56 protein-coding genes and 1 tRNA gene (2 of these 57 running past the window's edge) are annotated in these 56,754 nt (G+C 68.7%); 23 read left to right on the top strand and 34 right to left on the bottom strand.

The features are described 5' to 3' along the window. Window positions 1-191, bottom strand: partial view of a 2'-5' RNA ligase family protein gene (locus tag J0P97_RS10075; protein WP_215487651.1) — the 5' portion only. 454 nt of this gene lie to the left of the window's left edge; only the first 191 of its 645 coding nucleotides appear in the window; it begins with the start codon at window positions 189-191; its stop codon lies off the left edge, out of view. A gap of 210 nt (window positions 192-401) precedes the next feature. Between J0P97_RS10075 and J0P97_RS10070 the strand changes: the two genes are divergently transcribed. After that, window positions 402-875 carry a hypothetical protein gene (locus J0P97_RS10070; protein ID WP_215487650.1) on the top strand — a complete coding sequence of 158 codons (474 nt, stop codon included), beginning with the start codon at window positions 402-404 and terminating at the stop codon, window positions 873-875. 72 nt (window positions 876-947) lie between these two features. Then, the gene (locus J0P97_RS10065; RefSeq protein ID WP_215487649.1) at window positions 948-3,719 is read left to right on the top strand and encodes a type ISP restriction/modification enzyme; all 2,772 of its coding nucleotides are present in this window, start codon (window positions 948-950) and stop codon (window positions 3,717-3,719) included. 502 nt (window positions 3,720-4,221) lie between these two features. Here the strand turns inward: J0P97_RS10065 and J0P97_RS10060 are convergent. The 4 genes from J0P97_RS10060 to J0P97_RS10045 all read right to left on the bottom strand — a co-directional run bounded on the left by J0P97_RS10060 (window position 4,222) and on the right by J0P97_RS10045 (window position 6,495). Beyond that, window positions 4,222-4,551: a hypothetical protein gene (locus tag J0P97_RS10060; RefSeq protein WP_215487648.1), complete on the bottom strand. Its 330-nt coding sequence runs from the start codon at window positions 4,549-4,551 to the stop codon at window positions 4,222-4,224. Continuing rightward, window positions 4,548-5,228: a DUF6349 family protein gene (locus tag J0P97_RS10055; RefSeq protein ID WP_215487647.1), complete on the bottom strand. Its 681-nt coding sequence runs from the start codon at window positions 5,226-5,228 to the stop codon at window positions 4,548-4,550. The genes J0P97_RS10060 and J0P97_RS10055 overlap by 4 nt, the downstream gene beginning before the upstream one ends. A 2-nt stretch (window positions 5,229-5,230) precedes the next feature. Further along, window positions 5,231-5,542: a hypothetical protein gene (locus J0P97_RS10050; RefSeq protein ID WP_215487646.1), complete on the bottom strand. Its 312-nt coding sequence runs from the start codon at window positions 5,540-5,542 to the stop codon at window positions 5,231-5,233. 599 nt (window positions 5,543-6,141) lie between these two features. Then, complete coding sequence (locus J0P97_RS10045) at window positions 6,142-6,495, bottom strand: hypothetical protein (protein ID WP_215487645.1); 354 nt, start codon at window positions 6,493-6,495, stop codon at window positions 6,142-6,144. On the opposite strand from J0P97_RS10045, the gene J0P97_RS10040 reads away from it, so the two are divergent. Next, complete coding sequence (locus J0P97_RS10040; protein ID WP_215487644.1) at window positions 6,481-6,684, top strand: hypothetical protein; 204 nt, start codon at window positions 6,481-6,483, stop codon at window positions 6,682-6,684. The genes J0P97_RS10045 and J0P97_RS10040 overlap by 15 nt on opposite strands. A gap of 131 nt (window positions 6,685-6,815) precedes the next feature. On the opposite strand, the gene J0P97_RS10035 is transcribed toward J0P97_RS10040, so the two are convergent. Genes J0P97_RS10035 through J0P97_RS10025 form a run of 3 tightly spaced genes read right to left on the bottom strand, consistent with a single transcriptional unit; the run spans window position 6,816 to window position 8,354 of the window. Beyond that, on the bottom strand, window positions 6,816-7,343 hold the full coding sequence (locus J0P97_RS10035; protein ID WP_215487643.1) for a hypothetical protein: 528 nt from the start codon (window positions 7,341-7,343) through the stop codon (window positions 6,816-6,818). Between the two features lie 3 nt (window positions 7,344-7,346). Continuing rightward, entirely contained in the window at window positions 7,347-7,616 is a 270-nt protein-coding gene (locus tag J0P97_RS10030) for a hypothetical protein (protein ID WP_215487642.1), read from the bottom strand. 18 nt (window positions 7,617-7,634) lie between these two features. Further along, a complete protein-coding gene (locus tag J0P97_RS10025; RefSeq protein ID WP_215487641.1) occupies window positions 7,635-8,354 on the bottom strand; it encodes a hypothetical protein in 720 nt (239 codons plus the stop codon). Window positions 8,355-8,431: 77 nt separating this feature from the next. Between J0P97_RS10025 and J0P97_RS10020 the strand changes: the two genes are divergently transcribed. Then, the gene (locus tag J0P97_RS10020) at window positions 8,432-9,415 is read left to right on the top strand and encodes a zeta toxin family protein (RefSeq protein WP_215487640.1); all 984 of its coding nucleotides are present in this window, start codon (window positions 8,432-8,434) and stop codon (window positions 9,413-9,415) included. A 177-nt stretch (window positions 9,416-9,592) separates the two neighbouring features. Here the strand turns inward: J0P97_RS10020 and J0P97_RS10015 are convergent, their stop codons facing one another. From J0P97_RS10015 to J0P97_RS09995, 5 genes are read right to left on the bottom strand one after another with little or no spacing between them, the layout of a single operon-like run. Further along, window positions 9,593-9,835 (bottom strand): hypothetical protein, encoded by a 243-nt coding sequence (locus J0P97_RS10015; RefSeq protein WP_215487639.1) that lies wholly within the window; start codon window positions 9,833-9,835, stop codon window positions 9,593-9,595. Window positions 9,836-9,861: 26 nt separating this feature from the next. Continuing rightward, window positions 9,862-10,914, bottom strand: a complete 1,053-nt coding sequence (locus J0P97_RS10010) for a hypothetical protein (RefSeq protein ID WP_215487638.1) — start codon at window positions 10,912-10,914, stop codon at window positions 9,862-9,864. 6 nt (window positions 10,915-10,920) lie between these two features. After that, a complete protein-coding gene (locus tag J0P97_RS10005; RefSeq protein ID WP_215487637.1) occupies window positions 10,921-11,370 on the bottom strand; it encodes a hypothetical protein in 450 nt (149 codons plus the stop codon). Continuing rightward, window positions 11,367-11,633, bottom strand: coding sequence for a glutaredoxin family protein (locus J0P97_RS10000; RefSeq protein WP_215487636.1), 267 nt, complete (start codon window positions 11,631-11,633; stop codon window positions 11,367-11,369). The genes J0P97_RS10005 and J0P97_RS10000 overlap by 4 nt, the downstream gene beginning before the upstream one ends. Further along, window positions 11,630-11,878 carry a helix-turn-helix domain-containing protein gene (locus J0P97_RS09995; protein ID WP_215487635.1) on the bottom strand — a complete coding sequence of 83 codons (249 nt, stop codon included), beginning with the start codon at window positions 11,876-11,878 and terminating at the stop codon, window positions 11,630-11,632. The genes J0P97_RS10000 and J0P97_RS09995 overlap by 4 nt, the downstream gene beginning before the upstream one ends. A gap of 113 nt (window positions 11,879-11,991) precedes the next feature. On the opposite strand from J0P97_RS09995, the gene J0P97_RS09990 reads away from it, so the two are divergent. Both J0P97_RS09990 and J0P97_RS09985 read left to right on the top strand, forming a co-directional pair. Continuing rightward, a complete protein-coding gene (locus J0P97_RS09990) occupies window positions 11,992-12,576 on the top strand; it encodes a hypothetical protein (RefSeq protein WP_215487634.1) in 585 nt (194 codons plus the stop codon). Continuing rightward, window positions 12,569-13,672 (top strand): site-specific integrase, encoded by a 1,104-nt coding sequence (locus J0P97_RS09985; RefSeq protein ID WP_215487633.1) that lies wholly within the window; start codon window positions 12,569-12,571, stop codon window positions 13,670-13,672. The genes J0P97_RS09990 and J0P97_RS09985 overlap by 8 nt, the downstream gene beginning before the upstream one ends. 150 nt (window positions 13,673-13,822) lie before the next feature. Here the strand turns inward: J0P97_RS09985 and J0P97_RS09980 are convergent. Further along, window positions 13,823-13,913 (bottom strand) — tRNA-Ser (locus tag J0P97_RS09980). Window positions 13,914-13,969: 56 nt separating this feature from the next. On the opposite strand from J0P97_RS09980, the gene J0P97_RS09975 reads away from it, so the two are divergent. From J0P97_RS09975 to radA, 3 genes are all read left to right on the top strand, one after another. Then, complete coding sequence (locus J0P97_RS09975; RefSeq protein ID WP_215487632.1) at window positions 13,970-15,373, top strand: MFS transporter; 1,404 nt, start codon at window positions 13,970-13,972, stop codon at window positions 15,371-15,373. A 4-nt stretch (window positions 15,374-15,377) separates the two neighbouring features. Next, entirely contained in the window at window positions 15,378-16,331 is a 954-nt protein-coding gene (locus J0P97_RS09970) for an L-lactate dehydrogenase (RefSeq protein WP_215487631.1), read from the top strand. 110 nt (window positions 16,332-16,441) lie between these two features. After that, window positions 16,442-17,803 (top strand): DNA repair protein RadA, encoded by a 1,362-nt coding sequence (radA, locus tag J0P97_RS09965; protein ID WP_215487630.1) that lies wholly within the window; start codon window positions 16,442-16,444, stop codon window positions 17,801-17,803. Window positions 17,804-17,824: 21 nt separating this feature from the next. Here radA and J0P97_RS09960 read toward each other — a convergent pair whose 3' ends face one another. The 3 genes from J0P97_RS09960 to J0P97_RS09950 form a co-directional block, all read right to left on the bottom strand. Continuing rightward, window positions 17,825-18,226: a dehydrogenase gene (locus J0P97_RS09960; protein WP_215487629.1), complete on the bottom strand. Its 402-nt coding sequence runs from the start codon at window positions 18,224-18,226 to the stop codon at window positions 17,825-17,827. A 293-nt stretch (window positions 18,227-18,519) separates the two neighbouring features. Then, entirely contained in the window at window positions 18,520-19,215 is a 696-nt protein-coding gene (locus tag J0P97_RS09955) for a hypothetical protein (protein ID WP_215487628.1), read from the bottom strand. A gap of 26 nt (window positions 19,216-19,241) precedes the next feature. Further along, a complete protein-coding gene (locus J0P97_RS09950) occupies window positions 19,242-19,760 on the bottom strand; it encodes an amino-acid N-acetyltransferase (protein ID WP_215487627.1) in 519 nt (172 codons plus the stop codon). Between the two features lie 54 nt (window positions 19,761-19,814). Here J0P97_RS09950 and J0P97_RS09945 point away from each other — a divergent pair, with 54 nt between their 5' ends. The 4 genes from J0P97_RS09945 to J0P97_RS09930 are packed head-to-tail and all read left to right on the top strand — an operon-like array spanning window position 19,815 to window position 27,535. Further along, window positions 19,815-23,090 (top strand): transglutaminase family protein, encoded by a 3,276-nt coding sequence (locus tag J0P97_RS09945; protein ID WP_215487626.1) that lies wholly within the window; start codon window positions 19,815-19,817, stop codon window positions 23,088-23,090. Beyond that, window positions 23,087-25,600 carry a circularly permuted type 2 ATP-grasp protein gene (locus tag J0P97_RS09940; RefSeq protein WP_215487625.1) on the top strand — a complete coding sequence of 838 codons (2,514 nt, stop codon included), beginning with the start codon at window positions 23,087-23,089 and terminating at the stop codon, window positions 25,598-25,600. Before J0P97_RS09945 ends, J0P97_RS09940 begins: the two co-directional genes overlap by 4 nt. Next, complete coding sequence (locus J0P97_RS09935) at window positions 25,597-26,481, top strand: transglutaminase family protein (RefSeq protein WP_215487624.1); 885 nt, start codon at window positions 25,597-25,599, stop codon at window positions 26,479-26,481. The genes J0P97_RS09940 and J0P97_RS09935 overlap by 4 nt, the downstream gene beginning before the upstream one ends. A gap of 58 nt (window positions 26,482-26,539) precedes the next feature. Beyond that, the gene (locus J0P97_RS09930) at window positions 26,540-27,535 is read left to right on the top strand and encodes a zinc-binding metallopeptidase family protein (protein WP_215487623.1); all 996 of its coding nucleotides are present in this window, start codon (window positions 26,540-26,542) and stop codon (window positions 27,533-27,535) included. A gap of 344 nt (window positions 27,536-27,879) precedes the next feature. Here the strand turns inward: J0P97_RS09930 and J0P97_RS09925 are convergent, their stop codons facing one another. Then, window positions 27,880-30,405 carry an ATP-dependent Clp protease ATP-binding subunit gene (locus J0P97_RS09925; protein WP_215487622.1) on the bottom strand — a complete coding sequence of 842 codons (2,526 nt, stop codon included), beginning with the start codon at window positions 30,403-30,405 and terminating at the stop codon, window positions 27,880-27,882. A 182-nt stretch (window positions 30,406-30,587) separates the two neighbouring features. On the opposite strand from J0P97_RS09925, the gene J0P97_RS09920 reads away from it, so the two are divergent. From J0P97_RS09920 to J0P97_RS09910, 3 genes are read left to right on the top strand one after another with little or no spacing between them, the layout of a single operon-like run. Continuing rightward, window positions 30,588-31,187, top strand: coding sequence for a hypothetical protein (locus tag J0P97_RS09920; protein WP_215487621.1), 600 nt, complete (start codon window positions 30,588-30,590; stop codon window positions 31,185-31,187). Further along, complete coding sequence (locus tag J0P97_RS09915) at window positions 31,187-31,945, top strand: hypothetical protein (protein WP_215487620.1); 759 nt, start codon at window positions 31,187-31,189, stop codon at window positions 31,943-31,945. Before J0P97_RS09920 ends, J0P97_RS09915 begins: the two co-directional genes overlap by 1 nt. Beyond that, the gene (locus tag J0P97_RS09910) at window positions 31,942-32,220 is read left to right on the top strand and encodes a helix-turn-helix domain-containing protein (protein ID WP_215487619.1); all 279 of its coding nucleotides are present in this window, start codon (window positions 31,942-31,944) and stop codon (window positions 32,218-32,220) included. Before J0P97_RS09915 ends, J0P97_RS09910 begins: the two co-directional genes overlap by 4 nt. 80 nt (window positions 32,221-32,300) lie before the next feature. Here the strand turns inward: J0P97_RS09910 and J0P97_RS09905 are convergent, their stop codons facing one another. The 3 genes from J0P97_RS09905 to J0P97_RS09895 form a co-directional block, all read right to left on the bottom strand. Further along, on the bottom strand, window positions 32,301-33,044 hold the full coding sequence (locus J0P97_RS09905) for a hypothetical protein (protein WP_246540199.1): 744 nt from the start codon (window positions 33,042-33,044) through the stop codon (window positions 32,301-32,303). Window positions 33,045-33,119: 75 nt separating this feature from the next. Then, window positions 33,120-34,580: a cardiolipin synthase gene (gene cls, locus J0P97_RS09900; protein ID WP_215487618.1), complete on the bottom strand. Its 1,461-nt coding sequence runs from the start codon at window positions 34,578-34,580 to the stop codon at window positions 33,120-33,122. Window positions 34,581-34,630: 50 nt separating this feature from the next. Then, entirely contained in the window at window positions 34,631-34,822 is a 192-nt protein-coding gene (locus tag J0P97_RS09895) for a hypothetical protein (RefSeq protein ID WP_215487617.1), read from the bottom strand. 106 nt (window positions 34,823-34,928) lie between these two features. Between J0P97_RS09895 and J0P97_RS09890 the strand changes: the two genes are divergently transcribed. Further along, window positions 34,929-36,164, top strand: a complete 1,236-nt coding sequence (locus J0P97_RS09890) for a DUF4192 family protein (RefSeq protein ID WP_215487616.1) — start codon at window positions 34,929-34,931, stop codon at window positions 36,162-36,164. 38 nt (window positions 36,165-36,202) lie between these two features. Here the strand turns inward: J0P97_RS09890 and J0P97_RS09885 are convergent, their stop codons facing one another. From J0P97_RS09885 to J0P97_RS09835, 11 genes are all read right to left on the bottom strand, one after another. Next, window positions 36,203-36,898: a LysE family translocator gene (locus J0P97_RS09885; RefSeq protein ID WP_215487615.1), complete on the bottom strand. Its 696-nt coding sequence runs from the start codon at window positions 36,896-36,898 to the stop codon at window positions 36,203-36,205. Between the two features lie 17 nt (window positions 36,899-36,915). Next, on the bottom strand, window positions 36,916-38,442 hold the full coding sequence (gene lysS, locus J0P97_RS09880; protein ID WP_215487614.1) for a lysine--tRNA ligase: 1,527 nt from the start codon (window positions 38,440-38,442) through the stop codon (window positions 36,916-36,918). A gap of 32 nt (window positions 38,443-38,474) precedes the next feature. After that, window positions 38,475-39,305, bottom strand: coding sequence for a serine hydrolase (locus tag J0P97_RS09875; protein ID WP_282836948.1), 831 nt, complete (start codon window positions 39,303-39,305; stop codon window positions 38,475-38,477). Continuing rightward, entirely contained in the window at window positions 39,302-40,372 is a 1,071-nt protein-coding gene (locus J0P97_RS09870; RefSeq protein WP_308163538.1) for a C45 family autoproteolytic acyltransferase/hydrolase, read from the bottom strand. Before J0P97_RS09870 ends, J0P97_RS09875 begins: the two co-directional genes overlap by 4 nt. Beyond that, window positions 40,369-41,211: a serine hydrolase gene (locus J0P97_RS09865; protein ID WP_215487612.1), complete on the bottom strand. Its 843-nt coding sequence runs from the start codon at window positions 41,209-41,211 to the stop codon at window positions 40,369-40,371. The genes J0P97_RS09870 and J0P97_RS09865 overlap by 4 nt, the downstream gene beginning before the upstream one ends. After that, complete coding sequence (locus J0P97_RS09860) at window positions 41,208-42,104, bottom strand: S66 peptidase family protein (RefSeq protein ID WP_215487712.1); 897 nt, start codon at window positions 42,102-42,104, stop codon at window positions 41,208-41,210. Before J0P97_RS09860 ends, J0P97_RS09865 begins: the two co-directional genes overlap by 4 nt. A 77-nt stretch (window positions 42,105-42,181) precedes the next feature. After that, window positions 42,182-43,843, bottom strand: coding sequence for a nickel ABC transporter ATP-binding protein NikE (gene nikE, locus J0P97_RS09855; RefSeq protein WP_215487611.1), 1,662 nt, complete (start codon window positions 43,841-43,843; stop codon window positions 42,182-42,184). 2 nt (window positions 43,844-43,845) lie between these two features. Continuing rightward, window positions 43,846-44,763, bottom strand: a complete 918-nt coding sequence (locus J0P97_RS09850; RefSeq protein WP_215487610.1) for an ABC transporter permease — start codon at window positions 44,761-44,763, stop codon at window positions 43,846-43,848. Next, window positions 44,760-45,794 (bottom strand): ABC transporter permease, encoded by a 1,035-nt coding sequence (locus J0P97_RS09845; RefSeq protein WP_282836945.1) that lies wholly within the window; start codon window positions 45,792-45,794, stop codon window positions 44,760-44,762. Before J0P97_RS09845 ends, J0P97_RS09850 begins: the two co-directional genes overlap by 4 nt. Before the next feature lie 77 nt (window positions 45,795-45,871). Then, on the bottom strand, window positions 45,872-47,728 hold the full coding sequence (locus J0P97_RS09840; protein ID WP_215487609.1) for an ABC transporter substrate-binding protein: 1,857 nt from the start codon (window positions 47,726-47,728) through the stop codon (window positions 45,872-45,874). Between the two features lie 171 nt (window positions 47,729-47,899). Further along, window positions 47,900-49,054, bottom strand: a complete 1,155-nt coding sequence (locus J0P97_RS09835; protein ID WP_215487608.1) for a M20/M25/M40 family metallo-hydrolase — start codon at window positions 49,052-49,054, stop codon at window positions 47,900-47,902. 137 nt (window positions 49,055-49,191) lie between these two features. Here J0P97_RS09835 and J0P97_RS09830 point away from each other — a divergent pair, with 137 nt between their 5' ends. From J0P97_RS09830 to J0P97_RS09800, 6 genes are read left to right on the top strand one after another with little or no spacing between them, the layout of a single operon-like run. After that, entirely contained in the window at window positions 49,192-49,956 is a 765-nt protein-coding gene (locus J0P97_RS09830; RefSeq protein ID WP_215487607.1) for a GNAT family N-acetyltransferase, read from the top strand. Further along, entirely contained in the window at window positions 49,956-50,648 is a 693-nt protein-coding gene (locus J0P97_RS09825) for a MurR/RpiR family transcriptional regulator (RefSeq protein ID WP_215487606.1), read from the top strand. The genes J0P97_RS09830 and J0P97_RS09825 overlap by 1 nt, the downstream gene beginning before the upstream one ends. Beyond that, entirely contained in the window at window positions 50,645-51,769 is a 1,125-nt protein-coding gene (gene menC / locus J0P97_RS09820; protein ID WP_246540198.1) for an o-succinylbenzoate synthase, read from the top strand. Before J0P97_RS09825 ends, menC begins: the two co-directional genes overlap by 4 nt. A 43-nt stretch (window positions 51,770-51,812) precedes the next feature. Further along, window positions 51,813-52,685, top strand: coding sequence for an aminodeoxychorismate lyase (locus J0P97_RS09815; protein ID WP_215487605.1), 873 nt, complete (start codon window positions 51,813-51,815; stop codon window positions 52,683-52,685). 9 nt (window positions 52,686-52,694) lie between these two features. Continuing rightward, window positions 52,695-54,512 carry a membrane dipeptidase gene (locus tag J0P97_RS15940; RefSeq protein WP_308163537.1) on the top strand — a complete coding sequence of 606 codons (1,818 nt, stop codon included), beginning with the start codon at window positions 52,695-52,697 and terminating at the stop codon, window positions 54,510-54,512. Next, window positions 54,512-55,984 (top strand): serine hydrolase domain-containing protein, encoded by a 1,473-nt coding sequence (locus J0P97_RS09800; RefSeq protein ID WP_215487604.1) that lies wholly within the window; start codon window positions 54,512-54,514, stop codon window positions 55,982-55,984. The genes J0P97_RS15940 and J0P97_RS09800 overlap by 1 nt, the downstream gene beginning before the upstream one ends. Here the strand turns inward: J0P97_RS09800 and J0P97_RS09795 are convergent. After that, window positions 55,969-56,652, bottom strand: coding sequence for a DUF2520 domain-containing protein (locus tag J0P97_RS09795; RefSeq protein ID WP_215487603.1), 684 nt, complete (start codon window positions 56,650-56,652; stop codon window positions 55,969-55,971). The genes J0P97_RS09800 and J0P97_RS09795 overlap by 16 nt on opposite strands. Continuing rightward, window positions 56,649-56,754, bottom strand: the end of a protein-coding gene (locus J0P97_RS09790; RefSeq protein ID WP_308163536.1) for a PH domain-containing protein. It continues 1,553 nt past the right edge of the window; the window shows 106 of its 1,659 coding nt (coding positions 1,554-1,659); its start codon lies off the right edge, out of view; it ends in the stop codon at window positions 56,649-56,651. Before J0P97_RS09790 ends, J0P97_RS09795 begins: the two co-directional genes overlap by 4 nt.

The following is a 56,754-nucleotide window of genomic DNA, read 5'->3' as shown; positions in this document are numbered from 1 at the left end:
ACATCGACGCCCGCTACCGTTCTGAGGGCCTCGCCGGCACGCTGCGCCGCCTCGTGGAGAGCGGTCGCGACCTCGAACGTGAGATGCCAGGTCAGGTAGCGGGTCCCCGGACCCCATCCCTCCCGCCACCACCAATGGTCCCGGGTGCGCTCGAAGCTGCCTCGCTGCCGGGGTACTGGATGAGATGGCATCGTCCCATTGTCTGCGGGTGTGCGTCAGATCGCGAGCAATGTGCTTGCCTTCTTTCGGGTGATCCCATCACGCCCCGTCGGCAGTACCTCACGTGCAGTGCACAAGGCGATCCTCATACGGTCACCATGCCGAACTATGTTCTGCCGGCGCAGGCGGCTCACCCCCACTGAGAGCCAGGCGGTCGCTCCTCCTCCCGATAGCGTGAGGACATGACCATGCTGTCCGACGCCGTCCGTACTCTTGGCATTGATCTGAAGAAGAAGCTGAATCAGCCCGTCATCTCGGGCGATCCCGAGGATCAGCTCCGTACCCCTCTCGACGCGTTTCTCCGGGCCCTGGCCAAGGCACTTGGTTTATCTGATGTGAACGTCATCGGTGAGGTGCAGATGGCCGATATCAACTCCCGTCCCGACTTTGCCGTCACTGTCGGCGGCGCGCTCACCGGGTTCGTCGAGGTCAAGGCTCTTGGGAAGGGGGCCGATCCGCGCAGCTACCGCGGCCATGACAAGGATCAGTTCGCGCGACTTTCCCTCCTTCCGAATGTCCTTTACACGGACGGCCAGTCGTGGTCGCTCTGGCAGAACGGCGAGCTCGTCCATCACGTCGGCCGTCTTGACGGTGACATCGCCGTCGCAGGCGCGGAATTGGTCGCGGGTGAGTGGCTCGAAGCAATGATGAGGTAATTCTTCAGCTGGTCTCCGATTGCGCCCGGCAACGCCGGTGAGCTCGCGCGCGTATCCGCTCGGTTGTGTCGGTTGCTGCGCTCAGAGGTTGAGTATGAGCTGACGCAGGGCGCGAAGACTCTCCGGGCGACGGCGAAGGATTGGCGCAATCTGCTGTTCCCCACCGCGGATGACAAACAGTTCGCGGACGGCTACGCGCAAGCGGTTACGTTCGGTCTACTGATCGCCCGAGCCAAGGGTATTTCGATCGAGCAAGACACAGACCACATCGGCAAGGAGCTCGGTTCGACCAACTCCCTGATTGGCCGCGCGTTGCAAGTGCTCGGTTCGGTCGCGGAGAGCGAGTCAGGCCTCAAAGGTGTCGTCGACACCTCCAAGCGGGTGCTCTCGGCAGTCGACTGGCAGAAGATCGAGAAGGGCAGCCGTCGCGATGCGTGGCTGTTCTTCTACGAGGACTTCCTCGCCACCTACGACAACACCCTGCGTCGCAAGACCGGCAGTTACTACACGCCGATCCCTGTCGTTCGGTCCATGACGCGACTCACCGACGACGCCGTCCAGTCACTTCTAGGGCTCCCCGCTGGCCTGGCTGACGACAGCGTGACACTGATCGACCCTGCCATGGGCACCGGCGCGTTCCTGCTCGAGACGCTACGGCTGGTCGCCGCTCGCAGCGCCGCGGATTACGGGCTGGCTGCTCAAGGGGCGGCACTGACCGCGCACTTGTCAAAGGTCATCGGCTTCGAGATCCAGCTCGGCCCCTACGCCGTCTCGCAGCTGCGCCTACTCGCGGAGCTCGCAGCGCTCGGGTCGGACGCGTCGGTCGACAAGCTACGCACTTACGTTGCGGACACCCTCAGCGATCCGCACGCGGAGTTCGACGCCATGGGCCAGTTCTATCAACCGATCGCTGAGTCGCGCCGCCAAGCCGACAGGATCAAGCGGGAGGAGCAGATCCTCGTGGTGCTCGGCAACCCGCCATACAAGGACAAGGCTAAGGGCAGGGGTGGATGGATCGAAGACGGCGCTCATGGTTTCGTCCCGCTCGACGATTACACCCCCCCGAAAGAATGGAAGTTGGGCCCGCACGTCAAACAGTTGCGGAATCTCTACGTTTTCTTCTGGCGCTGGGCGACGTGGAAGGTCTTCGACTCTGCGCCGCCAGGGTCACCGGGTGTGGTGACGTTCATCACCGCGGCCGGATTTCTCGACGGCGATGGATTCCAAAAGATGCGCGCGAAGATGCGCGAGCAGGCCACCGACCTCTTCGTGATCGACTGCTCACCAGAAGGGCTCCAGCCAGCCGTCAACACGCGCATCTTTGAGGGTGTTCAGCAGCCGGTCTGCATCGTCATCGCCGTGCGACGGCCGGGGGGGACTGACGCTCCCGCAACCGTGAAGACCAGGAGTCTCAGTCCTGGTGACCGCAGTAACAAGTTCAGCGAGCTGGAGTCAATCACTCTTGATGACGACGGCTGGACACTCGCGTCGGACAACCCGCGGGCACCGTTCACCGCCGTAGGCGACGACTCCTGGACGCGGCACCCGCTGCTGGAGGATTTGTTCGTCTACGACGGCTCCGGCGTGATGCCCGGGCGTACATGGGTAATCGCACCCGATGTCACGTCCCTGACTAAGCGAGTTACAGCGCTACAGGGTGAGAAAGATGTGGTGCGACAACGCGAGCTATTCTCCGAGGGCGCCGGCCTGAAGGTCGACAAGGCGCTGAAAGAGGCGCTACCCGGCTTCGCTTTGAGGGGTAAGTCGATCGGAGCTGACGACTCGGCCGAAGCACCGGTGCGTTATGCCGTGCGTTCGCTCGATCGAGAATGGATCATTCCGGACAAGCGCGTGCTGAACCGGCCGAACCCGACCCTGTGGGCCTCGGCATCGGATGCACAAGTCTTTATCACCGCCCCGAACGTGGACCCACCTCGCGAGGGCCCTGCGCTCACGGTAAGTGCCACTCCCCCCGACATGCATCACTACTCAGGCCGCGGCGGGCGCGTGTATCCGATGTGGGCTGACGCCGCCGCCACACAAACGAATCTCCGCGCTGAAGTGATTACGACCCTGGAGTCGATCTACGGTCGTCCAGTCGGAACAGAGGAGATCGTCGCCTATATCGTCGGCGTGGCTTCGCATGCCGGCTATGTTGAGGCATTCGCTCACAGCCTGACGACGCCGGGGGTGCGTGTGCCTTTCACGACGGACGTTGCACTCTTCGAGCGAGCCGTCACGCTGGGTCGCAAGTCGGTTTGGTACCAGACATATGGCCTCCGGATGCAGCAGTTTGACCACTCGACATCGACCTCCGGCGTGCCTCGGCTCTCTAACGATCGCGCGCCGCAGAACATCGTGGCGATTCCGTCTACTGAAGCAGGCTTCCCGAACACTCTCGATTACGACGCGGAGACTGAGCGCCTTTCGGTCGGCGAAGGTGTCATCGCGCGCGTAACTCCCGCGATGCGCAGCTATTCCGTCGACCGGATGCCGGTGCTCGACAGATGGTTCTCCTCTCGTCGCGCCGATCGATCGCGCCCGGTGATCGGGGACCGACGTGTCTCGGATCTAATGAACGTTCAGTCCGACCATTGGTTGTCGGACTACACCGCGGACCTCATCGACTTGCTGAACGTCATCGGCTTGCTGGTAAACCTCAAGGAAGACCAGGCGAGCCTGTTGACGGAGATTCTCGCCGGAGATTGCGTCGACGGGCTCGCGGGGCTCGGTGAGAACGCGAGCACCGCAACGCCGGCTGCGAAGATCTCGGCCAAGCGGCTACGCGCTGAGCAGGCTGGCCAGATGGGGTTTGAATTCAACGAACTCGATTCTTCAGATTAGGCGGCGCGGCACCGTCAATGAACGCAAGTTTCCTTGGCGAACGGTCACCGATGTTCCGGATTCGAAAGACGGCAACCCACTCGCAATAGTCGTGGTCGCGGTACGTTGCGCCGACCACGCCGCACTCAGTCGGCGATCTCTCCCTCGCGGCGGAGATCGTAGGACGTCGGGGGGAGCGCCTCGTTCAGCACGTGACCGATCCGGTTGCGTTCAGCCGCGTCGACGTCGGCGCGGCCTGCAGAGCAGGACGGACGGCGGCAACGAGGTCTTCAAGCTGCTGGGGCTGACTCATGTCTGCATTAGTAGCACGGCGGCCTTTTAGTCTCGTGGCGTGCGGACCCCGAGCGCGTCGACGCGCTGTGCGCTCTCGTCGGCGTAGCTGTGCTGTCGAGCGCAGTCGTGCGTCTCGGTAGCGCGGCTGCAGAGCGTTCCGTCGCTGTGGCGTGCGGTGAGGTGAGTCATGATCGTTGTCTCCGTCGTTCTAGTGTGCTGCGTTGGTTGTTCAGAAGAGTGCGTTGGGGTCGATGCGGCCGGTGACGCCCATGGGCGTTCCGGGCTTGTCGCGGTGGAACCACACGCGGCTTGCCGTTCCCTCGTCGGTGAGGCATTCGGCGTAGGGGAGGTCGCGGCCGTGCCAGTCTTCGATCCAGAGTTCGACGATGACCGCCTCTTGGCGCTCGTCGTGGGTGCGGTCTTTCTTGTAGTCGTAGACGCGGACGTCGTAGGCGATGCGCTGTCCGACTGCGAACGGATGCCCGTCGTGCTCGAGCTGCGCGACCTCGCGCGCGAGGTCCATGGGGCGGGGGAGGCGCGGGTCGCGCGTGGTGTTCACGCGCGACCCTGCTCGTCGACGGCGAGGTCGAATCCGCCGTAGGGGCTGTAGCTGGGTACGTGGCGGGTGCCGCTCCCGCCCCGGTCGGTGAGGATGGGTGCCCCGACGGCTCGGAGCGCGGGCGGGTAGTTCGCTTCGAGCCATTCCTTGAGCTTCGGTGTCATTTTGCTGGTGCCCATCTGCCCGCGGAGCTTGGCCGGGAGGATGGGAAGCTGACGCCAGCCGGGGAATGCGTGGTCGTGCCACGCTTCGACGACGGTGTTCCAGTCGCTGTCGATCCAGTGGAGCTCGCACGTGTCGCAGACGATGAGGTGCAGGTAGTCGCCGATGCACTCGCAGGGGAAGCGTTCGGAGAGGAGCCGGGGCCGTTGGCCGGGCTCGATCTGGTGGTAGTCCCAGAGGCACCGGAGATCGGCGGTGTAGCTCGTGATCGTGTGTGCTCCGACGACCGCCCGCGCCCCGCAGTAGTCGGCGGTCCAGCCGTGGCGGATGCGCTCGGTCCACGGCTTCGTCGCGTTGATCTTGTTCCGGCGTTCGGCCGCCGCGTCGAGGTCGGTGGACGAGTAGTAGCGGCTGGTGAAGTCGAGCGGCGCCCCGGTCCAGGCGGGCAGGGCCGCGATCGCTTCTTCCGCGATGAGCTGGTCGATGGCGTCGCTGAGGCTGAGCGTCATGCTCATGGTCAGTTCTCCGTCCGGATGTTCTCGGCCTTGAGGTCGTCGTAGGTCGTCTCGGTGGTGATGACGATCGCGGGGCGTCCTGCGGCGCGGGCGAGGTAGTGGCAGAGCAGTTCTGCGGCGAGGCCTCGCCGCAGGTCGGCAAGCGAGGATGCGCCGATGAACTCGGCGGTGTTCTCGGCGGCTTGCCAAGCCCACAGCACCTGGTAGTTGGTCAGACCCCCCTCGGGCGCGTCGAGGCCGTAGGCACCCTCGATCAAGCTCTGTGCGATGTTCGCGTACTCGAGCGGGGTGGGGGTCAGGTCGATCGTTTCCATGCTCTTGTCCTCCTCGTTGTTTCCCGGTGGGTGCCGGGGGCACGGAGTGGCCGGTACCGGCGGCGGAGCGCAGTGCCCGGAGGGGGCGGTACCGGACTGAGCGCAGCGAGGGAGGATAAGGAGCCCCCGCAGGGAACGGAGCGACAGAGCCGGTTTAGGCTCGGAGGTCCCCGACACCCATAGGGATAAAGATCCGGGCCGCGCAGCGGCTCCCCCGCCGCCAGGGGCGGCGCCCGCCGCAGCGTCGGCGCGGGGTCGTAGTCTTTGAGAGGCCGGAGAGAGGGGTGTCCGGTCAGTGACGCAGAACCGGCGGTACCAGGAGCATTACGCGCAGATGCGCGAACGAGTCTTCAGCGAGATGCCGGCGGCGCCGTGCACGTTGCCGCAGCAGGCGTTTGGCCCGGATCCGGTGAGGTGGACGCGGGAGCAACCGCCGGTGTGGGCGTGGGTGAGCTGGCCGGATCGGCCGGCGGAGCGCATCGCGGCTCACGCGACGGGGTGGAATGACCGGGTCGTGTGCGTGGAGTGGATCGGTGACCGGGGCACGGTGAACACCATGGTGTGGCGCAGCGCGGTGACCAGACGGTCGACGCCTGGCGCTACCGGGTGAGGGTGGGGCCGTCGAGCTCGGGGCCGACGCGTGTGGGGCCGGTGTCTTCGACGAACAGGCTGAGGTTCTGTTCGCGCACGTGCGCGATGACGCGGGCCGCGTCCTTCTGGGTGAGCAGGTCGGTGGGGATCCGGTCTTTCAGCTGGTGAACCGCGATGATGTGGGCGGCGAGGTCCAGGGGCAGCTTCGCCTTGCCGACCTGGGCGCGGGCGGTGTTCTCGATCTCGGCTTCCCGGATCAGTGCGGCGGTGCTGCGTCGCACACGCAGCCGCAACGCGGCGCGGAGCGACTGCTCTTGGTGCTGCTTCTGTTCTCGAAGCATCTGTGCGTGGACGGACTGCACCGCACGCGCGATATCGGCGGATGTGAGGGCGGTGGCCGGCGCGCCGTCGTCGAGGACGCGCTCAACGGCGCGTGCGCTGATGGCGGTGGCGACGTCGGCGGCCGGGAGGCCGGCTCGTTGGCGGGCGGCGTTGGTGCGTGCGGCGGCCTCACGCAGCGCGTGGTGTTCGGTGGTCAGGATGCGGTGTAGCTCCTGGTGGAGGATCGCGTACTGGTGGTGCCAGGTGCGCGCTTGCGCGGAGGTGAAGAAGACGTTCGCGTTGCGTTCGTTGGTCCGCTTCTCGGCTGCGCTGGCTCGGTGCTTGATCGGGGCGGGCAGGTTCAGCGCGGCGAGGCGGCGTTGGAGGCGCTTCGCCTCCCTGTTGGCCCGGAGTTGTTGAGCGTACTTCTCGGGGTCTTTGCGGCGCTCGCGCGCAACTCGGCGACCTTCTCCGGGTTGTTCTTGCGCCAGAGTTTGGCTCGCTCGAGGTTTGCGGCGTACTTGTCGGGGTGGCGGTCACGATCCTCTCTGGCCCGCTGCGCGATGGCGTCCTTGCGGCGGGCGTAGGAGGCTCGTTGCTGGGCTCTGACTTTGTCGAGGTTCGCGGCGCGCCATTGGGCACGGTACTCGCGAACGTGGTCGCGGTTTGCTGCTTCCCACTTCTGTTGGGATGCGCGCCGACTCGATGCGCGGGCGGCGAGCTCCTTCTTCCGCTGTGCACTGCGGCGGACGTGTTCTCTGTGCTTCTCGGGGTTCGCCGCGCGCCACTGAGCCTTGTACGCCTTCAGCCGCTCCTTGTTCCGCTCACGGTAGGCCCGCGCACGTTGCCGAGCACGCGCGGCCGCGTCCTCGGGTTCGTGGTCGCTCACGGGCTACGGGGCGTCGGGGGTGGCGGCGAGGACGGTGTCCAGAAAGGTGAGCCGCCACGCTGTGGGGACGGCGATCGCCCGTGCGCACAGCACGCGCAGCGACTCCCGTTCGTCGGCGGTGATCTCCACGTCGACGAGGGGCTCCAGCGCGGCGGTGACGGCCGCGTGGAGGCCGGCGGACTCCTCGAGCGCCGCGTAGTCGTCGTTGTGGTACATCGCGGCGAGGGCGGTGTTGACGATCAGCTCGTCGGCCTGGTCAGTGGTCAGTTCCATAGGTTCTCCTCCGTACGGTCATCGGTTCCGGCTTGGGCCAGTGTCGCCCGGTCCGGGCGAGTGAGGGCCGGTCTCTGGATAGGCGGTGTGTTCGGGTCTGTGAGGGGCGGGGGCGGGTTCGGGAAGTGCCGCGGGGATGGCGAGCTGCGCGTCGACGGCGGCGAGGGCTCCCCGTGCCGCGCCGAGCTGCTCGGTGTGCCTGAACGGGGTGGTGAGGGAGCGCTGGGCTTCCTCCAGGCTGCGCTGATGCTCCTGGAGCTCGAGCTGCGCTTTGCTAATCCGATCCGGGATTGAGCTGAGGCGGTTCTCGATCTGGCGGATGACGCCGACCCCGTCCCCGTCGAGCACGTGCTCGATCGGAACTCGGACTTCCGTCTCGGGGATGCCCTCGAACTGAAACACGACGACAGGGTTTCCCAGGACGGATCGGGTGCGGGCGGTCACCGTGAACCCGGAGATCTCGCCGACCTGCCCACGCGCACGTTCCTCGTGCGGCCGGGCGTACTGGATCCCGGTGTTGCGCGCCCATTGAGCCAGCGACGCGGCGGCCGCGGTGCGGGTCGTGCACGCGCGTTGGGTGATCCCTTCCGAACGCGAGCGAGGGTCGCGCCCTAGGATCGATGGCAGGAGGCGACCGATATGGATCCGGTCAGGACTGGATGGCGAATCAGCGACCTCGTTGCGTATGACACCGCCGTCGCGGATTCGGTCGCAAGGATCGCGGGTCTTACAGCGCACGCCGAGCCCGCCCCAACTGGCGATACCGTCGACGCCGTCCGCGCAGAGCTCCGCGCGTTTGCCGACGGAGCGACGCCGTGACCTTCGACGCCGACCGCACGTTCGAGTCGCTCATCCGACCCGCGCTCTTCGCTGACAGCGCAGACGCACAGCCGAGCCTGACCCTCTTGGTCGGTGAACCCGGTGCGGGTCGCACTCGCGCCGTCTACCGCAACTATCCAGAAGCGAGCGGACGAGCCGTCGTCAGCGCAGCCGTGCTTCGCGCGTTCCACCCGGATTATCTCGAGCTTGCGAGCCGTCGGCCGTTCGAACTCGACAACGCGCTGCGGCCCGCCGTGGAACGGTGGATCGCGCAGTCGGTTGGGACGGCGCTCAACGAGCGCCGATCGGTCGTCCTCGAGAGCGAGGCGCTCACCGCGGAAGCTGCACGGGCCGCCTCAGCAGCCTTCACCGAGGCTGGGTTCACGACCGAAGCCGTCGTGATGGCGTCTCGCACTCCCGATAGCTTGCTGACCGCGGCATCCGCGTACCTCAACCAGCGACGCGAGCGAATCCCCACTCAGCCGACGACTGTCGATGCCCATCGCGCGGCTGCGGTGGCGGCGCGAGACCTGACGATCGCCCTCGAGCTAGAAGGGCCCTTCGATCGCGTCCGAGTACTCAATCCCGGTGGTGTCGCGCTGCACGAGGCTGAGCCGCGTCGGCATCCGGAGTCGCTTCAAGGGCTGGCCGCTGCGTTGGATGCCGAGCGGCAACGCCACTACTCGTCGATCGAGGGCGTGCAGTGGCTGAGCGAGTTGCGCCGCATCACCGAGTACGCCCGCCAATCTCGAGAAGACGTCGGGCCGGTCGTCGAGACGCTCGGCGAGTTGCACCGGCTCGCCCTGACCACTGTGCTGCCGCGCATGCCGTTGCGGCCGGAATCGGAAGCCGCGATGCGTCAGCGTGCTCAGCTCGAGCAGGAGCTGAGCCGCCTTGAAGAGCAACTGGCGGCGACGCGCAACATCCCGGCGCCCCTCGACTTCCCCACTCCGGCTCCGTCGCGCGGGCTCGATCGCTGACCAGTCCCCGGCATCCTTCGGACATTCAGCGATCTCAGCGGTGGGCGCGGCGCGCAGTGCCGGGTCGTGGAATAGCGGAGGGCCGGAGCGCAGCGGAGGACCGAGCATATGCCGCGAAAGCCCGGAACGGAGCGTCGCGCCCACCGCTACGATCTCGCGTCCGAAGGAAGCTGCGAGCTATTCGTCGATCATCTCCATGAGCGTCGCGATGAACGGGTCACGGTTGCTCGTCGGGTCTGCGGCGAGGTCGCGTACGAGCGCGCCGAGAACTGCGCGCTCAGTCCTGCCCAGCATCGTGAGCGGTTCGAGACACCATGCGACGTCCTGTTCGGCCTGAGCCGTGGATGCTGGGGCGCCGAAGCGCACGGCGACGAACGCCGCGCGGTAGATGACCGCTTCGATGTCTGCACGATCGACCATGTTCTGTTCCTTGCTCTTCTGAGGGTTCATCGCGACAGTCCGGGTCGTGGCGACGGCATCGGTGGTGCCGGCGCGGTCACGGGCGTCTGCCGGGGGGCGACCTTCGGCTGGGTCCGCAGCCTGTCGTTGATCGCGGCCGCCACGGCATCCATTCGTGCTTCGTCATCTGCTCGCGCCATGGCGTTGCGCTCTGCCCGTGTCGGACGGACCTGCTGGTCGAGGCGCCCGCCGACGCGGGTCAACGACTCCGCATAGTGTGCGGCGGCGCGGTCTCGCGCGTTCGCGCGCTCGAACTGCTCGATGAGATACCGGGGCGTGCCAAGTTCGCCCCGCAGACGCGTGATCTCATCGCCGGTGCGCGCGCGGGTGAAGAACGCGTCGGCCGCGGCCAGGTTCGTCTTGCGCTCTGTGCCCGTAACGCGGTGCAAGCGCTGCGGCGGTAGCCCGTTCGCACGCCGCCACTTCTCTCGCGCGCGGTACTGGCGCTGATCCTCCAATGACTTCTCGTGGTCGGCCCAGTACTTCTCGCGCTTGCGCTGCTTGACCTCGTCGGCGTGAGCGGCGTAGTAGCGGGCGGCGTTCTCGCGCTTCACCGCAGGCGCGTCACGGTCCTCGTCACGCTGGTGCTGGCGGATCTGTTCACGGTGCGAGTCCCGCCAGCGCTGGTTGGCAGCCCGCAGTCGGGCGCGGAACTCCTCTGGGTTCTCGGCGCGCTGACGCTCGCGGTAGCGCCGCTGGATCTCTTGGTGCAGCGGCTTGTTGGCGGCGTACCACGCCCGCGCGTACTGACGCTTGGCCTCTTTGCGTTCCTCGCGGAGCTGCTCGGCGCGACGGTCGCCCAAGACGGCATCGCGCTTGCGCAGTTCGCGTTCTCGTTGCGCGGTATTGATCTCTTCACGATGCGTCTCGACCCAACGCTGCCGGATCTCCCGGACCTTCTCAGGGTTCGCCGCGTTCCAACGCAGCCGAGCGGCCCGGACTTTCTCTGGGTTCGCGTCCCGCCAGCGCTTTCTGTCAGCCCGCAGCGACTCGCGCCCCGCGCCGTCGCCCTGCTTTCCCCGACTCTGCGGCTCGTCCACCGTTGATCACCTGCCGAGGCCCGAGGTCGGGGCAGGAGTCGGCGTGGGCAACCCGTGCACCGGTGCTGTGAACTCACCGCGCGGTCGCCGCGGCGGCGCCAGAAGGAACACGCGGTCGACGTCCTCGGGGTGGCGGTGCCCCTCAGGAAAGTACTCGAAGAACGTGGCGTGCTCGGGGTCGCGAACGACCCACTGGCATCCCACGCCGTGGAGCACGGCGAGGTTGAGTTCTGCCTCTTCGGTGGATGCGCCGAGCGAGAGAATGACGCGATCGTCGTCGAGTTGCGCGGTGAGCCAGTTGTACTCGCGTCGCCACACACGCCGCTCGTCGAGGACCTCGTCAATCAAGGCCTGACGCGCGCGGCGGTCTTCGCCAATGCCGCCGGGGACGGTCGCACTGATCCACGAGGCGATGTCGAGAAAGGATGCCTCAAGGCCGGGGCGCTCAGTGTTCATGAGCTCGCCTCGATTCGGGTCGACAGTTGCTGAATCAGGTCGGGCCTGAACCCTGACCAATGGTGCCGCTGGTCTTGATCGACGACCACGACCGGCGCGGCGCTGTAGCCCAGGTCGTCCGTTACGAACTCGCGGGCCGGCGCATTCACCGAGACGCTCAGATCAATGATCGTGAACGGGATGCCTGCCTGCCGAAGGCACGCGCAGGTGCGGACACACCATCGGCATCCATCGCCCGTCGAGTACACGGTCACGGAGATCATCGTGATCGCCTCGCTCGCGACCACGCCTCAGACGTCGACCGACATGCCGTCTGTCCGATGTAATCGATGACCTCGCTGCGAAGGTAGGCGACCGTCTTGCCGAACTTGTGGAAGATCGGGCCGCCGCCGAGCCGGCGCCAGCGCTCGAGCTTTCCGACCGTCACGCCGCCGGGCAGCATGTCCGCGACCTGCTGGGGGGAGAGCCATTCGATCTCTTCCCGGGTTTCGACTTCTGTGGCCATCATCAACCCCCGTTCGCGTATACACGACCACGTTTGACATGAGTAGATCAGTTAGCTATACACTTGTCAAGAGGTTAAATGTGCGAATCTGCAGCACGGTAAGACACACTGAGGAGGTGAAGGTCGACGTGTACACACTGAACGGCGAGAAGATGACGTGGCGAGCCGCCACCCAGCCGGTCGGTACAGCGCTGCGGATCGCTCCCGGCTTCACCGCGCGAGCATTCGACGTCGCTCCGGGACTCGACGCGCAGCTCGAGGCGAACTACAGCGCAGATGAGGGTCGGTACCTGATCACGAAGTTCGAACTCGTGGCGGACGGGGGCGAGATCACCCACCGCGCGCTTCGACTCGTCTCGATCGAATCGATCATGCGTGCGGCGGCGCCGCACTGCATCGCCCTCAGCCTCGACGATGGACCGCCGAACATGAGCGCACACGAACTGACGACGACAGAGGGTCGTATCCTGCCGACATGGCTCGCCGCGCAGGTCGTGGCGCGCGGCAACCGCGACGAACGGATGGAAGCGATCGAGCTGCTATACGGCATCGCAGCACTCAGCGGGAACCCGCCCGTTCAGGCGATCAAGCAGGAACTCGGCATCCCCCACCGGACGGCGTCGGACTGGACCAAGAAGGCACGCGCAGAGGGGCGCCTGGCAGGCATGAGCTATATCGTCGGCCGCCAGGCGGATGGCTAGCATCCAGACCTACAAGACCACGCAAGGAAAGCGTTACCTCGTCCGATACAAGAAGCCGGACGGGAGCCACGGCAACAAGCGCGGCTTTCGCACCAAGCGCGACGCAGAAGAGTTCATCGCGTCTGTATCCGTAGCGATCACCGCGAATCAATACATAGACCCGCGTGATGCGAAGGTGCAGGTCGCGGAACTCGGACGAGTGTGGCTCGAGGACCAGGCGGCTGTCCTCAAACCCTCTTCCCTTCGCCCGCTCGAGTCGGCGTGGAGAGTACACGTGTCTCCGCGTTGGTCTCGCATCGCCGTGGGCGACATACGCTACAGCGACGTTCGGGCCTGGGTCACAGAGCTGTCGGCAACCAAGGGCGCGTCAACGGTCATTCGGTCCTACGGAATTCTCGCTGCCATCCTCGACATAGCCGTTCGCGACCGACGTATCCAGGAAAACCCTGTGCGCGGGATACGTCTTCCGAAGAAGACCCCGAAGCGCCGCGTGTATCTGTCCCACCGCCAGGTGGACCTCCTCGCCAAAGAGTCGCGCTTCCCGGACTTGGTGTATTTCCTCGCCTACACAGGCATGCGCTGGGGAGAAGTCACTGGACTTCGCGTGCGCGACGTTGACCTGATTCGGCGACGCGTCTTCGTTCAGGAGAACGCGGTCCTGGTCGGGAGTGTCATACACGTCGGCACGCCGAAGACCCACGCTGCGAGGTCCGTCCCCTTTCCGGACTTTCTCGTTGCCCAGATCGATCTCGCTATGGCGGGAAAACGCCAGGAATCGCTGCTCTTCGGCGACGGTAGCGGGCACTTGATTCGCCCGAATTCCCAGGACGGCTGGTTCGCGGCGGCTGTGCGACGCGCGATGGCGAAGGACCCTACCTTCGGACGAGTGACTCCCCATGACCTACGCCACACTGCGGCGAGCCTTGCAATCAGCGCGGGGGCGAATGTGAAAGCAGTGCAGCGCATGCTCGGGCATGCCTCGGCGGCGATGACCCTCGATACCTATGCCGACCTCTTCGATGACGATCTGGATTCGGTCGCGGCGGCGCTGAGTCGCGCGCGCATTGCGGACCTGCCGCCCCGGAACCTCAGCTGACCCGTCGGGGGCATGGCGCGCCCCTTCATAGGACTCGCCATGGCGCCGCCGGGCGAAGCGATTTACCCGTTCTTTACCCACTTTGACGACTGTGGAAAGGAAGAAACCCCGCGATCCCAATGTTTGCAAGGGATCGCGGGGCTTCGACGCTGGCGGTGACGGTGGGATTTGAACCCACGGTAGGGGGTTACCCTACACAACTTTTCGAGAGTTGCACCTTCGGCCGCTCGGACACGTCACCGTCGTCCATTCTACGACACGGGCGCGGATGCCGCGAACCGGGCATAGCGTGAGGGCATGACCGAACGGATGACCCCGCAGCAGCGCCTCGTCGTCGCGATCGCCGTCCTGGGGTCCTTCGTCGCGTTCCTCGACGGCACCGTGGTGACCGTGGCCCTCCCGGCGATCGCGCGCGAGCTCGGCGGCGGCCTGTCCACGCAGCAGTGGACCGTCGACGCGTACCTCGTGACCCTGGGCGCCCTCATCCTCGTCGCCGGTGCGGCGAGCGACGCCTACGGGCGCCTGCTCGTGCTGCGGATCGGCCTCATCGGGTTCGGCATCGCCTCGCTCGCCGTCGCCGCCGCCCCCTCGATCGAGCTCCTCATCGCGGCGCGCGCCCTGCAGGGCGTCGCCGGGGCCTTCCTCGTGCCCAGTTCGCTCGCACTCATCACCTCGACGATGAACGACCCCGTCCGCTCGCGCGCGATCGGACTGTGGACGGCGATGACCACCGGCGCGATGATCGTGGGCCCCCTGCTGGGCGGCGTGATCGTCGACAACCTCTCCTGGCGCTGGGTGTTCCTCATCAACGTGGTGCCGATCGGCGTCGCGCTCCTCCTGCTGACCCGCCTCGACGTCCGCGATCAGCGGCGCGAGGGCGCCCGGATCGACTGGTGGGGTGCGGTCATGTGCACGGCAGGGCTCGGACTCGCCGTCCTCGCTCTCATCGAGCTGCCGGCCGCGGCGGCGGGGAGTCCCGCGATCCCGTGGCTCTGGGCGGCGCTCGCCCTCGGCATCCTGCTCTTCGCCGGATTCGTCCTGCACCAGCGCCATGCGGCGCAGCCGCTGCTCCCCCTCGACCTCTTCCGCAGCCGGACGTTCTCGGCGGGCAATCTCGCGACCCTGTTCATCTACGCCGCGCTGTCGCTGAACGGCTTCGTCGTCTCGGTGTACCTGCAGCAGGGAGCCGGGCTCTCCGCGACGCTCGCCGGACTGGCGAGCCTGCCGACGACCGTCCTCGTCATCGCCCTCAGCTCGCGCATCGGCATCCTGTCCGGCCGCCTCGGACCGCGCCTGTTCATGACCGTCGGACCCCTCGTCATGGCGGCGGGATCCCTCCTTCTGCTCCTCGTCGGGACCGACTTCGACTACTGGTGGCAGGTGCTCCCGGGGATGATCGTGCTGGGACTCGGTCTCGCCATCACCGTCTCGCCCCTGACGGCGGCGATCCTCGGCTCCGCCGACCCGGCGCGATCGGGCATCGCCTCGGCGGTGAACAACGCCGTCGCGCGCGTCGCCGGCCTCCTCTCGATCGCCTCCCTCTCGGCGATCCTCGGGGGCGCTCTCGACCTCGACGGGTTCCACCGCGCCGCGCTCGTCACGGCGGCGCTGCTGATCGCCGGGTCCGTCGTCTCGGCGATCGGCGTGCGTAATAACCCGGCCGCCCCCGCTGGCACGAGCACGAGCGCACTGCCAGACTGAAAGCATGAGCGCGATCGAGAACTCCAAACTGACCGTCGTCGGAGCGGGAGCGGTGGGCTCGTCCGTCGCGTACGCCTCCCTCATCCGCAAGTCCGCGCGCCACGTCGCGCTCTACGACATCGCCGCCGCGCGCGTCGAGGCCGAGGTGCTCGACCTCGCGCACGGCTCGCAGTTCACCGGCTCGAGCGACATCATCGGCGGCGACGACCTCGATGTCACCGCCGGCTCGCACGTCATCGTCATCACCGCCGGCGCCGCGCAGAAGCCCGGGCAGACGCGCACCGACCTCGCGGGCGTGAACGCGAACATCCTCCGCTCCCTCGTCCCGAACCTGCTCGAGCGCTCCCCCGACGCCGTCTTCGTCGTCGTCACCAACCCCGCCGACGTCATGGCGGTCGTCGCCCAGGAGGTGAGCGGCCTGCCGCGCGAGCGCGTCTTCAGCTCCGGCACGGTGCTGGACACGTCGCGGCTGCGCTGGAAGATCGCCCAGCGGGCGGGCGTCTCGATCTCGAGCGTGCACGCGTACATCGTCGGCGAGCACGGTGACACCGAGTTCCCGCTGTGGTCGCACGCCACGATCGGCACCGTCCCCATCCTCGAGTGGGTTCCGCAGGACGGTCAGCCCAAGTTCACCGTCGACGAGCTCGACCAGATCGCCGTCGACGTGCGGGATGCCGCCTACAAGGTCATCCAGGGCAAGGGGGCGACCAACTACGCGATCGGGCTCTCCGGCGCGCGGATCGTCGAGGCGATCCTGCAGGACGAGCACACCGTCATGCCGGTCTCGACGGTGCTCGAGGACTTCCACGGCGTCAGCGGCGTCGCCCTGTCGGTGCCGGCCGTCGTGTCGGCGGCGGGGGCGCAGCCCATCCGCGAGACGACGTTCTCGGCATCCGAGCTCGCGCTCTTCCGCCGGTCGGCCGACGCGCTGCGCGAGGTGGCCGCCGGCCTGAGCTGAGACGGGCGACGCACCGGCGGCGCGAGCGACGCGCCCATGGTGCGCTCGCATGGCGGGCGCTGGCGCGCGGCGCGGGCGCCGGTGTCGGATGCCGCCGCTAGCGTGGTGACATGGCATCCAAGCGCGTCGCGACGACCTCGGCGTACCGCTGCACCGAATGCGGGTGGACGAGCGCGAAATGGGTCGGCCGCTGCGGCGAGTGCCAGCAGTGGGGCACCGTCGTCGAGGCGGCCACCGTCACCGGGATCGCCGCCCCCTCGGTCACGGCACTCGCCCCGTCGCGCGCGGCGCGCCCGATCACCGAGATCGACACGCGGGAGACCCCCCGCCGGACGACCGGCGTCGGAGAGTTCGACCGGGTGCTCGGCGGGGGTCTCGTGCCCGGCGCCGCCATCCTGCTCTCCGGCGAACCCGGCGTCGGCAAGTCGACGCTCCTGCTCGACGTGGCCGCCCGGACGGCCGCCGCGGGCCGGCGTGTCCTCTACGTGAGCGCGGAGGAGTCCCTCGGCCAGGTGCGCCTGCGCGCCGAGCGGACCGGGGCGCTGCACGACGACCTGTACCTCGCGAGCGAGACCGACCTCGCGACGGTCCTGGGTCACGTCGATCAGACCCGGCCGGACCTCCTCGTGGTGGACTCGGTGCAGACGGTCTCCTCGGGGCTGGTCGACGGCGCCGCCGGGCACCCCAGCCAGGTCCGTGAAGTGGCGTCCACCCTGATCCGTATCGCGAAGGAGCGGGATCTGCCGCTCATCCTCGTCGGACACGTGACGAAGGACGGCCAGGTCGCCGGACCCCGCATCCTGGAGCACCTCGTGGACGTCGTCTGCCACTTCGAAGGCGATCGGCAGACGTCGCTGCGGTTCGTCCGCGCGCTGAAGAACCGATTCGGCGCGACGGACGAGGTCGGGTGCTTCCAGCAGACGCAGCACGGCATCGCGGAGGTCCCCGATCCGAGCGCCCTGTTCCTCGGACACGGTTCGCGCGAGCCCGGCACGTGCGTGACGGTCGCGCTCGAAGGCCGCCGCGCGCTGCCGGTGGAGGTGCAGGCGCTCACCCTGCCCGGCTCGGGCCCGAACCCGCGCCGTGTCGTCAGCGGCGTCGACGGCGCCCGCGTCGCGATGATCCTCGCCGTGCTGGAGAAGCGCGCCGGCATCCGCGTCTCGGACCAGGACGTGTACGTCTCGACCGTCGGCGGTGTGCGCCTGGTCGAACCCGCGGCCGACCTCGCGATCGCCCTCGCGGTCGCGAGCGCCGTCACCGGGCGCCCGAACCCGGCGCAGACCGTCGCGATCGGAGAGCTCAGCCTCGCGGGCGAGGTCCGCGCGGTCACGCAGCACGAGCAGCGGCGGGGCGAGGCCGCCCGTCTCGGCTACCGATCGATCGTCGACACCGGCTCCACCGACCTGCGCGGGGCGCTCCGCGATCTGGCGCGCCTGCATCCCGTCGAACGGGGTGACGAGCCGACGTTCTGACCGCCGCCGATGCCGCCCGCCTCAGGCGTCGAGGGCGGCGATGAGGTCCGCGGGCGTCGCCTGCATCGGATGCGGCCCCGCGATGTCGAAGAACACGGTGGTGATCTCGCCCTCGTGCGCGCCGAGGAAGGTGCGCAGCCACTCCGGCGACTGGAGCGCGACGGCGGGCGGCAGAGACGCGGGCTTGTGCGCGGCGTCGCTGAAGAGGAGGAGGGCGATGTCGCCGGTGTTCGGATCGCGGTACGTCCACACCTCGCCGGCATCCCGCGGGTCGTCGCGCTGCCCGGGGCGCAGGAGCGGCACGACCGTCGGCCCGTGACGGAGGGCGAACGCGAGAGCGGCCATATCCTGCGTCTGCAGCGCATCGGCGAGGGGGGTGTTGCGGAACTCCAGCGGAACCTTCGCGCGCTTCTTACCGGCCATGCCTCCAGCCTAGAAGGGTGCGCGCGGAGCGCGTTCCCTCCGCGGGAGGAAGAGAAGGGCCCTCTCGATCCCCACATTGGGGACTGGGAGGATCGAGAGGGCCTGACTCACTCGGCGGATAATTCTGGGATCGAGCCGTATGGGGAGCGGCTCCGGTGCCGCTGCTGGGGACAGCGGGGTTCCGCCGAGGAGCTTCTTTCAGGGTACCCACCCGCGTGCGCGGTGTCTCGTTTCGGGGGCAGGAGCGCGATGAGAATGCTCTCAGAGTCTCCGGTGCGCCCGGGGGCTCGGCCTCACTGCAGCTCGAACATCCTGGTGTCGGCGCCCTCGATCCCGCCGATCGACACCTGCAGGTGGTAGAAGCCGGGGGACGCCGCGGGACGGGTCGTCGACCCGCAGGAGTCGGCCGACGAGCGCGTCCGGTCCCAGACGAGGGGCGTCACACTCGTCACCGTCTGACCGGCCGCCAGCTGCACGACCTGGTCGGTGGGTTCGCTCTGACAGTCGGTCGAGCGCCACCAGGTGTCGCTCCCGCTCGTGATGACGAACGCCTGCTTGGCGGTGCCGACGTTGATCAGGCAGGGGCTCGAGGACGTGTTGGAGAGCGAGATCGACAGCTGCGGCTGCTCGCCCGCCGCGTAGGAGTCCTTGTCCGTGATCGCGAGCACCGAGATGTCGCCCGTCGTGCAGGCCGCGATCGCGTCTCCGCTCGGCGACGGCGCCGCCTCGGGCGGAGCGGCGTCGGCGGCATCCGTCACCGTCGGCGTCTCGGTCGCGGGCGCGCTGCTCGTCGCAGCGGGACTCGTCGGGGTCGCCGAAGGCGTGACCGCCGAAGGGACGGGTGCGGACGACCCGCGCCAGGGCTGCCAGATCGCTAGCACGGCAGCCGCGACGATCACGAGGAGGACGAGCACGGCGACGAGGCGCCGACGCCGGTAGACGGCACGAGAGGTCCGGCGTCGCGACGGGGCGGAGGGACGGGTGCTCACTCCCCCAGGCTAAGCGGGCAGGTGCCTCACAGCTGCTTGAGCATGCGGGTGTTGCCCAGAGTGTTCGGCTTCACGTGCGCGAGATCGAGGAACTCGGCGACACCCTCATCGGGGCTCCGCAGCAGCTGGGAGTACACGTCGGGCGCGACGACCTGCTCGCCGATCGGGGCGAACCCTCGGCGCGAGAAGAAGTCGACCTCGAAGGTGAGGCAGAACAGCCGTGACAGCCCGAGCGTGCGGGCGTTGGCCTCGAGCTGCGCGACGACCGCGCCTCCGACGCCGTGGTGGAGCCAGTCCTCCGCCACGATCAGCGTGCGGATCTCACCCAGGTCCTCCCACATGACGTGGAGCGCTCCGCACCCGACGAGCTCGCCGCCCGACTCGGCGACGACGAACTCCTGCACGGATTCGTAGACGGTCACGACATCCTTGCCGAGCAGGATCCGCCGCTGCACCCACGGATCGAGCAGCGCCAGGATGCCGCGGACGTCGGACGTGCGTGCGGAACGGACGACGTAGTCGGGGCGGAGGGCGGAGTCGGGCACCGCACAACTGTAATCCGTAACCCAATGGCAACAGGACTGGACGATGCTGTACTCATGTCGATCAAGGTCGCGCTCGAGCACTACACCGGTTACACGTTCGCCGAACCGGTGCGCGTCGCGCCACACACCATCCGCCTCCGCCCTGCTCCGCACGCCCGGACGCCCATCGAGGCGTACTCGCTGGACATCCAGCCGAAGAACCACTTCCTCAACTGGCAGCAGGACCCCTTCGGCAACTGGCTCGCACGCGTCGTCTTCCCGGAGAAGGTGTCGAAGCTCGAGATCACGGTCGGCGTCGTCGCGGACATGATGGTGATCAACCCGCTCGACTTCTTCATCGAGGACTACGCCGAGCGGTTCCCCTTCGCCTACGCTCCCGAGCTCGCCGCCGACCTCGCCCCGTATCTGCGCCCCGTCGCTGACAGCGGACAGGCGTCGCAGTGGCGGGAACGCCTGCCCACCCTGCCCGCCGACGGCGTCCCGACGGTCACCTTCCTCGCGCAGCTGAACCGCGCGGTGCAGGGCGCCGTCGGCTACTCCGTGCGCATGGAGCCCGGTGTCCAGACGCCCGATCACACGCTCCGCTCCGGCATCGGATCGTGCCGCGACAGCGCGTGGCTGCTCGTGAGCCTCCTCCGCCAGTACGGGCTCGCCGCACGCTTCGTGTCGGGGTATCTCGTCCAGTTGACCTCGGATCAGAAGTCGCTCGACGGTCCCAGCGGGCCGGAGGCGGACTTCACCGACCTGCACGCCTGGGCCGAGGTGTTCATCCCCGGCGCGGGATGGATCGGGCTCGACGCCACGAGCGCGCTCTTCGCCGGGGAGGGGCACATCCCCCTGTCGGCGACGCCGGACCCGTCGGCCGCCGCGCCGATCAGCGGAGCCACGGAGCCCGTCGGGGTGACCTTCTCCTTCCGCAACGAGGTCCACCGCATCCACGAGGATCCGCGGACGACGAAGCCCTATACCGACGCGCAGTGGTCACGCATCGACGCGGTCGGCGAGCTCGTCGACGAGCGCCTGCACTCCGCCGACGTCCGCCTCACGATCGGTGGCGAGCCCACGTTCGTCGCCCTCGACGACGCGACTGCCGACGAATGGAACACGGCCGCGGACGGCCCGCACAAGCGAGAGCTCGCGAACCTCCTCGCCGACCGCCTGCGTCGGACATATGCCCTCGGCGGCATCGTCCATCGCGGCCAGGGGAAGTGGTATCCCGGGGAGGACCTGCCCCGCTGGAACATCGCGCTGCAGTGGCGGACCGACGGCGAGCGCCTCTGGGATCACGACGAGCTCTTCGGGGACCCCTGGGCGCCCGCCGGCGCCGACGACGTCCGGACCGGACCGGAGCGCGCGCGGCGACTCGCCGAACGGGTGACGGAGCTGCTCGGCCTCCCTGCGGGCCAGCTTCTCGCCGCCTTCGAGGATCCGCTGGCGACGCTCACGGCCGAGCTGCGGATGCCGCAGGGACCGCGCCCCGGGACGGGCAGCGCGGACGGTGAGCTCGATGCGGCCGCGGAGGCCGACGAGGGCGCCGGGGCGCCGACCGGGTACCTCCTGCCCCTCGTGACCGGGGAGGAATGGACGAGCCCCGCCTGGAGCTTCCGTCGCGGACGACTGGTGCTCGTGCCCGGCACGAGCCCGCTGGGGCTCCGGCTGCCGCTCGCCTCGATCGCATGGACCGATCCGGAGTGGGCGGGCGAGCCCTCCTACCTCGATGCGGGCGAGCCGCTGCCGCCGGGCGTCGCCGGCATCCCGAGCCTTCAGATCGTCGACCCCGAGGGCGCGCAGACGACCGCGATCGCGGTCGAGGCGCGGGAGGGCCACGTCTTCGTCTTCCTCCCGCCGACGACCCGGCTCGAGGACTACGCCGCGCTGCTGCGGGTGATCGAGCGTGCCGCACTCGAGGTCGGGACGGAACTCGTGATCGAGGGGTACGGCCCGCCGCCGGACGCACGCCTCACGCAGCTGATCGTGACCCCCGACCCGGGGGTGATCGAGGTCAACGTCCAGCCGACCTCGTCGTGGGCCGATCAGCGCGCCCTCACCTTCGATCTCTACGAGACGGCGCGGCGTGCGCGCCTGTCCACCGAGAAGTTCGACGTGGACGGGACGCACACCGGCACGGGCGGCGGCAACCACATCACGCTCGGCGGGAAGCAGCCCATCGACTCACCCCTCCTGCGCCGTCCCGACCTCCTCGCGTCGCTCGTGACGTACTGGCAGCGGCATCCGTCGCTCTCCTACCTCTTCTCCGGCCGCTTCATCGGCCCGACGAGCCAGGCGCCGCGCTTCGACGAGGGTCGCCCCGAGGCGGTCTACGAGATGGAGATCGCGCTCCAGGAGGTGCGCCGCCTCGCCGCCGAGACCGATGAGCCGCGGCCGTGGCTCATCGACCGCGCGCTGCGGCACCTGCTGACCGACCTCACCGGCAACACGCACCGCGCGGAGTTCTGCATCGACAAGCTCTACAGTCCCGACTCGTCGCGTGGGCGCCTGGGGCTGCTGGAACTGCGCGGCTTCGAGATGCCGCCGCATCCGCAGCTGGCGCTCGTGCAGGCCCTCCTCGTCCGAGGTCTCGTGTCGATGTTCTGGGAGAAGCCGTTCATCGCCCCGCTCGTGCGCTGGGGCACCGCCCTGCACGAGGACTTCCTCCTCGCCGAGGGCGCGCGCCGCGACATCGGCGAGGTCGTCGCGGACCTCCGCGCCCACGGCATCCCGTTCGAGGAGAGCTGGCTGGAGTCGTTCATCGAGTTCCGCTTCCCGCGGGTCGGCGTCGCCCGGATCGACCCCGGCATCACGCTCGAACTCCGACAGGCGATCGAGCCGTGGCACGTGCTCGGCGAGGAGGCGACCGAGGGCGGCACCGCACGATACGTCGACTCGTCGCTCGAGCGCATGCAGGTGAAGCTCACCGGCATCGACCCCGCGCGCCACCTCGTCGTCGCGGGGGGCGCGGCGCTCCCGCTGACACCCACCGGGGTGCACGGCGAGTACTACGCCGGGGTGCGCTATCGGGCCTGGCAGCCGTGGTCGGCCCTGCACCCCTCGATCCCCATCCACGCGCCGCTCACCGTCGAGGTCGTCGACACGGATGCCGCTGTGTCCCTCGGCGGAGCGACCTACCACGTCGTCCATCCGGGCGGCCGCGCCTACGAGCACCCTCCGGTCAACGCGAACGAGGCCGAGGCCCGGCGATCGGGCCGATTCGAGCCGCGGGGCCACACACCCGGTAGGTTCGATGTGGCGGCAGCGCGAGAGGCGGGGGCGCGGGCCGCATCACCCGACTATCCCCGCACCCTGGACCTGCGGAGGGTTCCTCCCGAGTGAGCATCCTGCGGGATTACGCCGCGGACGTGTCGCAGCCGACACTGCCGCTGAGCGGAGTACCCGAATCGTCGCGCTACGACGAGGTCGTCAGCGGGGACGGATCGCTGCGCGCACCGTGGCAGGCCCTTGCCGACCTCGCCCTCGCCCTCACCCGTGAGGAGCTCAGCCGGGTCTCGGGAGAGATCTCCCGCTTCCTCGCCGACGACGGCGTCTCCTATGTGCGGCCCGGCTCGGGAGCCGAGCCCTGGCAGCTCGACCCGATCCCGCTCGTCATCGATGCGCCCGCCTGGGCGCGTCTCGACCTCGGGCTGGCCCAGCGCACCGAGCTGCTCAATGCGATCGCCGTGGATCTGTACGGCGAGCAGAGTCTTCTCCGCGAAGGGATCATCCCCTCGGCGATCGTTCTCGGACACAGCGGCTTCGTGCGGGCGATCGCGGGATCGCGCACCCGGGACCGGCATCCCCTCCTCCTGGCGGGCGCTGACCTCGGGCGCGACGCCGCCGGCGAATGGCACGTGCTCGCCGACCGTGTGCAGGCCCCCTCCGGCCTCGGGTTCGCGGCCGAGAACCGTCGCGTCATCTCGCAGGTGCTTCCGGATCTCTTCCAGGAGAGCAGCCTGCACCGCATCGACCCGTTCCTCTCCGCGCTGCGCTCCGCGCTGCTCTCCTCCGCTCCCGAGGGCGTAGAGGACCCCCGCGTCGTGATCCTCTCCCCCGGCACGCACAGCGAGACCTCGTTCGACCAGGCCTTCCTCGCCACCGCGCTCGGCTTCCCGCTCGTACAGGGCAGCGACCTCGTCGGGCATGAGGGCGGCGTCTGGATGAAGCCGGCGCGCTGGCCGGGGCGCCGGCCGACCGACCGGGTCGATGTCATCGTGCGCCGCGTGGATGCCGAGTGGTGCGACCCGCTCGAGATGCGCGGAGACTCCCGGCTCGGCGTCGCGGGGCTGTCGGAGGCGGTCCGACGCGGGCGGGTGCGGCTGGTGAACGGCCTCGGCACGGGCGTGCTCGAGAACCCGGGCCTCGTCCCCTTCCTCGCGGACGCCTGCGAGCATCTCCTCGGCGAGCACCTGCGCCTGCCGTCGGTTCCCACCGTGTGGTGCGGCGATCCGGACGGTCTGCGCGACGTGCGCGCGCGCCTGATCGCGGGCGACCCGAACCTCCTCCTGCGGACGATCGACGAGCCGCGCAAGGCGTTCGCCGCCCTGTCGCCGGACGAACTCCTCGCGCGCCTGGACGCCGCGCCGCACCGCTTCGTCGGGCAGAAGCTGCTCTCGCTGTCGCAGACACCGGTCTGGCGCCAGGGCGAGCGGGCTCTCGCCGCGCCCGTCAATCTGCGGGCTTTCACCCTCCGCTACGGTTCGGCCTACCGGCCCATGCTCGGCGGTCTCGCGACGGTGCGCGACCACCCCGACGCGATGCCCTGGACGAAGGATGTCTGGGTCCTGAAATCCGACCTCGCCGACGCCGACCAGAACCTCGTGGAGATCGCACCCGAGCCCGCCGCGCGCACCGTGCCCGCGCTCGCGCCGCGCGCGCTGTCGGACATGTTCTGGACCGGCCGGTACGCCGAGCGTGCGGAGGACATCCTGCGCCTGTCCCTCGCGGCGCAGACGCTCCTCGATCAGCCCGGCACGCACGCCTCGGGCCGCGTCGACGAGAGCGCGCGCGTGCTTCTGGCCGTGATGTCCCGCCTGGCGGGGCGGCGCTCGAGCGACCCCGAAGCAGAGTTCCGCGACATCCTGCTCGACGCGCAGCGCGCGGGGACGGCGGCGTACGCTGTCAGGCGACTCCGCGAGGTGATGGAGGGCGTCCGCGACCAGCTGTCGGGTGACACGTGGCGCGTCTTCTCCAACATCGAGCGCGCGACGCGGGCTCTCCGCCTCGCCCCGCACCCCCACCGGTCCGCCGAATCGGCGGGACGGATGCTCGCCGCGATGCTCTCGCTCTACGGCATCACCGCGAACATGATCCGCGACACCGGATGGCACATGATCGAAGCCGGCCGCTCCCTCGAGCGAGGCCTGCAGCTGATCCACCTGCTCAGCGGCCTCGCCGAGCAGCGCGACCCGCGCGATGAGCGTGCGGTGCTCGATGGTGTGCTCCTGTCGGCGGAGAGCGTCGTCACATATCGCCGCCGCTACCGCGGGTCGGCGCGCGCCGCGGATGTCCTCGACCTGCTGCTGCTCGACGACGGCAACCCGCGCTCGCTCGCGTTCGCGCTCGCCCGGGTGCGGGAGCACCTCGCCGCCATGCCGGCCTCGACGGGGTCGACCCGCGCCGAGAGGCTCCTGGACCACCTCGAGTCCGATGTGGCGGAGCTCGATGTCGCGGAGCTGGGCCGTGTCGGCGGCGGACGCCGCGACGCGCTCCAGGAGACGCTCGACGACATCGCCGCGCGTCTGGAGCTGCTGGCGACGGCCGTGGACGAGCAGCACTTCGCGAGCGGTCCCCCGCCGGTGCCGCTGTCCGCTCTGTCGCTCGTCGAGCTCATGGAGGCGCGGGCATGAGGAACTACCGCGTGTGGCATCGGACGGCCTACACCTACTCCAAGCCCGTCCAGGACAGCGTGGGGCTCTTCCACCTCATGCCGCGCGAGCTGCCCTGGCAGCGGGTCACGACCTCCGCGGTCACCCTCGATCCCGTGCCCGGGGACATCTCCCCCGACGTCGACTACTTCGGCAATCCGTCGACCTACTTCCACCTGACCGAGCCGCATGACGCGCTCGCGATCGAAGCATCCAGCAACGTCTCCGTCGAGATCCCGACGTACGACGAGAATGCCCTCGCCCTGCCGTGGGAGCGTGCGCGGCCGATCGTCCACCCCGATCAGCCCCATGCCTGGCGCGCCGCGGAGTACGCGCTCGAGTCGCCGCGCGTGAAGCACGTCGCGGCGGCGACCACGTACGGAGCGGAATCCCTGACGCCGGGGCGCCCCATCGGGGAGGCGGCGACCGACCTCATGCACCGGATCTTCCGCGACTTCGACTACGACAAGACCGCGACGACGGTGACGAGCACGGTCGACGACGCGATGCGCGAGCGTGCGGGCGTCTGCCAGGACTTCGCCCACGTCGCCCTCGCGTGCCTGCGGGCGCACGGTGTCGCCGCCCGCTACGTCTCGGGATACCTGGCGACTCAGCCCGCGCCGGGCAAGCAGCGGGTGTTCGGCGCGGATGCCTCCCACGCCTGGCTCGCCGTCTGGGTGCCCGGCACCGATCAGTGGCTCGCGATCGACCCCACCAACGACCAGTGGGCGAACGATCGCTACGTGACGGTCGCGTGGGGCCGCGACTACGGCGACGTCTCGCCCGTCAAGGGCATCATCTACACGAAGGCGAAGAAGTCCACGCTGAGGGTGCAGGTCGACGTCGCGCCGATCGAGCCCTGAGCCCACGCGCGGTGTCAATCCCCGGCCGAAGGTCGCGCGGGCGTGACAGGCTGAACAGGTGAAGGCCTATACCTGCCGCGTCTGCGCGAGCCCGCTCTACTTCGAGAACTCGGTGTGCGTGTCGTGCGGCACCCCGCTCGGCTACTCCCGCCAGGAGCGTGACATCGTGCCGGTGGATGCCGCCGGCGTCTACGTCGACGCGGAGGGCTGGATCTGGCACGTCTGCCGGAATCTGGGCCTGTCCGGCTGCACCTGGCTCGCGCCGCTCGAGGGCGGCCAATGCGCCGCGTGCGATCTCACCCGGACCCGGCCGGCTGACGACGACCCTCGGGGGCTCTCCGAGTTCGTGGTCGCCGAGCGCGCGAAGCGACACTTGGTCGCGGAGCTCGACACCCTCGGCTTCAGGGTCGCGCCGAAGTCGGAAGATCCCGTGAACGGGCTCTCGTTCGACCTGCTCTCCTCCGTGCAGACCCCCGTGATCACCGGGCACTCGGACGGCATCGTCACGATCGACCTCGCGGAGGGCGACGACTCGCACCGCGAGCGGATCCGGCACGAGCTCGATGAGCCGTACCGCACGATGCTCGGGCACTTCCGCCACGAGGTGGGCCACTTCTACGAATGGCGGCTGGTCGAGTCCGACCCCGAGGTGCTCGCGCGTGCGCGAGAACTCTTCGGCGACGAGACCGTCGACTACGACGCCGCCATCCAGCGCCACTACGACGAGGGCGCTCCGGCCGGGTGGCGGGACCGCTTCATCTCGGCCTACGCGACGATGCACCCGTACGAGGACTTCGCGGAGACCTGGGCGCACTATCTGCACATCTGCGACACCGTCGAGACGGCCGTCGTGACGGGCCTGCTGCCCGTCACCGGGACGATCGGCTATCCGAGCTTCGCGGCGTTCGTGGCCGACGTCTGGATTCCGCTGTCGACCGCGCTGAACCTCGTGAACCGCTCGATGGGCGAGGGCGACCTGTATCCCTTCGTGCTGCCGCCCGCCGTTCTCGACAAGCTGGAGTTCGTCGCGTCGCTGCGCCCCACCGCGGCCTGACGGCCCGGCGCCGGGCAGGCGCGCCGGCGGCCTGGGCGTGCGAAAAGCAGGCTGGATCGCCGCTGCGGGGCGCTGGCAGGTCGCGGCATCCCGATCCGGCCTGCTTCCGCGACGACCCCTCGACGAGCTCGGGGACCGGAGACGAGCTCGGGGACCGGAGACGAGCTCGGGGACCGGAGACGAGCTCGGGGACCGGAGACGAGCTCGGGGACCGAAGACGAGCTCGGCGACCCAAGACAAGCGGGGTGACCGGAGACACGCGAAGAGGGGGCGGATGCCGCAGCATCCGCCCCCTCTTCCGACCTCTGTTCCGGGCCTGAGCTCGCCGGAGCGTCGAGGAGCTCTCAGCCCCCCGCGACGATGTCCGGGGTGGCCTCGATGGCGCCCGCCGCGCCGACGCCGACCGCGACCTTCTCGCCGCGCGGCCCGTGCTCGAAGACGAACTTCCCGTTCTCGGCATCCACCTTGACGTGGTCGCCGGGGTTCAGCTCGCCGTGCAGGATGCGCTCGGACAGCTGGTCCTCGACCTCGCGCTGCATGGCGCGGCGCAGAGGACGGGCACCGAGCGTCGGGTCGAACCCGATCTCGATGAGCTTGTCCTTGGCGGCATCCGACAGCTCCACCGTCATGTCGCGGTCCAGCAGGCGCTCGGAGAGACGCTTGGTGAACAGCCCGACGATCTGACGGAGCTCGTCCTTGTTCAGCTGCGGGAAGACGATGACATCGTCGACGCGGTTGAGGAACTCGGGCTTGAAGTGGCGCTTGAGCTCCTCGTCGACCTTGCCCTTCATCCGCTCGTACGTCGTCTGCGCGTTGCCCTCGACCTGGAACCCGACCGGACCGCCGGCGATGGCCTGCGAACCGAGGTTGGTGGTCATGATGATGACCGTGTTCTTGAAGTCGACGACGCGGCCCTGACCGTCGGTCAGGCGACCCTCTTCGAGGATCTGCAGCAGCGAGTTGAAGATGTCCGGGTGAGCCTTCTCGATCTCGTCGAACAGGACGACGGAGAACGGCTTGCGGCGCACCTTCTCGGTGAGCTGGCCGCCCTCTTCGAAGCCGACGAATCCGGGAGGGGCACCGAACAGGCGAGAGACCGTGTGCTTCTCACCGAACTCGCTCATGTCGAGCGAGATCAGTGCGCCCTCGTCGTCGAAGAGGAACTCGGCGAGCGCCTTGGCGAGCTCGGTCTTTCCGACGCCCGTGGGGCCGGCGAAGATGAACGAGCCCGAGGGGCGCTTCGGGTCCTTGAGGCCGGCACGCTGACGACGGATCGTGCGGGAGAGCGCCGCGATGGCCTCCTCCTGCCCGATGACGCGCTGGTGCAGCGCCTTCTCCATGAAGACGAGACGGCTGGTCTCCTCTTCGGTGAGCTTGAAGACGGGGATGCCGGTGGCCTGCGCGAGCACCTCGGCGATCAGGCCCTCATCGACGACCGCGTGGGTCGCGACGTCGCCCGAGCGCCACTGCTTCTCGAGGCGCAGACGCTCGGCGAGCAGGGACTTCTCCTCGTCGCGCAGCGACGCGGCCTTCTCGAAGTCCTGCTCCTCGCTGGCGATCTCCTTGTCCTCGCGGACCTTGGCGATCTTCTCGTCGAATTCGCGCAGCTCCGGCGGGCTCGAGAGGATCGAGAGGCGCAGGCGCGCGCCGGCCTCGTCGATCAGGTCGATGGCCTTGTCGGGCAGGAACCGGTCGCTGATGTAGCGGTCGGCGAGGTTCGCCGCCGCGACGATCGCCCCGTCGGTGATCTGCACCTTGTGGTGCGCCTCGTAGCGGTCGCGCAGCCCCTTGAGGATGTTGATCGCGTGGGGAAGGCTCGGCTCGGCCACCTGGATCGGCTGGAAGCGGCGCTCGAGCGCGGCATCCTTCTCGAAGTGCTTGCGGTACTCGTCGAGGGTCGTCGCGCCGATCGTCTGCAGCTCGCCGCGGGCGAGGAGCGGCTTGAGGATGGATGCCGCGTCGATCGCGCCCTCAGCGGCGCCCGCACCCACGAGGGTGTGGATCTCGTCGATGAAGACGATGATGTCGCCGCGCGTGCGGATCTCCTTGGTGACCTTCTTCAGGCGCTCCTCGAAGTCGCCGCGGTAGCGGGAACCGGCGATGAGCGAGCCGAGGTCGAGCGAGTAGACCTGCTTGTCCTTCAGCGTCTCGGGGACGTCGTTCTTCACGATCGCCTGCGCGAGACCCTCGACGACGGCGGTCTTGCCGACGCCGGGCTCACCGATGAGGACGGGGTTGTTCTTCGAGCGGCGCGACAGGATCTGCATCACGCGCTCGATCTCCTTCTCGCGCCCGATGACGGGGTCGAGCTTGTTGTCGCGCGCGGCCTGCGTCAGGTTCCGACCGAACTGGTCGAGCACGGCCGAGCCGCCCTGGGCGGAGGCCTGGGTCTGCTCGCCGGCGCCGGAGGCGACACCCGCGGGCTCCTTGCCCTGGTATCCACTCAGCAGCTGGATGACCTGCTGGCGCACCTTGTTGAGGTCGGCGCCGAGCTTGACGAGCACCTGTGCGGCGACGCCCTCGCCCTCTCGGATCAGGCCGAGCAGGATGTGCTCGGTGCCGATGTAGTTGTGACCGAGCTGCAGCGCTTCGCGCAACGACAGCTCGAGCACCTTCTTCGCACGCGGCGTGAAGGGGATGTGGCCGGTCGGCTGCTGCTGACCCTGGCCGATGATGTCCTGGACCTGCTCGCGGACAGCGTCCAGCGAGATCCCCAGGCTCTCGAGCGCCTTGGCGGCGACGCCCTCGCCCTCATGGATGAGACCGAGCAGGATGTGCTCGGTGCCGATGTAGTTGTGGTTGAGCATCTTCGCCTCTTCTTGGGCGAGGACGACCACACGACGGGCACGGTCCGTGAATCTCTCGAACATGTCAGCTCCTTGCGGCGACGAGTCTTCTGGCGCCTTACGTAGAGGCTAACCAGGGATGGAAGCCGGTATGCCCGTGTTCGCCGTCGGCGTGACGTGACAGGGCGCCGATGATGCTCTTGACAGCGCGGCATCTCGATACATATCGTCTATCGATAACAACGATTATCGATATGGAGATGGGTATGGATGCGTCGAGCCTGATGTCCCGCTGGGATCGGAGCGCGGCTTTCGCCGTCTATCTCGCCACGTTCTTCTTCGGCGCCTGGTGGGCGGCGAACGGCCTCATCCAGGGCCTGTTCCGCGTGATCGCCCCCGAGCGGTACCCCGCGACGCTCCTCGCCGAGATCCCGGTCGAGCACGGCGCGGGGATCGCGTCGGCCGTCGCGGAGACCGTGACGGTGCGCAGCGACGCCCTCTCCCCCGGCACGGTGTGGATGCTCGCCGGCGCGGACATCGTGCAGGCGGTCACGATCGCCGCGGTCCTCGTCGGCAGTGGGCTGGTGCTCGAGCGGATCCTGCGGGGCAAGCCGTTCCACCGGATCGTCCGGCCCGCAGTGCTGCTCGCCGCGTGCGGGCTCGCGTTCGGGAGCCTGCTCACCCAGGGCGTGCGCGGGCTCGGCCAGATGATGGCGGCGTCCGAGCTCGACGACGCCGTTCCGGGGCTCGTCACCGGGTTCACCTTCGACATCCTGCCGGTCGTGGCCGGATTCGGCCTGCTCGCCCTCGCCTACGTCATCGCTGCGGGCATGCGCCTGCAGCGCGACACCGAAGGGCTCGTGTGATGGACGCCGTGGCCCTGACGATGACCGCGCTGGCGGCGGCGGGCGTGGTCTTGCTCGTCGCCGTGATCGCGCGAGCGCCGCGGCGTGGCTCCGCGGATGCGGACCGCGGGGGCGCGACCGTCCGCGCAGCCGGGTGGATCGCCCTCGCCTGGGCGGTCATCTCCGGTGTCGCCGCGGTGTACCTCATCCTCACGACGCTGCTGGCGCCGGCCGTCACGATGACGATTCCGGTGCGGACGTTCTGGCCGCAACTGCCCGAAGGCACGACGCTCGAGGGCCCGACCGCGACCCTCGAGCAGGGCGGCTTCGTCAGCGCCGATGTCACCCTGCTGCACCTGTCGATGACGGCCCGCGTCCTTTGGGCGCTGAGCCAGGCGCTGTGGTGCATCGTGCCGGGCACGATCGCCGCCCTCGTCGCCGTGGCCGCGTTCCGGCTGCGCGCGGGCCACCCCTTCACGCCGCTTCTGGCGCGCGGCGCGGGGATCACCGCCGCCGTCGTCGCCCTCGGGGGCGTTGCCGCTCAGATCCTCGGCGATATCGCAGGAACCATCGCGGCCGGCGAGCTCCTGCGCTGGTCGGGGGCGGAGTATCCGGATGTCCCGGGCATCGAGGATGCTCTGCACGCGTGGTGGCCGCAGCCCGGCTACGAGATCGCCCTGCCCTTCTGGCCGATCGCCGCCGGATTCGGGTTCGCGGCCCTCGCGGCGATCCTGCGCGACGGGATGCGCCTGCAGCGCGACACCGAGGGGCTCGTGTGACACCCGCGGAGGACGAGGGGCCGAGCGGCATCCACTGCCGCCTCGACGAACTGCTCGCCGCGCGCGGCATGACCCTCACTCAGCTGAGCGAGCGGGTCGGCGTCTCGGTCGTGAACCTGTCGATCCTGAAGAACGATCGAGCGCGCGCGATCCGCTACTCGACCCTCTCGGCGATCTGCCGCGCGCTCGATTGCGAGGTCGGCGAGCTCCTCGTCCGCGCGGACACCGCGGACACCGCGGACACCGTGGGCGACCCGGGCGGCTCGGGCGACTGAATCACCCGTTCGGAGCCGTCGATGTGCGGGCGGGATGCCGAGGCATCCCCATCACGGCGCCTCCGAACCGAGCGCCCGCCTCAGCCGACGATGGGGACGGTGACGGGGGTCGCGAACTGGGCGTCGCCGCCGGAGAGGGTGAGCGAGGCGCCCGTGTCGTCCACGTCGAGGCCGCTGACCGCGGCGAGGGTGGCGCGGGGGGCCATGTCCATCGTGCAGGCCTTGTCGGCGAGGTCGGCGAAGGTGACGGTGACGTGCGTGGCATCCGCTGCCGCGACATCCTGCACGCGCGGAGCGCACGAGGACGAGCCCCAGGTGAGGATCGCGATGAGGTCGTCGCCCGCCCATCCCGCGCTGGGCGCGTAGTCGGTCTGTCCGCCGGCGGCGAGGCCTGCGACGCCGTCGAGGTCGGTCTCGCCGCGGGCGCCGTTCGCGTCGGTGACGACGAGGTCGAGGTCCTTCGTCGGGTCGACGCCCTCGGGCACCGGCACGAGGGTCACGCGCGGGGCGTAGTCGGCCGTGCAGACCGTCGCCGCATCGATGGCCTGCAACGTCACCGCGACCGACCCGTCCGCCTGCAGCGCGACGTCACCGGCCATCGGGACGCAGGTCGAGGACCCCCACGTCACGAGCCCGATCTGGCGCCCGCCGTCGAGCCATCCGGCCTCGAGCTCGAGCTCCGAGCCCGACGCGGCGGGAGCGGCGGCGGAGCCGGAACCGGAAGGGGTGACGCCGGCGGTCGAGCCGGAGGCGCAGCCGGCGAGCAGCAGCGCGCCGGCGCCGATCAGGGTGAGAAGAGAGGCAGTGCGGCGGGCGGTGGTCATGATGTCATCCTCGGACGTTGGGGATGCCGGTGTCGTGGCATCCACTCGGACAGTGTCGACGGCGGGGGAATCGTCTCATTGCAGTGCCGAGGTGAGTCGGGCGAGGTTGTCGAGAACGGTGGAGCGCAGGGGCTGCTTCTTCCACTCCTCGAGGGTGAGCTCCCGGCTGAAGGCCCGGTACTCGTCCTCGACGTGGCGCAGCTGCTGCACGTACTCCTCGCCGCGCACGAGAAGCGAGATCTCGAGGTTGAGACCGAACGAGCGCATGTCCATGTTGCTCGACCCGATGACGGCGACCTCGTCGTCGACCGACATCGACTTGGAGTGCAGGATGTACGGCTTCCGGTACATGAAGATCTTGACCCCGCCGCGCAGCAGCGCCTCGTAGTAGCTGCGCTGAGCGTGGTAGACCATCGCCTGGTCGCCCTCTTCGGAGACGAACAGCTCGACGTGGACGCCGCGCTGGCAGGCGGTCTGGATCGCGAGGAGGAGTCCTTCGTCGGGGACGAAGTAGGGCGAGACGATGATGAGCTTCTCCTTCGCCGCGAACAGCAGCGACATGAAGAGCTTGAGGTTGTTCTGATACTCGAAGCCCGGACCCGAGGGGATGATCTGGCAGTCCAGGTCTCCCGATCCGGGTGTCACGTCGAACAGCTCGATGTCGTCGACGATCTCGTCCGTCTCGCTGTACCAGTCGCTGAGGAAGACGGCGTTGATGGAGGCGACGACCGGCCCGTCGACGCGGGTCATCATGTCCACCCAGTGCAGGCCCCGCCGGATGTTCTTGCGCAGGTTGTAGGTCGAGTCCGTGACGTTCTGCGAGCCGGTGAACCCGATGTGGCCGTCGACGACGAGGAGCTTGCGGTGATTGCGCAGATCGGGGCGCGTGTACGCGCCGCGGAACGGCTGGACGGGGAGCATCACGCGCCAATCGGCGCCCATCGCGGTCAGCCGCTTGAGGGTGCGCTTGTAGTACGGCTTCCCGCGGTTCGCCCAGTGGTCCAGGAGCACGCGGACCTTCACGCCGCGGCTGGTGGCGTCCTCCAATGCCGCGAAGAAGCTCTCCGTCGTCTCATCGGCCTGCAGGATGTAGAACTCGACGTGGACGTATTCGGTCGCCGCGCGGATCGCGTCCGCCATCGCGTCGATCGATCCCTGGTAGTCGGCGATGAGGGTGGCGCCGTTGTCACCCGAGATGGGCATGGCGCCGAGATTGCGGTTGAGTCGCACCGTGGCTCGGAACCAGTCCGGAGCATTCGGCCGGAGTGTTCCGAGGTCGAGCCCATGGCTCATCCGTCGGATCGTCTCGTTGAGTGCAGCCTGCTTGCGACGGCGCTTACGGGGCAGGCGCGGGTTCCCGATGAGGAGGAAGAGCAGGACCCCGACGATCGGAATGAAGTAGATCGCCAGCAGCCACGCCATTGCTGCGGTCGGGCGGCGGTTCCGCGGCACGAAGATGACCGCGAGGATGCGCACGGTGATGTCGGTCACGAGGACGACGAGTGCCCAGGCGAGTGCCCATCCGGTCTCTTCCACGCCTGGCTCCTCGCTGATCGGTCCGGATCAGCGTATCGGGCGGTGCGGACTCACGCCGCGCGCTGGTCGCCGTCGGCCTGAGCGAGACCGCGCTTGGCGCGCTCCTCCGCCTCGATCTTCGAGTACACGCGACGCTCGGTGCGGTCCATGCGCAGGATCGATCGCAGCACGAAGATGAACAGCCCGAGAACCACCACGGTCGGCAGCAGCGACCAGACGACAGCAGCCCAATAGGAGTCCATGGCATCCATCGTACGGAAGTTCGCTCACACCGGGGTTCTCCCCCGGACTCTCCACGGATGCCGGGCCTCGCTCCCACGCGGTGACGCCGTCGCGCACCCTCGTGCCATGTCGATCACCGTGAGAGCCGCCGACGCGGCACAATTCCTCTCCCTCGTCCCGCGCCTGCTCGGCTTCACGCCGACCCGGAGCCTCGTCCTCGTCCCGATGTCGGGCGGGCGCAGCCTCGGCGCGATGCGAATGGACCTCCCGCCGGAGGCGGGGGCGGTTTCGGCCCACCCGGCGCCGTCGGAGGCCCCGGAGGGCGCCGCGGGCAGGATCGACGCCGTCGCCTCCAGTGCGGTCGGCATGCTGTGCCGCATCCCCGATGCGGAGGCGCTCGTCGCGGTCGTCTACACCGACGCGTCGATCGCGGACGCCGCCGACCTGCCCGGCGCGACGGTGATCGCGGCACTGGCCGTGAAGGCGGATGCCTGCGGGCTGCGCCTGATCGATGCGCTGACCGTCGCAGCGGACGGGTGGGCATCGCACGACGATCCCGACCTGCCGCCGGGTGGCAGACCACTGACCGAACTGCGCCTGCGCGCGCCCGTCGTGAGCGGCTCGCGCGGCGCGCAGAAGCGGAGCCGCTCCGGGCTCGGCACCGGCGACCCGGTCGCCGAGGACCTCGGACCGGCACCCGACGGGGACCAGTCCTCCGGCGCCGCGCTCCCCGCAGTGCCGCGCGCCGCGCGGAAGGCGGTCGGAGTCGCCCTGCGCTCGCTCGGGTCCTCCCTCGAGGTGATCTGCGGCATCCCCGCCGTCGGGGGACGGGTGGGCCGCATCGACCCCGCGGCGCTCGAGGCCGCGTGCGCGCTCGACGATCTGCCCGCGCTGTACGAGCAGGCACTGACGTGGCATCCGTCCGACGAGCCGATGCACGCCGCCATGCTCGGCTGGTGCCTGCAGCGCCCGTCGCTGCGCGACATCGCGCTCGTCCAGTGGGCGACCGACGAGGGCGGCGGCGATGTGGCGATGGAGGCGCAGCGGCGGTGGGAGGACGGCGAGGAGTATCCCGCCGATCTGGCCTCGGTGATGTGGGGGGAGGGTCCGCGACCCGATCCAGAGCGGATCGAACGGGCTCTCGCGCTCGTCCGCGAGGTCGCAGCGCTTCTGCCGACCGCCCAGCGGCCCGGGCCACTGGCCCTGTGCGCCTGGCTGTCGTGGGCCCTCGGCAGATCGTCGCACGCCGATCGGTATGCCTCGATGGCTCTCTTCCTCGATCCCCACCACGGTCTCGCCGACATCGTTCGGTCGTTCGCCGCCGCGGGGCATCTGCCCGACTGGGCGTTCCGGATGCGCTGATTCGGGGCGGCGGGATGACGGCGCTGCCGGGCGCTCGGTCAGTGCAGGACGGCGAGCAGCACCGCAACAGCGAGAAAGAGCGCGCCGAAGACGACGTCGATCGTCCGCTGGCCGCGAGGGGTGCGGGTGAACCTGCGGAAACCGTGGGCCGCAACGGCGAAGAAGCCCCACATGACGGCGATGTCCACCGCGACCGCGGTGAGGGCGACGGTCGCGTACTGCGGCAGCAGGGGGTCGGTCGTCCGGATGAACTGCGGCAGGAATGCCAGGAAGAAGACGATCGCCTTCGGATTCAGGAGGTTCACCCACAGGCCACGCCGGAACATCGACCAACGCGACTCCAGCGGCACGGCAGGGGCGGGCGCGCCAGGTCCAAGCGCGTCAGGAGCGGGCGCATCATCGGCGTCCCCGGCTCCCTCCCATGCCTCGATCCCCTCGGCTTCCGGAGCGGGCCGGCGGAGGATGAGGCGGATGCCGAGGTACGCGAGGTAGGCGGCACCCGCATAGCGGATGACCGCGAACAGCACGGGCGACGAGGCGACCAAGACGCCGACTCCGAGCGCCACGACTGCGATGTGCACGCTGAGCGCCGCCTGCTGGCCCAGGATGCCCCAGATCGCCCGCCGGAACCCGTAGTTCAGTGCGTTGCCCATCGTGTTGATGGCGCCCGCCCCCGGGGTGAAGCTGATCACGAGGCATGCGGCGAGCAGCGTCAGCCACAGCGAGAACGCCATCGGAGCGATGTCCCCCGCTACTTCACGAGCGGGAAGAGGATCGTCTCGCGGATGCCGAGGCCCGTGATGGCCATCAGCAGACGGTCGATGCCCATGCCCATGCCGCCCGTCGGGGGCATGCCGTGCTCGAGCGCCCGCAGGAACTCCTCATCGACGCGCATCGCCTCGTCGTCGCCGCGCGCGGCGAGCTTCGCCTGCTCGACGAAGCGCTCGCGCTGGATCACCGGGTCGACGAGCTCGGAGTACCCGGTCGCCAGCTCGAAGCCGCGGACGTACAGATCCCACTTCTCGACGACGCCGGCGATGGTGCGGTGCTCGCGGACGAGGGGCGACGTGTCGAGCGGGAAGTCCATCACGAAGGTCGGCCGCTCCAGGCTCCCCTTCACGAAGTGCTCCCAGAGCTCCTCGACGTACTTCCCGTGCGTCGCCACTTTCTCCGGCACCTCGACGACGACCTCCGCCGCCAGCGCGCGGAGGTCGTCGAGGCCGGTCTCCGGCGTGATCGCACGACCGGCCGCGGCGGAGAGCGAGTCGTACATCGAGATGCGATCCCATTCGCCGCCGAGGTCGAACTCGGTCCCGTCCGCCCACGTCACGGTGGTCGAGCCGGAGACGGCGACGGCGGCGTTCTGGATCAGATCCTGCGTCAGATCGGCGATCGCGTTGTAGTCGCTGTAGGCCTCGTACGCCTCGAGCATCGCGAATTCGGGGCTGTGCGTCGAGTCCGCACCCTCGTTGCGGAAGTTGCGGTTGATCTCGTAGACGCGGTCGATGCCGCCGACGACGGCGCGCTTGAGGAAGAGCTCGGGGGCGATGCGCAGGAACAGATCGGCGTCGAACGCGTTCGAGCGCGTGGCGAACGGGCGCGCCGCCGCGCCGCCGTGCTGCACCTGGAGCATCGGGGTCTCGACTTCGAGGAAGCCGCGATCGGTGAAGGTGCGGCGGAGCGAGGCGTTCACCTTCGCGCGCGCGACGACCGTCTCGCGCGCCTGGTCTCGGACGATCAGATCGAGGAAGCGCGAGCGCACCCGCGATTCCTCGGAGAGATCCGAGTGGAGGTTCGGCAGGGGCAGCAGCGCCTTGGCCGCGATCGCCCACGACGAGACCATGATCGACAGCTCGCCGCGGCGGCTGGAGATCACCTGCCCCGTGACCGACACGTGGTCGCCGAGATCGACGAGGTCCTTCCACGCCTGCAGCGACTCGTCGCCCACCTCCGCGAGGGAGACCATGGCCTGGATTCGCGACCCGTCGCCGGCCTGCAGCGAGGCGAAGCACAGCTTGCCGGTGTTCCGGCTGAAGACGATGCGTCCGGCGACGGAGGCGACGACCCCGGTCTCTGCTCCGGGCTCGAGGTCGGCGTACCGCTCGCGCAGGGCCGCGATGGTGTCGGTGACCGGCACGGCCACGGGATACGCGCCGCCCGCGGCGTCCGCCCGCTCGGCGAGCAGCCGCTCCCGCTTCTCGAGGCGCACCGCCTTCTGCTCGTGGACGTCCTCGTCGGGCGTCTCTGCGACGGGGGCGACAACAGGCGCATCGGTCATGACGAAGAGCTCCTCGGGTTCGACCCTCGATTCTACCGGGGTGGGACGGCCAGCTCGGAGCGCAACAAATCACCCGCCGTTCGCATCATCGCCAGCACCTCGTCACGGGCAGGGATGCCTGCCGGCCAGTTGACGAGGACCGCATAGGCGATGCGACGTGTCGGTGACATGACGAGTCCCATATCGGCTCGAACCGTGGAGATGGTGCCGGTCTTGTTCCACAACCAGATGTCCCGGTCGAAGTAGTAGTGGGCGAGAGGATCGAGTCCGAACGCCGACGCCACCATGGACAGATCCATCCCGGCGCCGAGCCAGCGCTGCAGCGTGTCGGCGGATGCCGCAGTCAGATCGTCACCGCGCGCCGCTCGTCCGACGAAACGCACCAGCTCCCGCGCTGTGGCATGCGACAGGGTGCGGGGTGCGCCGGGCGGCAACGGCCACCGCACGATGTCGTCCAGGCCCGACGCGAGGTAGCCTGACGCGCGCGTGTGCTCCTGCACGACCGGGAGCCCGATCACGCGCGTCAGCGTGTTCGTCGCGGCGTTGTCACTGACCGCGCCGATCAGGGCTGCGACGTCGTACAACGACAGCTCGTCTGCCTGGAGGAGGTACCAGAGCCCGGAGTTGTCCATCCACTCGACGGGACGGCGAGCGACGCGATCCTCCAGCGATCGAACGCCCGCGTCGACCTCAGTGAGCAGCCGATGCAGCAGGAAGACCTTGCCCACGCTCGCTGTGTTCAGCACGACGTCGGCGCCGTGCTCGAAGAGAACGGCGTTCGAATCGACGTCGACGGCGAAAGCGGAGACGACCAGACCATCGACGCGATCCTCGAGGCCGGAGAACATCGACGAGCGGGTCACAGGTCCACCTTCTCCCCACGGGTGAAAGCGCTCCACCGGCCGTGCCACGCGTCGCCAGGACCCTGGACGACGATCTCGTCCGAACCCGTGTCGACGACGACGGTCGAGAACGTGTACAGATCATCGGTGCGCCCCCGAACCCCCTCGGCTCGCAGCGCGGCGACCACATCCCCCGCAGTCCTCGCATGGCTCGACGCCTGACGGAGCGCGGTCAATCGGGATCGGCTCTCCTCAAGCCAGGCGTCATCGTCGGCGACGGCCAGCCCGGGTTCCGTGCCGTCGATCGCGCGCAGATGATTCGTGTGCAGGTGAGGCACCCCCGGGGCACCGGGAGTGTGCGCCCATCGACCTGCCGCGCTCTCGATGAGATCGACCCGTCCCGCCGGCGCGTCTGCCATGTCGAACGCGAAACCTCCTGCGCAGGGGATGCGCGTAAGGACGTTGCGCGCATCCATGCCCGTTCGCTGGCGCTGCGCGTGCCGCGCCACGAAGTGTCGCCCGCAGCCTGCGCGGTCGGCCACGGCCACCGGGACATGATCCATGCCGAACACGAGTCCGGCCGAGGTCGTCACGAACGAGTTCGCCGGCAGCATTCCGGGGTACCACACGAGCGTCACCGCCGGGTCTTCGACGATGTCGAGGGTGATGAGGCGGATGAGCTCGCGCATCTCACCATCCCCGTCCTCGTTGTGACCCAGCACGACCCCGTCGGATGTGGCGAACGAGACGTCACTGCACCCCGTGCCGTCGCGGCCGAGATCGCCCCGCAGGTTCTGCGCCCACAGCTCCGCCACGTCGATCTCCGCACCCTGAGCGATCCACTCGAGCTCCTGCGCCTCGAGGGGCAGGCGAGCGGTCGTCGCGGCGACGATGTCTTCGAATCGCGCGGCGGTGGCGTGCGCACGACGCACGTTCTCTCCCCAGCCACCGTCGCTGCGCTCTCGCTGCGCGCGGACGAGGTCGGAGTGTTCGGCGCCGAGCGCGCGCATGACATGCTTCCGGTCTCCGCGGAGAACGGTCCACTCCAGTCCCGAAACGGGACCCGGACGCTGGATCGAGACAGTCACGCGAGCGCGTCGACGTCTCGCGCGCGACCCGTCACGACGAGTCGGATCTGTTCCCCGAGTTCGCGCATCGCAGCCAGGACGGGGGCCCGGAGGTCGTCCTCCTCGCCCCGCCAGTTGGCGCACACCGCGTAGGCGACAGCGGCCCGGGGTCCACGCACATGTCCCACATCGACCCGGGTCACCGATGTCGTGCCCGTCTTATGCCTCAGCACCATGCCTTCATACTCCGGTTCCGTGTGGGCAAGAGGATCCAGGAGGAACGCCGACGCCACCATCGACGTGTCCGTATCGACGGCGAGCCACGCCATCACCTGCGCGCTCACCGCGGGTGAGACGATGAGACCAGCGCCCAGCCTCCGCATGAGATCCGCCAGCTCAGCGCCGGTTCCGTAGGACGGTGTCCACGGCATCCCCTCGCGTCGTTCGTTGCGGATGTAGTCGAGGAGGCTTGTGTCGCGGTATCCCAGTGTCGTGGCGACCGCGCGGACGGCATCCAGCCCGCACAGGGCGATGAGCGCGTTGGTCGCCAGATTGTCGCTCACCGCTCCCACCAGCAGCGCAAGGTCTGCGACGCAGTGGCGCTGGTTCTCCATGAGATACAGCAGTCCCGAGTCTGCGACGCGATGCTCCGCGGGGATCTCCACGATCTGCCCGGCAGCGAGTGCGCCCGATTCCAGGCGGGCGGCCACTTCGATCAGCAGGAAGACCTTCCCGATGCTGGCCGTCTCGCAGACCAGGTCCGAGGTGCGATCGGCGAGGATCTCCTCCGAATCGGCATCCACGATACGCAGCGACCACCGCACGCGTGCATCCAGTACCGGAACGGTGATCGCGCTCATGCGCCGCCCCCGTCGATCTCGATCCACGCCGATGCCTCTTCCGCGACGAGTTCCGCGTCGACATTGAGAGGCATGCTGACGGCATGCGGATCGTGACCGAACCCGACGTCACCGAGGACGGGGATGCCGCGGTCGGCGAAGAACTCGTCCATGAGCGGGCGCACGCCGTCAACCGGGGTGCAGCCCTGCCACGAACCGAGTGCGATGCCGGTGGCCTGATCGAAACGACCAGCACGCTGCAGGGCCAACAGGAAGCCATCCAGTCGATAGATCTCCTCGTCGACGTCCTCGAGAATGAGGATGCCCCGGTGATCCCCGGTTGACTCGGGCGATCCCAGCGCGCCGGCCAACAGCGCCAGGCAGCCGCCCGTCACGGTTCCTCGCGCGCGGCCCGGACTGAGGACAGCAGTCGCGGGCTTGGAGATGCGACGGCCGCGCCACGGCTCGAACAACCATCGATGGACGTCGTCGCGTATCGCCGCCGAGTCGAGGAAGACGCGGTTCCCCGCCATCGGGCAGAAGAGCGTCGGGCCTCCCACATGGAAGCGGAGCGCTTCATGGAGGGCGGTGATGTCGGACGAGCCGGTGAGCAGCTTGGGGCGGCCGTCACGGCGGAGGGCAGCGGAGGACAGGACGCCCCAGTCGATCTCGTCGAGCAGGCGCATCGCCCCATAGCCGCCGCCGAGGGCGATGACGGCGTCGATGTCCGGGTCGAGCCACGCATCGACGAGATCGCGCCGCCTGCTGTCGTCGACGCCCGCGAGGTAGGGCGCCCTCGGCGGATGCGGCTCGAGGACGTGAGCGCCCACGACGACCTCCAACCCCCAGTCGCGGTAATACTGCACCCCCTGCTCGATCTGCTCCGCCTTTCCGGGGCCGGAGGGGGTGATCATCGCCACGCGGTCACCCGGCTTCAACGGCGCCGAATCGAGGTAAGCATGCCGATCGACCGCCCCGGGGTCCCACGCGCTCACGAGCGACGCTCGATCACCGCGACAGCGGACAGCAGCGTTCGGGTGTAGTCATGCTGGGGGTCCAGGAGGACCTGCTCAGCCGGGCCGTGTTCCACGATCTCGCCCTCGTACATCACCGCGACCGTGTCGGCGATGTTCCAGGCGAGACCGAGATCGTGCGTGATCACGAGTGCAGACAGACCCAATCGGCGACGGAGCGAGAGGATCAGCGCGAGGATGTCACCCCGCGCCGAGGCATCCAGTGAAGCGACCGGCTCGTCCGCCACCAGCATCTGCGGTCCGACCGCAAGCGCGCCCGCGATGACCACGCGCTGCCGCTGCCCTCCCGACAGCTCCTGCGGAATGGCGTTCATGTAGTGCTCGGGGGGCGTCAGCTCAGCGTCGGTGAGAGCTTGGGCGACCCTCTCCCGCTCATCGCCGCGGAAGCGCTGCACGCGCAATCCCTCGGCGACGGATTCGTAGACGCTCAGCTTCGGATTGAGCGCGGCGGACGGATCCTGCAGCACCATCTGCACCTCTCGACGGAAATCGCGGAGCGCGGCACCGCGATGGGGGAGGTCGGTGCCCCGGAATCGAACGATCGAACCGTTGTCGGGCTGCTGCAGACCGACGAGAGTCCGTGCCAGGGTGCTCTTGCCGGATCCCGACTGACCGACGAGCGCGACGATCTCACCGCGGTGGACGGTGAGATCCACGTCGCGCACTGCGCGCAGCCAGGCGCCGCGCGACCGGTAGGTGACCGTGAGGCTGCGCGCTTCGAGCACGACGTCCGCGTCTGCCTGCGAATACTCGTGCAGCGCGTTGCCGTCGGGTTCTGCGATCTGCTCACGCGTCGTGGCGGGGTTCATCCGCGACTCCGGATCGCCGATCTCCGGGAAGGCCGCGGCGAGCTGCTGCGTGTAGGGATGCGTGGGTGCGGTGCAGATGGTCACGGCGTCGGCGACCTCCACGAGCTCACCTCCCCGCATGACGGCGATCCGCTCGCACACGCTCGCCAGCACGGAGAGGTCATGACTGATCATCAGGAGCGAGATCCCGCGCTCGGTCACCAGACGGCCGATCATGTCGAGGATCTGCTTCTGCACGATGACATCCAGCGCCGTCGTCGGCTCATCGGCGACGACGATGTCGGGCTCGCACGCCAACGCCATCGCGATCATCACGCGCTGCTTCTGCCCGCCGGAGAGCTCGTGCGGATATGCATCGGCCTTGGAGGCGGGCAGATCGACCGAGTGGAGCAGCTCCCCCACCCTCGCCTTGCGCGTTTTGTCCGTCTTCCAGGTGTCACGCACGTGCAGCTCCAACGCCTCGAGGATCTGCTCGCCGACCGTGCGCACGGGGTTCAGCGAATGCATGGCGCCCTGGAAGATGATCGACGCCTCGGCCCACCTCACGGCACGCAGCTCCCCGAAGGTGAGATCGGCGACGTCGGTGTCGCCGATGCGCACGCTCCCGTCGAGTCGCGCGGACCGAGGCAGAAGCCGTAGCACGCTCATCGCGAGCGTCGACTTGCCGGAGCCCGACTCCCCGGCGATCCCGAGGGTGCGCCCCGACGGGAGAGTCAGTGTGACGCCGCGCACGGCCGCCACCTCTCCGCGGTCGTTGCGCCCCGACGTGCGGTAGGTGATGGAGACGTCATCGAACGTCAGGTCCGGCATCTTCAGCGACTCCTCAGCGTGGGATTGACGATGGTCTCGACGGCTCGCCCGACGAGCGTGAACGCGAGCACCACGAGCACGATCGCGATTCCGGGTACGAGGACGTACCACCAGTACCCGCTGGTGGCCGCAGAAACGTCCATGGAATTCTTGAGGACGGCGCCCCAGGACTGCTGCGTCGTGTCGCCGAGGCCGAGGAACGACAGCGTCGACTCGGAGATGATCGCTGATCCAACGGTCAGCGTCGTGTTCGCCAGCACCAGCGGGAGCACGGCGGGCAGCAGGTGCTTGACGATGATGTGCCAGTGGCCGGCACCGAGCACACGAGAACGCTCGACGTAGTCGCGAGACTCGACCGAGAGCGTCTGCGATCGGACGACACGGGCGGTTCCCGCCCAGGAGGTCAAGCCGATGGCGATGACGATCGTCCAGACGCCGCGACTCAGCACCGACGCGAGGACGATGGCGAGGATCAGCGACGGCAGCACGAGGAAGAAGTCGATGACCCGCATGAGCAGACCGCCGGTCCAGCCGGTGAAGTGCCCGGCCGCGAGACCGACGATGGTCCCGAGAATCATCGACATCGCCGTCGCCGCGAAGGCGACCAGGAGCGAGACGCGCGCTCCCCACAGCATCCGGACCCACAGCTCCCGACCCTGGTGGTCTGTGCCGAGGGGATGCGCCCATGAGGGCGGGGCGAACCGCGGGTTGTCGATCACACGGGTCACATCGAGCATCCACGAAGGAGCGAGCACCGGCGCCAGCAGTGCCAACCCGACGATCACGGCGAGGAAGACCAATCCGACCATCCCGGCACGCTGGTGAGCGAACTCTCGGCAGAATGCCGCGAAAGCGGCGCTGCGACGACGCCAGGCCATCGCTCGCGGCGAGCGGGTGGAGGCGATCTCGGCGGATGTCATGAGCGCCTCACTCTCGGGTCGAGCTGTCTGTACACGAGGTCTGCGATCAGATTCATCAGGATGATGATCGCCGAGAACACGACGAAGGTGCCTTGCAGCAGTGGCAGATCGGGACCGCTGATCGCCTCGAAGGTGAGCTTGCCCAGGCCCGGCCAGGAGAAGACCGCTTCGACGGTGACGGCGCCCGCGATGAGACCCCCGATGTGCATGAACACGAGCGTCACGGTGGGCAGCAGCGCGTTGGGCACGACGTGCCGGGTGCGGACGAGGTCGTCGCGCAGGCCCTTCGCGCGAGCGGTGGTGATGTAGTCGGCGTTCATCTCTTCCACGACCGAGGCGCGCATCACCATCACGTACTGCGCGTACACCACGGCGACCATGGTGATCACCGGCAGGACCATGTGCGCAACCACATCCAGGATGCCCGCGAAGCCGTCCGGAGCATCCGGCGACCTCATTCCCCCGGTGGGGAACCAATGCAGCGTTCCACCGAAGATCATGAGGAGGATCAGCGCCAACCAGAAGGTCGGAACCGACCACAGCACGAGCGAGACCCCCGAGGTGACCTTGTCGAATCTGCTGCCGTGTTTCCAACCGGCACGCTGGCCGAGCCAGAGACCGAGGGCGATGGCGATGATCGCGGATGTGCCGGTGAGGAGGATCGTGTTCCAGAAGTACTCGCCGATGAGCTCGGACACCGAGCGCTTGTAGACGTAGCTCTCACCGAAGTTGAGGGTGAACACGTTGCCGAGGTAGGTCCAGAACTGCTCCAGAAGCGGCTTGTCCAGGCCGAGCTGCTCCCGCAGCTGCGCGATCTGCTCGGGTGACATCTGTCGCTCTCGCGCGATACGCGCGACGGGGTCACCCGGCAGGATCTTGAATGCGAAGAAACCCAGCAAGATGACCATGACGAGGCTGATCGCCGCGCCACCCACCTTGGCGCCGAGGTACGCGAGCGCACTGCTCGCTGAGGCGCGCGGACCGGCCTCTTCGAGGATCACCGCCTCGGTCGGGGGAACTGTTGCCGACACGTGTTTCTCCTTGTCCTGCTCGAGTCGCACCGCGTGCGCCGCCCACGTCGGTCGGGCAGCGCACGCGGTGGGTGTGGCTACTCTCGATCGCCTGCCCGGCGCCGTCGCGCCAGAGCGATCACGATCGCGATGATGATCGCGAGGACGACGACCACTCCGAGCACGATGAGACCCGGGTTGACGCCCGCGTCCGCGCTGGATGACGACCCGACCGGGGCGACGGTGAGATAGCCCCAATAGCCGGCCTGGTTGGCGATGATCCCATCCTTCTCGGGCTGCAATGAGAAGTCGGTGAACCGGTCCGAACGGTAGGCCTCGAGGCTGTTGCCGTACCACAAGGCGATCTGAGCGGTGTCGGTGTAGTTCATCGCCAGCATGTCGTGCACGATCTGCTGACGCTGATCCTCGTCGAGCTCGGAGCGCTGCTGGGCGTACATCGCGTCGAACTCGGGATCGCAGTAGCCGTCCTGCGTGGTGCCGCCCGAACCGTCGGTGCCGGTGGGGAGGCTCGAGCACAGGTTGATGCCGAGCTGGTAGTCGGGGTCCGGATTGACGGACCATCCGGTGTAGTAGATGTCGTAGTCGCCCTTCAGCGACCGTGTGCTGATGGTGTCGCCGTCCGTCGATTCGACCGTGATCTCGATGCCGATGGCCTTCATCCAGGGCACGAAGTACTCGGCGACCGACTGCTCGGTGACGTCGTCGGCATCCACCAGCAGACGCAGGCTCAGTCGCTTGCCGTCTTTCTCACGGATGCCGTCGGAGCCTTCCTTCCACCCGGCGCCATCGAGCTTCGTCTTCGCCGCGTCGGGGTCGTACGACATGATGACGGGGTCGTCGGCGGGCAGCGTCCATTTCGCGAAGGATGCGGGGATGAAGGACGTACCGAGCACGCCCTGATCCTGCAGCACGTTCTTCAGCAGCGCTTTCGTGTCGGTGCCGAGGCGGATCGCCTGACGGACCTCCACCTCTGTCAGGGCGGGGTTGCCGGTTCCGAACGGGGTGCCGTCGCGCGTCTTCATGCCGACATTCAGGCCGTAGGAGCTGTAGCGGCGCCCTTCACCGGAGTGGGTGGTGATCCCGTCCGCGCCCTGCAGCGCGTCGAACTGCGTTGCCGTCAATCCCGTGACGAAATCCACCTCTCCGGCACGCAGCGCCTGAACCTGAGCGTCCGAGTTGGTGTAGTAGATGTACTGGATGCGGTCGATCTTCGGAGCACCACGCCAGAACCCCGGGTTGGCCTTCAGCGTGATCGACTGATTCGCGCTGTAGTCCTCGAGTAGGAACGAGCCGGAGCCGACCACATCGCTGTCGTTCGAGAAGGTCGCCGGATCGGAGACCTTCTCCCACACGTGCTTGGGAACGATCGGGATCTCGCTGCCCGGATTCGGAGCCTGGGGTGTCTTGAGGGTGATGACCACGGTCTTGTCATCGGTCGCGGTGACGGTGTCGAAGTTCGTCACGAGGTTCCCGTTGGCGACGCTGAGCTCGGGGACGGTCATCATCTGGTCATAGGTGTAGACGACGTCGGCCGCAGTGATCGGCTCTCCGTCGGACCACGTGAGCCCGTCCTGGAGGGTGTACGTCCATTTCTTGCCGCCGTCCTCGGTCTCCCACTTGTCGGCGAGCCCCTTCGTGGGCGAGCCGTCCTGCTGGTCGTTCTGCACGAGGTTCTCGTACATGTACCGGATGAGGTTCGTGGGCAGGAGATAGATGGAGGTGAAGGGGTTGAAGGAGTCGACGTACCCTGACGTCGCGATTCGAAGAGTCGTCGCCGACGCGGTGGAGGTGGGGTCGGCCGACGCGTCTGCGGCGGGCCGAACCGTTGCGGCAGACGGAGCCGCATGCGCAGCGCCGACGGGCAGCGCGATGAGGGCGGCGGCGACGGCGAGCGTCAACGCTCGCCGCAGGCCGGCGCGGGGATGAGTCGACATTCCAGTTCCTTTCCCGGGGGCGGTCGGTGCACCGCCCCGTTGATCACTGCCTTCAGTGAACATGATGGAGGCGAGGGTAACAAGGTTTTACGTTCCGCATCATTGGAATATTCACATGCTCGAAACAGCACAAGGGCGGGAAGCGGCGCCCTGAAGCCATGATCATTCGATTCATATCGTTGCCCGATCATCGTCGACGTCCAGGAGGAAGGTCGCCAGCAGAGCGATGCGTTCGCGGAGGGAGGAGAGCAGGATGTGCTCGCTGGCGGCGTGGGCGCCGCCACCTCGCGGCCCCATCCCGTCGACGGTGGGGATCCCCCATGAACCGAGCTGATTCGCGTCTCCGGCGCCCGCCGCGGGCCGCGCGCCCAGGATCTGGCCGTTCCGCTCGGCTGCTCTTCGCAGGCGCGCCGCCAGAGCGCGGTCGGCAGAGGACGGACTCCACGCGGGACGTCGACTGAGGGACACCACCTCGATCACCGACCCCTCGCGGATCGGGGAGAGGCGAAGGAGACGGTCGAGGACGAGAGCCTCGGTGTCCGGGTCCTCGAAACGCAGGCCGATCTCCGCCGAGGCTGACGCGGACACCACGTTCGCCCGCGTGCCGCCGGAAACGGTTCCCACATTGCACAGGACCTGCGACGGCAGCGACGGATCGGCCACCAGGTCGCGGATCGCGAGGAGTTGATCGACGAGCTCGTCGATCGCCGAGACTCCCGCGCGCGGATCCAGTGCCGCGTGTGAGGCGCGCCCGGTCACGCTCACCTGCAACCGGGTGCTGCCTCGTCGCCCGACTTTCAAGGCTCCGTCCGGATGCGGCGCCTCGAACCCCACCACGGCGGAGACGTCGCGGGAGACATCCCGCAGAAGATCCGTCGTGGTGGGCGAGCCGACCTCCTCATCGCAGACCACGACGACTCTCACCGCGCGGCGCGGCAGGTCGCGGGTGGCCTCGACCGCAGCCAGCATTGTGACGAGCCCGCTCTTCATGTCATATGTGCCGGGCCCGCGGACGACATCACCCTCCCGCACCCAGGGGACCTCGCCCTGGAGCGTGCCGCGCGGCCACACCGTGTCCGAGTGCCCGACCAGCAGCACGGGAGCGCCGACACCCGCCACATCGGCGACGACACAGACACCGGCATCCGTGACGACGGTCTCGACCCGGGCACCTGCAGCGTTCCACCACCCGGCCAGAAGCTCCGCGATCTCCGCACTGGCCGCCGCATCCCGCGAGGGCGTCTCCACAGCGACGAGCCGCTCGAGCCGTTCACAGGCGACCCGGAAGGGGGCATCATGATCGGAAGCAGCCGCGCTCTCAGGCATGCGTTCATCTTCCACGGAGACGGCCGGAAAGTCGAGATACGAAACAGATCTGCCGCAACCTGGCGCTTGTGCGGACCGGTTTGATCACATAAATTCTCAACTCAAGACCATGAAATCGAGATCATAGGAAACGTATCGTGCCCTTTCCGCTGCAGGCCGGTCTTCGCGTGGAGTCTCTGCATGCCGCCGCCGACTACCGGGACGCCGCTGCGCTCTACACCCGGGTGTTCGGCTACTCCGGCAGCGACTTCGGGCTCAACGCGCACCTCCTCACCGCACTGCGAAAGAATGGCGGATCGACGATCGGCGCCTTCGACGCGTCTGACGGGGACCTGATCGGGTTCGTCTACGGATTCGCCGCGACCGACGCCAGCGGTGCGCACTTCCACTACTCGCAGGCCGCCGCCGTCGATCCGCTCCATCAGGGCAGGGGAATCGGGCGACAGATGAAGCTCGCGCAGCGCGAGGTCGCGCGGGCGTGGGGGCAGACCCGGATGCGGTGGACGTTCGATCCCCTCCTGACGCGGAACGCCCACTTCAACCTCGTCTCACTGGGGGCGAACGGCGTCCGGTTCGAGCGCGACTTCTACGATCGGCCCGACAGCGACCGTCTCGTCGTCGACTGGGACCTCAGCGGCGCCGATGACCCGTACCGCGACCATCGGCACCGCCTGGCACCGGTCGGACTGTCCGGCAGGTTCGGCGATGCCCTCGACGCGGGAGCCGGAGCCGTGTGGGTCGCTGTCCCGGAGCCCCGCGCGCCTCGTGCTGCCGGCCAGGATGAGAAGGTCCGATCGGGGTTGGAGGCCGCGCTGGTCGGCCGGAGACTCGTCAGTTGCGCCGCCGTGGACGCTTCGACGAGCGCCTACCTGGCCGTGCCCATGTCCCGAGAGGGGTCCTGATGTCCATCGATGAGCACGATGATCCCCGCGACCGCGAGCTCAGCTCGCCCGGGGACCGATACGGCGAGCGCTTTCGCACGAACATCTCGGCGGAGGCGTTGTTGGCCAAGGTGATCGAGACCGAGACGCGCTCCCTGGCGCTGACGTTCGCCGAACTGGGAGCGAGCGGTGACATCTCGCGCGCGGTCGCCCTCATCCTCGGGGCTCGCCGGCGCTACATCACGGGGCGGGGGAAGGGTGCAGCTTACGCCGACCTGCTGGGTGCGGACCTCGCGACGACGCTCTCGAACGTGTTCGTCGTGGACGGGCGCAGCCTGACGGATCTCACCGTTCTGACCGATGTCCGCGCGTCGGACGTCCTCGTGGCATTCACGATGCGTCGGTACCGCGAGGAGACCGTCCGCTTCGGACAGCTGTTCAGCAGGGCGGGCGGAGAGCTGATCGTCGTGACCGATGCGCAGGACGCTCCGCTTGCGGACGTGGCATCCGTGCTGCTCCCGGTGCACACCAACTCCGCCTCCTCCGCGGACTCGCCCACCGCCGTCGCCGCCGTGTGTCATTTGCTGGGCACGCTGACCGCGGCGAGCGCGAAGGGCGCGCGGCGTCGCCTCGCGATGCGCGACGAGTTGGCGGTCGACCTCGACCTCTACCACGTCGAGAATCGATCGACCGGCGCCGGAGCTCCCGGATGAGAGTCGAGCGCATCCGCCTGCGCCGAGTGCTCCTGCCCCTCGTGCACAGCTTCCAGACGAGTTCCCATCGCAAGAGTTCTCTGGAGCACATCATCGTCGAGCTGATCGACGAATCGGGACGCACCGGCTGGGGGGAGATCGCGTCGCCCGCAGACCCCTTTTACGGACCCGAGACCACGGATACCGCGATGCTCATCGCCACTCGGTATCTGACTCCGGCGGTGCTCGGAACGCACTGGGACCACCCGCGCGAGATCGAGGCGACGTGGGCGAAGATCCGCGGGCACGAGTTCGCGAAGGCCGGCTACTCCATCGCGGTATGGGACCTGTTCGCCCGCGCGAACGACCAGTCGCTCTCCTCGGCTCTGGGCGGAACCCGCACGACCGTCACCGCGGGTGTCTCATTGGGCATCGAACCGACGATCCCCGCGCTGCTCTCGCAGGTCGACGCGCAGATGGCAGCCGGATATCGCCGCGTGAAGCTGAAGATCGCGCCGGGATGGGACGTCGACCCGGTTCGCGCCGTACGCGCAGCCCACCCTCATCTGGATCTTCACGTGGACGCCAATGGCGCCTACTCCGACACCGACGACGCATTCGCCGTGATGCGTGCGCTGGACGCAGAGGGCCTCACCATGCTCGAGCAGCCTTTCGCTCCGCGCGCCTTCGAAGCGCACGCGCGCCTGCAACGGCGGTTGCGGACGCCGGTCTGTCTCGACGAGAGCATCACGACCGTCGACGACCTCCGCACGATGATCGCCATCGACGCGGGACGGATCCTCAACATCAAGGTGTCGCGAATGGGAGGTCTGACAGCGGCCCGGGATGCCCACGATCTGGCGCGCGCGCACGGCATCCCCGTCTGGTGCGGGGGAATGCACGAGTTCGGAATCGGCCGAGCGGCGAACGTGGCGCTGTCCTCGCTCGCTGGATTCACGCTTCCGTCTGACGTCTCCGGATCCGACAAGTACTACTCCCGCGACGTCGTCTCGCCTCCGGTGTCGGCGGTCGCCGGGCAGGTGCAGGTGCCCACGGGCGCCGGCCTCGGCTACGAGGTCGACGACGAGGCCATCAGCTCCCACACCGTCCAGACCGTCGATTCGCACGTCGCGACCGTCTGAGCTCTCGGCCCCGATCCCGCCCGACCTCTTCTCCGGAGACCTCATGATCCCCGTCGCCCTGTTCCTTCTCGACCCGTCGGCGACCGCCGGCGCCGACCTCACCGAGGTGTCGGCACGGACGCCGCTCCTCGCCGCGACGGACCTGGCGGCGACCCGCGGTGATGGCATCTTCGAGACGATCGTGGTCGTCCATGGGCGGCCGCAGGCCGTGGAGGCTCACCTCGACAGGTTCGCGCGCTCAGCCCGCCTGCTCGACCTCCCCGAGCCGGACCGTGACCGATGGCGGGCGGCCGTGGACACCGTGGCCCAACGGCTGGCCGCACATCCCCGCGGGGCGGTGAGATACGTCATGTCGCGAGGCGACGAGGCGGGGGACGGCGCGCCGACCTGCTGGCTTCTCGGCTTCCTTCCTCCCGCGCGACCGGAAGGGGGACCGACGCCGGTCCGTGTCGTGACTCTCGACCGCGGATACCGCTCGGATGTCGCGGCGACCTCGCCCTGGCTGCTGCAGGGCGCCAAGACGCTGTCCTACGCCGTGAACATGGCGGCGCTCCGGGAGGCGCGCCGCCGTGGTGCCGATGACGTCGTCTTCGTCTCCACCGACGGACTCATCCTCGAGGGCCCCAGTTCGACCGTCATCTCGCGCCGCGGCGACGAGTTCGTCACGCCCCCCGCAGAACTCGGGATCCTGCCGGGGACGACGCAGCACGATTGCTTCTCCGCCCTTCGTGCCGCAGGCCGAACGACCCACATCCGCGAGCTCACACCGGACGATCTGATCAGCGCCGATGCCCTCTGGCTGTGCTCCTCCACACGAGGCGCGGCGCCGATCAGCCGACTCGACGACAAGGAGATCACGGTGGACACCGAGAGCACCACCCTCATGAACGCCGGCCTCGATGCTCGGAGGCGATGAAGGATGCACATGATCATCGACGGGCACAACGACCTGCCGTGGGCGCTGCGCGAGGAGCGCGCAGCGCGCGTGGACGGTGTCTCACGCAATCTCGAGGGGTTCCACACCGACCTGCCGCGACTGCGCCGAGGTGGCGTCGGAGGGCAGTTCTGGTCGGTGTGGGTCGATCCAGCCCTCGTCGGACCGGAGCAGGTGGTCGCCACCCTCGAGCAGATCGATCTCGTCCGCCGCCTGATCGATGCGTACCCCGGCGATCTGGCGTGGACCCCCACGGCGGAGCTCATGCGCGGTGCCGTCGGTGCAGGCAGGATCGGATCGGTCATCGGGATCGAGGGGGGCGACCAGCTCGGCGGCTCGCTCGCCGCGCTCCGGCAGTTCGCTCGCCTCGGTGCGCGATACGTCACATTGACGTGGTCGCGGACGACCTCGTGGGCCGACTCGGCGACCGATGTCGCCCGGCACGGCGGGCTGACGATGTTCGGCCGCGACGTGGTCGCCGAGATGAACCGGATCGGAGTTCTCGTCGATCTCGCACATGTCTCTCCCGACACCATGCGCGACGCCCTCGATGCGAGCAGCCGACCCGTGATCGTGAGCCACTCGGGGGCGCAGGCGCTGTGCGGACATCCCCGAAACGTCCCCGACGACGTCCTCGCCCGGATCGGCGCCGCGGGTGGGGTCGTGATGATCACCTTCGTTCCGTCCTTCCTCTCTCCGGAGCGATGGGAATGGGTGAAGGCCGGCCAGAACGGCACGCCTCCCCGTGTGGATGTGGGAATCGTCGCGGACCACGTCGAGCACGTCCGCGATGTGGCGGGGATCGCCGCGGTCGGACTCGGCGGCGATTTCGATGGAACCGACGCGATGCCCGACGGCTTGGCGGATGTGAGCGGATATCCCGCCCTCATGGCGGAACTCGCCCGACGCGGCTGGTCCGATGACGATCTCGATGCCCTCGGACACGGCAACATCCTGCGCGTGTGGGGTGAGGTCGACGAGGACTACCGCGCCTTCCTCTCCGGGACCGCCGGAGAGCCGATCGGGATCGCCCCCGTCGTGGACGTCGCCGCGCGCGAGCGGGCTGCGACCGACCGCCCGCGCGTGCTCGTCGTGCAGAACGTCAGATCCTCAGGGCCGCGGCGTCTGATCGGATGGCTCACGGACGCGGGAGTCGACCCACACGTCGTTCTCGGCCCCGCGGGCCTCCCCGCCTCCCTCGACGGCTATTCGGGCCTCATCATGCTCGGCGGAGGACTCATGCCCGATGACGACGAAGAGGGTCCGTGGCTCGCCGCCGAGCGCTCGCTGGCCGCCGAGGCGATCGAGGCCGACCTGCCCACGCTCGGCATCTGTCTCGGCGCGCAGATCATCGCCCACGTCGCCGGGGGGACGGTGAAAGCCAAGACCGGCCCCAAGGAGCGGGGAGCCACCGACATCCGCCCCCTCGCCGCTGCGACCGACGATGCTGTGCTGTCCGCGATCGGAACCGGCGCTCCGATGATCGAGAATCATCAGGACATGATCACCGAGCTTCCCCCAGGCGCGGTCCTGCTGGCGTCGAGCGCTGGCGTGGACAATCAGGCATTCCGCGTCGGAGATCACGTGCGCGGGGTGCAGTTCCACCCCGAAGTGTGCGCCGATGACCTGTGGGGCTGGGAAGAGCCGACCGATCCCGCGCCCGGAGACGCCTCGGTCGCCGAGCTGGTCGCCGCGGCCCGCCTCGTCGACGCCGAGAACACCGCCGCCAGCCGGGGGATGATCACGGCCTTCGCCGCCGCCGTGGCCGCCGCGGCCCGTCGGTCGCCGACGGATCGGGAGGGAGAATAATGCCGGAATCCTCGGACGCGGACCCGAACGTGCACCACGCGGCATTGGAAGCCGCGCTCACAGACGCCGCGCGCCGCCGGGCGCCCGGCGGGATGGCGGCGGTGATTGAGAGTGGGGAGGTGCGCGCGGCCCTCGCCTTCGGCGAGCCGAGGCGCGACGGGACACCCACGACCGCCCGCACCGTCTTCCGGATCGCCTCGCTCACGAAGAGCTTCCTCGCCGCGACGGCGCTGTCTCTGCGCGAGGACGGGCTGCTCGAGCTCGGGGCGCCGGTGTCGGAGTACGTCCCCGCGATGGGGGCAGCCCGGTTCCGCGGAGCGCCGGCGCGCATCACGCTCGCGGATCTGCTGGCGAACAGGTCCGGCCTTCCCGAGGACAATCCGTGGGGTGATGATCACCTGGGTGCGAGCCGGTCCGAGATCATGGAGATCATCACATCGGGGCTGCAGCTGTCTGCCTCGCCGGGCACGCTCTACCAGTACTCCAACATCGGCATGTCGATGATCGGACGCGCGATAGAGGCCGTCACGGAGCGGCCCGTGGAACGCGTCATCGACGAGAGAATCCTGGGGCCGCTGGGCCTGACGAATACCCGCTGGACCGCCGACGCGTTCGGTCGTGACGCCGACGTGGCCAGGGGGTTTCGCACCTTCGACGACGGAGCGACGTTCATTCCGGCGCCCTCTGCGGGGTCGGGCGCGCTCGCGTGCATCGGCAGTCTCTTCTCCACCGCCGACGACATCGCCCGTTGGATGGGATTCCTCATCGACGGCTTCGACGATCGCGATCCCGACGGGGGTCGAGCTGTGCTGTCGAGCGCGGCACGCCGGGAGCTGCAGCGCCTGCACACCGTCAACCCGACCCGGGCGACCCGTTTCGGCGGGAGAGAACTCGTCGCGGCGGGGTACGGCTACGGCCTCGTCGTAGAGCACGACGTCCAGTTCGGCCGCACCGTCGGTCACGCGGGAGGACTCCCTGGCTTCGCCGCGCACATGCGATGGCATCCGGAGTCAGGACTGGGCGTGGTGGCATTCGGCAACTCGGACGAGTTCCCCGCATGGCAGGTCACCGCGTCCGCCCTCGACCATCTGCTGAGCGCACGCACGGCCGCGTCGCCCTGGGACGAGGTCTGGGCGGCGACGCGGGAGGCGGCTCGAACCATCGATGACGTGATCCGCGAACGTCGCTCCTTCGCCGACGCCGGCGCGCTGTTCAGCCGCAACGTGTTGCAAGACATCCCCGTCGAGGTGCGGGACCGGCGCCTGTCCGCCCTGTTCGACACCCTCGGCACTCCGATCCCAGACGCACCCCCGGTGGCCTCCCGCGTGGTGTCAGCGCCCGAGGCGTCCACGCTGCGATGGGATCTGCCGACGGAGCACGGCGCACTGCGATGCGAGGTCCACATGATGGGCCTGTCCGTGCCGATCGTGCAGGCGATCTCCGTGGGGGCGCGCGATCAGTCCTCGATATAGGGGTCGATGAGGGCCTGCTCGATCGTGGAGTGGAGCAGGGAGGCGAGGAAACGGCCCGGCTCCTCCACTCCCGTTCCCTGCAGCAGCCCAGCCGCCTGCCGGACGATGGATGCCGAGAACTCCGATGCCGTCGCGATGGCCTCCCCGTAGAGCGCACGATCGGCTTCGGCGATGACGACCGGCTCGCAGCCGAGCTCGACGGCGAGCGCCTGCGCGATGGGGAGCACTGCGGCGGGTGCGGTGACCGCGGCGAACGCTCCCGCGAGCTGACGCAGATCGATCGAGGTGCCGGTGAAGCTGATCGCCGGGTGCACCGCGAGCGGGATCGCGCCGCGGGATGCCGCCGGCGCGAGCATCTCGACCCCGTACCCGGGATCAGTGTGCAGCACGAGCTGGCCGACCTGCCACGCCCCGAGCTCGGCGAGGCCGGACACGACCGCGGGCAGCTCCGCATGGGGGACGGCGAGAACGACCAGTTCGCTCCGACGCACGATCTCGTCGGCGGGGAGGACGGGGACTCCGGGCAGCACGGCCTCGACGCGGTCGGGGTCGGACCCGGAGGTGATGCCCGTGAGCGCATGCCCGGCGCCGGCGAGCGCCGCGCCGATCACCGGACCGACGCGGCCCGCGCCGATCACTCCCACTCCGAGGCGGCTGGCCTGGCTCACGCGGTCTCCTCTTTCTCGACAGCCTCCGACGAGGCATCCCAGCGGTGCGAACGATCCGCGGCGGACGCGGACACGACCGCGGCCGCCGTGCGTTCCCAGACA

This window comes from Microbacterium flavum, from assembly GCF_018717645.1.
GTDB classification, from domain to species: Bacteria; Actinomycetota; Actinomycetes; order Actinomycetales; family Microbacteriaceae; genus Microbacterium; species Microbacterium flavum.
The sequence above is the reverse complement of the archived record's forward strand: the minus strand, read 5'-3'. Positions and strand labels throughout refer to the sequence as shown.

Coding starts and splice junctions, on each gene's coding strand:
- J0P97_RS10005 (WP_215487637.1), bottom strand. CDS start 11,370: ATGAACACTGAGCGCCCCGGCCTTGAGGCATCCTTTCTCGACATCGCC.
- J0P97_RS10015 (WP_215487639.1), bottom strand. CDS start 9,835: ATGGTCGATCGTGCAGACATCGAAGCGGTCATCTACCGCGCGGCGTTC.
- J0P97_RS09890 (WP_215487616.1), top strand. CDS start 34,929: ATGTCGATCACCGTGAGAGCCGCCGACGCGGCACAATTCCTCTCCCTC.
- J0P97_RS09945 (WP_215487626.1), top strand. CDS start 19,815: ATGTCGATCAAGGTCGCGCTCGAGCACTACACCGGTTACACGTTCGCC.
- J0P97_RS09800 (WP_215487604.1), top strand. CDS start 54,512: ATGCCGGAATCCTCGGACGCGGACCCGAACGTGCACCACGCGGCATTG.
- J0P97_RS09865 (WP_215487612.1), bottom strand. CDS start 41,211: ATGAGCGCGATCACCGTTCCGGTACTGGATGCACGCGTGCGGTGGTCG.
- J0P97_RS09885 (WP_215487615.1), bottom strand. CDS start 36,898: ATGGCGTTCTCGCTGTGGCTGACGCTGCTCGCCGCATGCCTCGTGATC.
- J0P97_RS10055 (WP_215487647.1), bottom strand. CDS start 5,228: ATGAGCATGACGCTCAGCCTCAGCGACGCCATCGACCAGCTCATCGCG.
- radA (WP_215487630.1), top strand. CDS start 16,442: ATGGCATCCAAGCGCGTCGCGACGACCTCGGCGTACCGCTGCACCGAA.
- J0P97_RS09840 (WP_215487609.1), bottom strand. CDS start 47,728: ATGTCGACTCATCCCCGCGCCGGCCTGCGGCGAGCGTTGACGCTCGCC.
- J0P97_RS10070 (WP_215487650.1), top strand. CDS start 402: ATGACCATGCTGTCCGACGCCGTCCGTACTCTTGGCATTGATCTGAAG.
- J0P97_RS15940 (WP_308163537.1), top strand. CDS start 52,695: ATGATCATCGACGGGCACAACGACCTGCCGTGGGCGCTGCGCGAGGAG.
- J0P97_RS09850 (WP_215487610.1), bottom strand. CDS start 44,763: ATGACATCCGCCGAGATCGCCTCCACCCGCTCGCCGCGAGCGATGGCC.
- nikE (WP_215487611.1), bottom strand. CDS start 43,843: ATGCCGGACCTGACGTTCGATGACGTCTCCATCACCTACCGCACGTCG.
- J0P97_RS09815 (WP_215487605.1), top strand. CDS start 51,813: ATGATCCCCGTCGCCCTGTTCCTTCTCGACCCGTCGGCGACCGCCGGC.
- J0P97_RS09905 (WP_246540199.1), bottom strand. CDS start 33,044: ATGACCACCGCCCGCCGCACTGCCTCTCTTCTCACCCTGATCGGCGCC.
- J0P97_RS09895 (WP_215487617.1), bottom strand. CDS start 34,822: ATGGACTCCTATTGGGCTGCTGTCGTCTGGTCGCTGCTGCCGACCGTG.
- J0P97_RS10030 (WP_215487642.1), bottom strand. CDS start 7,616: ATGGAACTGACCACTGACCAGGCCGACGAGCTGATCGTCAACACCGCC.
- J0P97_RS09985 (WP_215487633.1), top strand. CDS start 12,569: ATGGCTAGCATCCAGACCTACAAGACCACGCAAGGAAAGCGTTACCTC.
- J0P97_RS09915 (WP_215487620.1), top strand. CDS start 31,187: ATGGACGCCGTGGCCCTGACGATGACCGCGCTGGCGGCGGCGGGCGTG.
- J0P97_RS09975 (WP_215487632.1), top strand. CDS start 13,970: ATGACCGAACGGATGACCCCGCAGCAGCGCCTCGTCGTCGCGATCGCC.
- J0P97_RS10000 (WP_215487636.1), bottom strand. CDS start 11,633: ATGATCTCCGTGACCGTGTACTCGACGGGCGATGGATGCCGATGGTGT.
- J0P97_RS09925 (WP_215487622.1), bottom strand. CDS start 30,405: ATGTTCGAGAGATTCACGGACCGTGCCCGTCGTGTGGTCGTCCTCGCC.
- J0P97_RS09920 (WP_215487621.1), top strand. CDS start 30,588: ATGGATGCGTCGAGCCTGATGTCCCGCTGGGATCGGAGCGCGGCTTTC.
- J0P97_RS09960 (WP_215487629.1), bottom strand. CDS start 18,226: ATGGCCGGTAAGAAGCGCGCGAAGGTTCCGCTGGAGTTCCGCAACACC.
- J0P97_RS09825 (WP_215487606.1), top strand. CDS start 49,956: ATGTCCATCGATGAGCACGATGATCCCCGCGACCGCGAGCTCAGCTCG.
- menC (WP_246540198.1), top strand. CDS start 50,645: ATGAGAGTCGAGCGCATCCGCCTGCGCCGAGTGCTCCTGCCCCTCGTG.
- lysS (WP_215487614.1), bottom strand. CDS start 38,442: ATGACCGATGCGCCTGTTGTCGCCCCCGTCGCAGAGACGCCCGACGAG.
- J0P97_RS09935 (WP_215487624.1), top strand. CDS start 25,597: ATGAGGAACTACCGCGTGTGGCATCGGACGGCCTACACCTACTCCAAG.
- J0P97_RS10050 (WP_215487646.1), bottom strand. CDS start 5,542: ATGGAAACGATCGACCTGACCCCCACCCCGCTCGAGTACGCGAACATC.
- J0P97_RS09970 (WP_215487631.1), top strand. CDS start 15,378: ATGAGCGCGATCGAGAACTCCAAACTGACCGTCGTCGGAGCGGGAGCG.
- J0P97_RS09860 (WP_215487712.1), bottom strand. CDS start 42,104: ATGATCACCCCCTCCGGCCCCGGAAAGGCGGAGCAGATCGAGCAGGGG.
- J0P97_RS09995 (WP_215487635.1), bottom strand. CDS start 11,878: ATGATGGCCACAGAAGTCGAAACCCGGGAAGAGATCGAATGGCTCTCC.
- J0P97_RS09835 (WP_215487608.1), bottom strand. CDS start 49,054: ATGCCTGAGAGCGCGGCTGCTTCCGATCATGATGCCCCCTTCCGGGTC.